Genomic DNA, 51,403 nt, shown 5'->3' with positions numbered 1-51,403 from the left:
TCACTTGTTGTGGCGGGTGCGGGACTGCGGTCACGAACTGCGTCGGCGTCCACTGGCCGCCATTGGCGAGCGCGCGGTAGGCGTTGGTCAGCGACAACAGGGTCGTCTCTGCGCCGCCCAGCGCCAGGCCGTAGCCGTAGTGATCCGCATCGCGCGAGAAGCTTGTCATGCCGAAGGCGCGCAGGGACTGCAGAAAGCGATCCACGCCAACGATGGTCAGCGCGCGCACCGATGGCACGTTGAGCGAGCCAGCCAGCGCGGTGCGCACCGTCACCGCGCCCTTGAAGTCCTTGTCGTAGTCCTGCGGAATGTAGAGCCCGGTCGGCGTCGTCAGCGCCAGCGGCGAGTCGTCGAGGATCGACGCCGCCGTCAGCCAGCCTTGGTCGATGGCAAGCCCGAACAGGAAAGGTTTGAGCGTGGAGCCGGGCTGGCGCAGGGCGGCGACGCCGTCGACTTCCGGCGCGCCAGACAGATCACCCGACGAGCCCACGTAGGCCAGCACGTCGCCGGTGCGATTGTCGAGCACGACCACCGCGCCATCTTCTACATTGCGCCCCGCCAGTTCGGCCAGTCGCGAACGTAGGGTTTCGCTCGCAAAGCGCTGCAGGCGCGCGTCGAGCGTGGTCGTTAGATGCTCGCCCGGTGTTCTCAGCAAACGTACCGCCAGATGAGGGGCGTCATCTGTCCCGCGCATGGGGTAGGGGCGCGTCGGTAGTGTGGCGGCGGCATACGCGGCATCGTCGCAACTGCCGCCCCGCAATGCTCGTACCACGGCGCACGCACGACGGCCGACGGCCGCACGCGAAGCACCCGGTGCGCGGATGAGTGCGGCCAGTACGGCGGAGTCGGCTTCGTCCAGCCCGCCCGGACCCTTGGCGAGCAGGCCTCGCGACGCGGCATCGATACCGACCAGTTCGCCACGGAAGCTCACCCGATTGAGGTAGGCCTCGAGAATCTCACGCTTGCTCCAACGTATCTCCAGCGCCAGGGCATCGCGCGCCTGTCGCAGCTTGTCGCCGAAGGAGCGGGGGCCCTCCCGGCCGTCGGTCAGGATCGATGCTAATTGCATCGAGATCGTGCTGGCGCCGCGTGGCCGCGTGCGCGTGATGTTGTCGGCCAGCGCCGAGAACATGCCGATGGGATCGACCCCCGGATGCCACGCAAAACGCTGGTCTTCGGCAGCGATGACGGCGCGGGGCAGAGCGGCCGACATGTCGTCGAGGGCCACCCACGCGAGCACGCGTTCATGCCTGGCGACGCGCAGGCGTTGGAGCACTTCACCATGGCGGTCGAGGAGTTCGGCCTCTGAGCTTTGCGCTGAAGCGCGTACCGTTGCGAAGTCCGGTATGGGCGACAGGGCGACTGACACACAGACCGCCATCGTGCTCAGGACGAGCGCGGCTGCACCCGCCCGGAGCAGGAGACGGGGCGAGGGCCGACGCTTGCCCAGACGGCGGATCATTCTTCCCTCGCCACCGCCATGAGATCGGCTCTCCCCTCTCCCTGGCTGGCAAGGAATGCGCTACGGCGCTCATCGTGAGTGCGGCCCTGTTCTGCGTTGTGCTGGCCTCCGTCGAGTTCAATGGCGAGCTTGAGGTCGTGACAGTAGAAGTCGAGAACGTAGGGTTCGAGCGGATGTTGGCGACGAAACCTGGCGCCCGCCATGCGGCGGCCACGGAGTACCTGCCAGAGCGCTCTTTCGGCGTCTGTCTGGCCGTGGCGGAGCTCACGCGCGAAGGATTTCAGGTCTTCGGGGAGGGCGGCCTTTTTGCTGTGGTTCTTATCTTTTGCGGCTTGCGTAGCAGCCCTCACCCCCGGCCCCTCTCCCAGTGGGAGAGGGGGGCTGGGGCGCCTGGCGGCGACCGTGTCCGTGTCGGCAGTGGCGCGTGGAGGGAGTTTGATGTCGTCGAACAATTCGTTTCGCTGGTGAATTGAATGGTCTGGCGCGAGAAGGGCTCAGTTTTTCGGCTGAGCCCTTCCGACCCGCCTCAAGGCTCTTTCACCTCGATCCTTGGCACAGGCATTTCGCCGAACACCTCGGGCGCATAGAGCGCTTCGACGCGCGAGCCGGGCATTTCGAAGGCGCCGACGTTGTTGAGCCGCACGGTGTACTGCAACTGCACCTTGCCCTTGGGCATGTAGCGGTAATAGGCGCGGAAGCCCTCGAATGCACGCTCTTCAAACGTCGGGCGCACCCAGCCTTGGGCTTTCTCGCCCGACGCCAGTTGCGACGAGTCGCCGCCCAGTCCGCTGCCGAGGATTGTTGCGCCAGCCGGAATCGGATCGTTGATGACTACCCACGTCATGTCCGATTGCGCATCGACGTCGAGCGTTACGCGGTAAACATCACCGCGCGACCATACGCCGCTCTTCTTCTGCTCGATCGGCGTGACGGTGCGCTTGATCTGGTAGCCAGCGAACAGGGCTTTGTCGAGCGGCAGCGCTGCGCGCGAGGCGATGAACGCCCACGGCTTGCCACCGCCTTCATGCGCGAGCGAAAGCTGCGCGGTGCCGGCCGGCCATCCGAAGTGTGCGTCGACGCCATCGCCGATCGGCGTGCCCTGGGTGGGATCTCCCGTGTTGCGCGATTGTGCCTGCGACCAATTGAGCGTCTGCGCCATGTCGCCGAGCCTGGCCTCGGTGAGGCCCGTGACCGGATCGCGTTCAAAGCGCTGCTGGAAGCGGCGCAGCGCCAGCACACCCCAGGCGTTGGCGTTGGTGGTGCGCCAGTGGCCGGCTTGCTGACGACCGAGCGCGCCCCGCGCCAGGCGCGGCATGTCAGCGGCGAAGCTGGGGTCGTCCGACAGCAATCGCAGCGCGCGCACCGCGTTGAGGTCGGGCGTCACCATCAGCCACCACAGGTAGTCCGCCTTCTCGGTCGAGAAGTTGAGCGTGGTGCCGGAGAACATCAGGCGGGAGCGCAATATCTGGCGCGCGTCGTTGAGCTTGGCCTCGCGGTCGGGGATGTCCTTCATGCGCGAGAGCACCGAGATCCAGTCCAGCACCGCCGAACTCGGCCACAGGTTGGGCGCGATCTCGATCGACTGCAGCATCGACGCCTTCGCCGCGTCGTAGCGCGAAAGGGCTTCGATGGCAGCCAGCTTGCGCATGGCGAGATCCGCCGTCGGCAGTGCGCCGTGGCGGATCACGCGACCCGCGACGAAATCGCTCAGACCCTTGAGCATGCGGTCGCGCGAGGCTTCCGGGATCTCCCAGCCGGCTTCATTGGTGATCGCCAGGAGGTACGCAGTCAGCGTGTCGTCCCCTTGCAGGAGCGGTGTGGGGAAGTAACGCGCCAGACCGTCGCCGTCGAGGTACACCGGCAGTCGATTGGCGATCGGCGTCCAACGCTTTTCGTCTTCGAGCGCGATGGCCACCGATGTCTGCTGCTCCAGGCACACGTACGGATAGCGGCTCATCCAGTCGCGCACGGCGCTGAAATCGCCGCCCAGCGATTTGGCCAGGCGCACGTCTACGCCGCCGCGGCCCGCCACGGCGCCCTTCGGAATCTGCACCGGGAAAGTCAGCGGCTTGCCGGCTTCGAGCTGCTCCAGCGTTTGTTGATACACGCGCACCGGATAGGCCGCGCCGACGGTCTGGCTGACCTTGAGCGCGTCATGCGCAGCGCCCCCGGTTTCCTGCGCGGTCACGCTCCAGTCGAGCCGTGTGGCATTGACCGGGGCGATGGCGGCGAAGGACAGCGTCTTGGCTTCGCCCGCCTGCAGGCTGACCGACTGCGGTGGCAGTGGGGCGGGTGGGGCCGCCTGCGTCCTGCCGTCCTGCGAGCCGGCTGCGGCGTATTGCGCGGTGACGTCGAGCTTGAGCGCACGCTCACCGCCATTGCGCACCGTCACCATCGCGGCAAAGCGGTCGCCTTCGCGCACGAAGGGCGGCAGCCCGGCGAAGAGCATCAACTCCTGCGTGGTGTTGATCGACGCGCCCCCGGAGCCGAATTGCTGGATCCCTGCGTGGGCGATGGCCTCGATGCGGAAGCTGGTCAACGAATCGTTGAGCGGCACTTCCACGCGCGCGCTGCCGTTGGCGTCGAGCTTGATGGAGCCCTGCCACAGCAGCAGCGTATCGAACAACTCGCGAGCATTGGCCGACCCGCCGCCGCCGCCCGCGGCGACAGCCTTCTTGCCAAAGTGGCGCTTGCCGATGACTTGCGACTGCGCGGTGGAGGTATCCACCTCGTCGGGGCGACGTTTCATCATCGCGTCGAGCAGATTCCACGAATCGGCCGGTGCCAGTGCCAGCAGGCCTTCGTCGACGGCGGCCAGCGCGACTTCGGCGCCTGATGCCGGCTTGCCGTCGGCGTCGGTCACCGTGATGTGCACGGCCGCCTTGTCCCGCACCTTGTAGGTGCTGTGTTCGGGTTGCACGGCGACCTTCAGTTCATAGGCCTTCCAGCCGACGCGGATCGGCACCATGCCGAGCTTGAAAGCCGGCTTGGTCAGGTCGACGAGCGCGGTCGGGCGCGTGTCGACTTCGCGCGGCATCTCCTTGACGATGCCGAAGAACATGCCGATGCGATACACCATGCGCCTGAGCCACGCGAACGGCCCCGGTTGTTCAGGATCGACGCGGCCGCGCACCACCATCACCGACACGTAGGCGTTCGGGCCGTAGTTGTCGGCGATGGGCACGTCCACGAAAGGCGACTTGGCGGATATCTGCTGCACGTACGAAGCGAGCACGCCTTCGCGCTCGACCGTCACCAGCGCGGTCGCTTCGCGGAACGGCATGCGCACTTCGAAGCGGGCCTTGTCGCCGGGCTCGTAGCTGCGCTTGTCGGCGAGGATGTCGATGCGGTCGGACGAGCCGGCGTTGAACCAATCGTCCGCGCCTGCCACGTAGATGCTGCGCGAGGCGACGGCAGTATTGCCGGCGGCATCGTCCGCACGCGCCACGAGGATGAGCTCGCCCGTGGCCGGCGCTTCGCCGTCGCACACCACCAATCCCTTGGCGTCGGTTTCGCCCTTGCAGGCGACGCCGGCCTTTCTGACCTCCTGCGTCTGCTCGTACGAATAGAAACCGCCGAGCAGGCGCTTGCGATAGGCGTACGTGCTGCGCGAGTACGCATCCACCACCACCTTGCGGCCTGCTTGCGGCTTGCCGGCGGCGTCCACCGCCAGCACCTTGAAGGCGAGCTTGTCCTTCGTCGCGTAGTAGCTTTCCATGCGCATGCCGAGCACGAGCTGCGAGGGCAGTACGAGCGCACGGGTGGCGGCAGTGAGGATCTGGCCGTTGGGATCGGAATACTCCATCTCGACGGCCAGCGCCTGCGGGGCGTCGACCTTGGGCAGGCCGTCGAATGCCACGCGTGCGCCGCCCGAGCTGTCGAGCGTCACCGTGCGCGTCTGCACCGGGTAACGCGACTGGCCGGCGCTCGAAGCGTTGGCCGCTTCGTCATCGACATCCTCTTCGTCGTCACCGTACGGATCGTAGGCGTACGGCTGCACGGCGGTGATGCCTTCCCTGGGCGCGCTGCCGCCGAAGCTGAAATCATCGAACTGGCTGAAGGAGAACGTATGGGGTTCCAGCCGGCTGCGGAACTTCACGCTCTGGCCTGCGGCCGGGCCGCCGGCCATGTACGACAGCTGGGCGTCGATCTCGACCTTGCCGCCCCCGACGGCCGGTGTGGCCGGCGGCTTGAGCTGCGCGCGCATGAGCGGCACGCGGAATTGCTCGACGCGGAAAGTGCCTGAATGCAGCGTGCGCCCGTTGGGCGTGCGCAGGTAGATGTCATAGCCGCCGAGCTTGGCTTCCTTCGGAATCACCCAGGTCGACAGCGCCGAACCGTTGGACCACGACAGCGGTTGCTCGTAGGTCTGGCCGCTGCCCATGTGCTCGATGACCAGCTTGCTGGGCAGGTTCGCGCCCTTCAGCTCGCCGAAGCCCGCGGATACGTGCGTGCGCACGAAGTGCTTCATCGACACGGTCTCGCCAGCGCGGAACAGCGGGCGATCGGTGACGGTATGGGCCAGCACGGGGCCGGCTTCGTCGCCGCCGGTCAGGTTGAACTGCCAGCGTTCGATGCCATCCTGCCAGGTGCTGAGCATGAACGAAGTGTCGTCGCCCTTGCGTGCCGTCACGATGTGCGCGGATGGTGCGTAGCGGCATTCCTTCCAGCGTGAATACCGGGGGATTTCGCGTTCGACGCGGGCCATGCCCTTGTCGTCTGTCACGCCCTCCCATTCGCGCTCGCCCCGGCAGTCGGAGATGCGCACCTTGGCGCCCGCCACCGGCTGCGCGTTGTCGAGTTGGGTGACCCACACCAGCGACGATTCACGTCCGTGCTTGAAGTGCACCGCCATGTTGGTGACGAGCGCGCTCGAGTACGCGTAGTACGGCGCTTTTTCGCCATGCAGCGCGGCGCCCAGACGATCGCTGGCGAACTCCACGACGTAGAAGCCGGGCTTGGGCAAGGGAATGCCGATCACTTCGAACGTGCGGTCGCCGTCCGTGCGCGGCAGCGTCAGAGGCTTGGCGCCCTCGTCGCCGTCGAAGATAGAGCGGGTGCCTTCGGGCACGTATCCATCGTCGCTGTCTTCGGGGCCACGCATGACGCGGGCGATCCATCGCGCGAGCGTCGTGTCGTCGCGCGCGTCGATACGCGCCATGCGACCGCTGGCCGGGCGATCGGCGTCCTTTGGGACGGTCAGTTGCAGGCCCTTGAGCGTGGCTTCGACATTGCGCACCGTTACCGGCAGCATCGGCTGTGCGTTCGATTCCAGAATGCCGAAGCGCGACGGGAACTTGATCAGCGGCGGATCGTCGTCGATGCGCACCTTGAGCGGGAACGAAGCGGCATTGGTCGGGCTGCGGCCGGAGTCATCGACGAACTTCGACGGCAGCGAGAGCGTGACTTCGCTGCGCGGCGCGAAGGGCGGCGCAAAGCTCACGCTGTCGACGGTTTTCTCGTGTTCGCCGATCGGGTCGGGGGACTGGGTCCCGCTGGCGCCCTTCAGCGTGATCTTCGCGGCCAGCTCGCGCGGCACGGGGGCGGAGAAGCTCAGCGTCAGCGGCAGCACCGGCGTGCAACCGGCCTCGGCATTCAGGCGCATGCAGCTTTGCCGGATGACGAAATCTTCACGCACCCGGTAGGTGAGCGTCTGGTTCTCGCGCGTGGGGATGCCCGATGCGGTGCGGATGCCCGCGCCCCACACGAGGCTCACCTCCGCGCCGGGCGGCAGGCGGCGCGCGCAGCGGGCCAGCACCAGCGGCGCATCCTTCAGGCTGTTGTCTTTCACCGCCAGGGTGCCGAGTTGCCCGCGCTTGGTGAGGACGCCGAAGAAGTAGTGCGCGCGGTCCTGCTGCTCGGCGATGATCTTGTCGCGCTCCGCGCCTTCGATGACCTCCAGCCCGATGCGCTCGCCGATCCCGCTGACCGAGCAATACGCGTTGCCCTTGATGGAGCGGACGTCGGCCGGCGCGTCGAGTCCGAGCAGGAAGACCTGTTGCTCGTCGATCTCCTCGCTACCCTCGTGGGGCCACGTATTGCGCACTGCCGGCCCGCCCGTGCTGAAGGCAAACGTGGCCGGCGTCACCGGGCCTCCCGCATGCGTGGTGATCTTGTCGCGTAACTTGAACTGGCAGTTCAACCCGGCTGGCAAATCCTGCTCGAAGTCGTAGATCCAGTTGCGCGTGTCGGCCCAGTGACCATTGCCCTTGGCCGGGCAATTGATGTCGAACGGCGCTTCGGTACGCGGGTCGCCGAAAGTCACCATCGGTTCGGAGAAACGGGCGACGACCTGTCGCACCGCCTTGACCTCGCCCTTTGGGCTGAAGGATTCCACCCGCGCCGCGTCGACCGCGACAGTCGGGGGGATGATGAAGGCGAGGCCGACGATGGCGGCAACGGAGAGAATTCGGGAGGGGGACATGCGGTCTCCTGCGTAACTCGGTCAGTGCGTCGTCATACGGCGGAAATGCCCGGACGGAGCGATGGACGCTCGGCAGCATACCCGCTGCAATCCCACTCAGGATGCCGGGATTCAGTCCCTTTGGGGCAGGTCAGGCAAAGAGAGGAGCCACGATAGGACTCCTTGAGCTGCGCTGCGGCCAGTTGCGAAACAAGCTGTCAGAAGATACCCGCCGGTCGGCGCTTCCCAGTCCAGCATCTCGCCAGCGCAGAAAACCCCTGGCACCGCGCGCAGCATGAAATTGGCATCGATGGCTTCGAATCGCACGCCGCCGGCAGTGCTGATGGCTTCGGCGATGGGGCGCGGGGCGACCAGGCGCAGCGGCAGATGCTTGATGCATGCGGCCAGGCGGGCGGCATCGCTGAAGACTTCCGGCGGCGCGCACTCGCGCAGCAAGGCCATTTTCACGCCCTTGAGCCCGAGCCGGCTCTGCAGGTGGCTCGACATGGAGCGCGAGCCACGCGGATGACTGACGTCTGCGAGCACGCGGGCGGCGTCCCGGCCGGGCACCAGGTCGACATACAACGTGGCCTCACCGTCGCGCGCGATGGCTTCACGCAGCGGCGACGACAGCGCGTAGATGCCACCCCCTTCGACGCCCGTCGCGCTGATCATGAACTCCGCGGTGCGGCGCAGTGTGTTGCCGTGGGCGTCGGCGCATTCGAGCGAGACGGACTTGATCGGCTCGCCGGCGAAGTGCTCAGCAAAGAACGGGCTCCAGCCCACATCGAAACCGCAGTTGGCGGCCTGCAGGGGGGCGATGTCGACGCCACGCGCCTCCAGCACGGGCAACCAGGCCGCGTCGGACCCGAGTTGCGGCCAACTGGCGCCGCCGACTGCCAGGACCACCGCGTCCGCGCGGATTTCGGTGCTGCCCTCGGGCGTGGCGAAACGCAGTGTCGGGGGCGTGCCTTCCTGGCCCCAGCCGATCCAGCGATGCCGCACGTGAATGCTCACACCGCTCGCACGCAGACGCGTGAGCCATGCGCGCAGCAGCGGCGCGGCTTTCATGTCGCGAGGGAATACCCGTCCCGATGAACCGACGAAGGTCTCGATGCCCAGCCCGTGGATCCATTCACGCAAGGACTCCGGGCCGAAGGCGTCGAGCAAGGGTGCAATCTCGCCGGCGCGGGCACCGTAGCGGGCGCGGAAGGCGGCCAGCGGCTCGGAATGGGTGATGTTCATGCCGCCCTTGCCTGCCATGAGGAACTTGCGTCCAACCGAGGGCATGGCGTCGAACACGGCCACGCGTGCGCCGGCTCCGGCAAGGACCTCGGCCGCCATCAGGCCGGCGGGCCCGCCGCCGACGATTGCGATGTCGTACTGCTGCACGATGAGTGGGGAAGAAACAGGGGTGTTCCGATCCTACCCCAAAGGTTGGCGGCGAGTGGCGATCGCTGCGTGTATTCGTGCGATGGCGCGCTGCCGGGGCGTCAGGCTGGTTCGGCGAGCAGCTTGTCGAGCAGGGCGTGGAGCTTGGGGAAATCCGGCTCGCCCAGGTATTGCTGCACGATGCGGCCGCGCTTGTCGATGAGGAACGTGGTGGGCGTCAGGCGCACGTCGCCGAATGCGCGGGCGACGTTGCCGGTGGCGTCATGGCCGACGGTGAACGGCAGCTTGGCGCGGGCCGTGTAGTCCTTGATCCAGGCCGGATTGTCGTAGTCCATGGCAACCGCGACGGTCTCGAAACCCTTGGGCGAAAAGCGCTTGTAGGTATCGATGACCTTGGGCATTTCGGCCATGCAGGTCGTGCACGTGGTTGCCCAGAAATTCACCAGCACCACCTTGCCGCGCAGCGACCCGGTGGTGACGGTGCGGCCGTCGAGCGTGGTGAGCGACACTTCGGGCGCGACCGTGGGCTTGAGGAAGGCGTAGGCGCCAACCGCCACGGCGAGCACGACGACGAGGCCGATCACGAGCTTTTTCATTGAAGGATTCCTGATGTCTGACAGGCGTCAGACTGCTGAACGCTCAGCAGGTTCTGACGCCGAGTCAGGATTTAAGCAGTGATCGGCTCGGGCAACAAGTTCTGTCGCCTAGATGCGGCGTGCGCGTCGCCGGGCGTCGTTGTAGAGCGTTTGCGCCGCGTGGTCGCCCAGGTAAGCGGGGGCGGAGGTTTCCACCGAGCGCGGCACCAGTCCGAAAGGCATCGGCGCACCCGAGGCCACGCTGTCGCGCTCCAGCGAGCGCAGGTTGTCGCGTGTCATCAATTGCCCCGGCAGCATGCCGAGGACAGTGGCCTGCAGGCTCGCCAGCGCGCCCGACAACGGCACGATGCAGCGGCGCTTGCCCGTGGCTTGTTCGCTGGCGTAGCTCACCAGTTCGCGCAGGGTATAGACCCTGGGGCCGGCCAGTTCGAAGGTTTCCTTGAAGCTGTCTTCGCGTTCCAGGCTGGCTGCGATGGCCGCGCCGACGTCTTCGACGTGGATGGGCTGCATGCGCGTGTTCGCCCCTGCCAGCGGCAGGACCGGGAAAGTGCGGGCCAGGCAGGCGAAGGTATTGAGGAAATGGTCTTGCGGGCCGAATACCACGCTCGGACGGAAAATGGTCCAGGCAATGTCTTCGCCGGCCGCGCGAATGGCTTGTTCGCCGTCTTCCTTGGAGCGCAGGTATTCCGACGGCGCGTCACTCGCCGCGCCGAGCGCGCTGATGTGAATCAGGCGCGGGACGCCCGCTGCCTTGCAGGCCGCAACAATCTTGCGGGGCAGTTCGACGTGGGCACGCGCGAAGTCCGCGCCATAGGGCGAACCGCTGCGCGAATGCAGCACGCCGACGAGATTCACCACCGCATCCACGTCGGCCATCAGGCGCGCCAGCGTGGCAGGGTCATGGATGTCGGCCTGCTCCATTTCGACCGTGGGGAGCAGCGAGACCTGCTTGCGGCGCTCGTAACGGCGCGTCGGCACGACGACGCGCACCCCTTGGGCGGTCAGGCGGTTGGCGAGATGGCCACCGATGAAGCCGGTGCCACCGAGAAGGAGGACGGAGCGGATTTCCATGGTGCTGTGTGTCAGTTGTAAGTACGCGGGAGAAACGTAGTCAGAACTATGACTGCACCTTCAGGGTGTGGCGTTGACCAATGCATCGTTTACGCCATCCGGCGTGATCGTTCCGAGTCGGCTCAGCAAAGACGCAGGGCGCTTGTCGAACAGCGTGGCATAGATCTCGGCGTTGGCCATGACCTTTTTCACGTAGTCGCGCGTCTCGGAAAACGGAATGGTCTCGACGTAGATGGCGCCTTCCATCGCGTTGTTTGCGCGCCATTTGCGAGCCCGGCCGGGGCCGGCGTTGTAGGCGGCCGTGGCCAGCACGCGGCTGTTGCCCAGGCCGTCGAGCACGCGGCGCAGGTAGGCCGTGCCGATCAGTACGTTGCCGTCGATCTGTTGCAGCCACGATAGCGAATAGCCTTTCACGCCGAGCTTGTCCGCCATCCACTTGCCGGTGGCAGGCATCACCTGCATCAGGCCCTGAGCGCCCACGCCTGAACGCGCAACAGACAGAAAGCGGCTCTCCTGCCGCACCAGGCCGTACACCCAGGCCAGATCGAGGCTGTTGTTGCGCGCGTAGGGCGCGAAAGTCTCGTAGTACGGCGCGAGGTAACGCAGGCTGAAGTCGTGTTGATCGCGCGTGCGTTCGGCGGTGTTGATGGCGCGGTCGTAGAGTCCCTGACGACGGGCGTATTCGGCGGCGGCGAGCAAGGTGCGATCGTCCGCACCCCGGATCGCCCAGTTCCATTCGCGCGCGGCTTCAGTGCGCATGTCCAGCCGGGTCAGTGCCAGCGCGCGCTGAAAGTCGGGCACGGCTTGGGCGAGCGTCATCTCTTGCTGAGTCGGTGGCGTGGTGGGCTGTGGCCAGGCGAAGGACGCGCCCAGGGCTTCGGCCGACAGGATGCCGTAGAAGCTGGCCTGTCCGGCAAAGCGCTGGTAGTACGTCTGCGCGTCCTGCGTGCGGCCCTGCGCCTGCAAGGCCCGGCCCTTCCAGTAAGTCCATTCCGGCAATGCCTGCAGATTGGCCGGCATGCTGTCGATGATGGCCAGCAACGACTTCCAGTCGCCCACGCGCAAGGCGGCGCGCGCGTACCAGTTCATCTGTTCGTCGCTCATCGGCGTGCCGTGGGCTTCGGCAAAGTAGCTCAAGGCATCGGGCTGCAGCGTGGCCGATGCGCGCCAGCCGAGCTGGCCGTAGACATAGGCGCGTTCTTCCTTGCGGAAGTCCGAGGTCGGCAGTGCTTGCCAACGCGCGAATGCCACACTGACGTCTCCGCTGCGCGCCAGTTGCGTGAGGGCGGCGATGGTCGTCTCGCGCGAAGCCCGCGTCGAGGTGTTGCGGGCGGCCGGGCTGATGAGGAACTTCACCGGGTCGCCATAGGCGCGCGAAAGCTGCGTGCTGTCCGGAGCCTGCCCCACCGGCAGGAGCGCGGCCGTCATGCCGGCGCCGGTGAGGCGCTTGGCTTCGATCTGGCGGCGAAAGCGCGCCCAGATGTCTTCAGCCTGCAACTGCCCTGCGGAGACGAGCTGGCGTGCGGCCGGCCAGCACGAATCAGGCATGTCGACGATGGCCAGCCATTGTTGCGAGAACACCTGCAATGCCGTGGCCGCCGACGGGCCGTTGCCCTGGATGGCGTAGCACTGCAGTTCCTGATCGGGGACGGCGACGCGTTCGTATTCGGTATTGAAGAGCGCCCACTGGCCTTCCTTGCCCAGACGCTTGAGCCACTCGGTACGCAGCTTCTCGGCCAGCCAGGTGCCTTCGTTGCGCGCCAGGAAGACGCGGACGTCGTCGGTCGGAATGGGTTCGGTGGCGCGGGCGTTGCGTGCTGCGAGCCACCAATAGGTGACGTAAGGTTCCAGAACGTGCGCGCTCGGCGCCGCGGCCAGCGTGGCCAGCCGTGCGATGTCGCCCTTGCTGGCGGCATCGCGTGCCGCGGTGATGCGATCGTCGCCGATGTCTGCCTGCGCCGCCTGTCCGGCCAGCAACACACTGGCCACCACGGCAGCGCACAACTTCGACTTCATCACGTAACATTCCCCTTCTTCGTATCGGACCAGCATAGCACGTGGTCGCTTCAAGCCCTGACCGGCGCCAGCTCCGCGAGCGCCTCATCGCTGCGCGCGAAGCGCTCGATCCCGCGTTGCGGCTGCGGTTCGACGCCGCCATCACTGCGCATCTCGAACGTCTGCTCGGCACACTGCTGCCTTCGACGCTCGGATTCTGCTGGCCGTTCCGCGGCGAGCCCGATCTTGTTCAATTTCTTGCCGATTGGCGCGACGCCGACCTATCCCGCCGGATCGCCCTGCCGCATGTCGATGCCCCGGCGCAGCCGCTGAGCTTTCGCGTCTGGACCGCTGGCGCAAGGCTCGTGCCGGACCGTTTCGGTATTCCTGCCGCACCGGATGGCGAGCCGATCGTGCCGGAAGTGCTGCTCATTCCGGTGAACGGTTTCGACATGCGTGGCTATCGGATCGGCTACGGCGGGGGGTACTTCGATCGCACGCTCGAGAGCATGCAGCCAAAGCCCGTCACCGTGGGCATCGGCTACGAATTGTCACGCCTTCCCAAGGTCGCCGACCTTGATCACGACCAGCCTCTGGACTGGATCGTCACCGAGGCGGGCATCGTCCTCAGCCCATCACACCGCCATTCATGACGCCATTCGACGCCATCGATCTGTATTGCGAACGCACCGGACCCGAGTGGTGGTCCGAACCGGTCAATGCGCTGACCAACATCGGTTTTCTGGTAGCGGCGTATTTGCTGCTGCGGCGTCGCTATCCATCGGATATTCAATCCGAAGTGCGCCTTCTTGGGTGGCTGATCGCCCTCGTGGGCATTGGCAGCGGTCTTTTCCATACCTTCGGCAAGGTCTGGGGAAGCTGGCTGGACGTGGGTTTCATCGCACTGTTCATCCTCACCTACCTGCATCGCTTCCTGCGTCGCCTTGGCGGGGCGACACAACTCGGCGCGTGGATGACGGTGATCGCATTCCTGATCCTCGATCGGGGCGTGGCCGCGTTCGGCAGCTTTGGGCTCAATGGGTCGGAGGCCTATGTGTTGCCGGGCATCACGCTGGGCTTGCTGGCGCTTTGGGCGCGTCGGGTGGCGCCGGCGACGGTGCCGTGGCTGACGTGGGCGCTGGCGTGCTTCGTGGTGTCATTCACGCTGCGTACGCTGGATATGGTTTTGTGCCCCGTATGGCCGCTCGGCCTGCACTTCGGCTGGCACCTGCTCAACGCGATGGTGCTGTACCTGTGCGTGAGAGGGCTCGCGGCCGGTTGCCGGCCGCAGTGGTGATGCGCGGGCCGACAGGGTCGGCCCGGACTGGCGTGGATATCAGGCGGCGAGGGATTTGCTGGCTGGCGGGGCGTCTTCGGCTGCCTCTGCCCGGCCGGTGAGCAGCAGCGACAGGAGTTCGCGCACCGGGCGGATCTCATTGCCGAATGGCAACTTGCCCTTGCCGCGGAAGAACAGGCCGTTGGCAACGTCGCCGGCTTGCGCGGCGGCAAGATGCTTGTCGATGCAGAACTGGCCGAACTTGGGCAGGCAATCGCGCAGACCGCACTGGATCAGGCAGTCCCACTTTTGCGAGCAGACGCGTGCTGCGTTGCTGGCTGCCATGGCCGCAGCCTGCTGCAGCTTGTGCTCGCGCTTGAGGTAGCGCTCCAGCCAGGCGTTGCGCACGGCGCGCGCCGGCAGCCCGGCGACGCTGGTGAATTCGGCGATGTCCTCCGGACGCGCGTTGGCCAGCGTTTCTTTGAATCGGATGTCGGCATCCCCTTCGGTCGATACGGCAAACGCCGTGCCGAGTTGCACGCCCGATGCGCCCATGTCGAGCAGTTGTCGCACGCGCGCGTGGCTGTCGACGCCGCCCGCAGCGATGAGCGGAATCTCTCCACGTTCAAGGCCCAGCTTGTCGAGCGCTTCGGCGCATTCGGGTAACACGGTTTCCATGTCGAAACGGCGGTTTTGCGTGTCTTCGACATTGGCCGCGCCAAGGTGGCCGCCCGCCCAGCCCGGATGCTCGATGACGATGGCATCGGGAATGCGCCCCTTGCGCATCCAGCGCTTGACGATCAGCGCCACGCCGCGCGCGTCCGACAGGATCGGGATGAGTGCAACGTCCTTGTAGCCGGCAGCCAGTTCCGGCAGATCGAGCGGCAGCCCGGCGCCCATGACGATGGCGTTGGCGCCCGACTTGCAGGCTTCCTTCACGCAGTCGACGTATTGGCTTACGGCACGCATCACGTTGACGGCAACCAGACCGGCGCCCTTGGCGCGATCGAGTGCGGCGGTGATTTCGCGATGCAGTGCTTCGAGATTGGCTTGTTCGATGAGCTGGCGCGTCGCACCTTCGGTGCGTTCCATCAGATCGCGATGCAGACGGCGCAGGTCGACGCTGGCGATGGTGCCCATTGCGCCTTCGGCGGCGACCGCACCGGCCAGCTTGTGGGCCGAGATGCCCACGCCCATGCCTCCCTGGACGATCGGAAGGAGCGAGCGGCCGCGAATCACCAGCGGCGGAAGATCATGCGGAATCATGCAGATACGGTCTCATCTTGGGGGAAAGCAACGCTCGACCGTATGTCACTGAGGACGCTTTCTATTTGATGTGTGTCAAATCGACAGAGCCGTACTACGGACTTTCAGACAGGGGACAAATTGACGCCCTTGGGCGGCGATACCATGCGCGACGGCTTCGAGCCGCCATAACAGGTCAAGACGTATTGACACACCGGGGGAAGTTCATGTTTTTGTCATCCAGGCGCCAACTGGCGCGCTGCGTACTTGCGTGCGCGATGGTCCTGTCCGCATCGGCCCATGGGCAATCGGCGCCCGCCGCCGCTGATTCCGAATTCGAGCAGGCGCGTGACGCCGCGCTGGCGCACCAGCAGGCGGGCCCGCGCGACATTTCGCTGGGCGACCAGGCACGTATCGCGTTGCCGGCGGGCTATGCGTTCATTCCCAAGGCCGAGGCGTCGCGCTTGATGCAGGCCATGGGTAATCGCGTGGGCGATGGTTTCTACGGTCTGATCATCGGCGACAGACTGGACGGCTTTGTGTCGGTGCGCTTCGACTCCGCCGGTTACATCAAGGACGACGATGCCCGCGACTGGGACGCCGACGCGCTGCTCAAGAACCTGAAGGAAGGCACTGAAGAGGCCAACAAGGACCGCCACGCGCGCGGCATGCCGGAATTCGTCGTCGAAGGCTGGGTCGAAAAGCCCGCCTATGATGCGGCTACCCACCGGCTGGTGTGGTCCGCGTCCACCCATGACAAGGACGCCGCCAGCGGGCGCGCACAAGGCGTCAACTACAACACGTACTTGCTCGGGCGCGACGGCTACCTGTCGCTCAACCTCGTGACGGAACTCGCCACCGTCGAAAAAGAGAAACCCGCCGCGCGCGAATTGCTCGCCGCCGCCAGCTTCATCGACGGCAAGCGCTACGCGGACTTCAATGCCAGCACGGACAAGGTCGCTGAATACGGCCTGGCGGCGCTGGTCGGCGGCATCGCGGCGAAAAAGCTGGGCCTGCTGGCGATGGCCGGCGTGTTCCTGGCCAAAGCCTGGAAGCTCATCGCCGTTGCCGTGATCGCGCTCGGCGCTGGCGCGAAGAAGATCTTCGGCGATCGCGACAAGGCGTAGCGCCAGGGCCGAACAGCCGTCATGAAACTCCTTCTGCTACTACTCAGCGGCGCCAAGTTCGGCAAGCTCGCCATGAGTTCCGGCACCATGCTGGTATCGGTGTTCGCGTATGCGCTGGTCTATGGCTGGCGCTATGCGGCCGGCTTCGTGGTGTTGCTGTTGTGCCACGAGATGGGCCATTACATTGCCGCCCGTAAACGTGGGCTGGCGGTGGGCGCGCCGACGTTCATCCCGTTCGTGGGCGCATGGATCGAACTCAAGGACATGCCGCACGACGCCGAGACCGAAGCTTACGTCGGCATGGCAGGCCCAATGGCCGGCACGCTGGCGGCGGTGGCGTGCTATTTCATCGCGCGCAGCGAGGGAAGTTCATTGCTGCTGGCGGTGTCGTACGCCGGATTCTTCCTGAACCTGTTCAATCTCATTCCCTTGCCACCATTCGATGGCGGACGCATCACCGCAGCGGTGTCACGCCGTATCTGGATAATCGGCGTACCGGTGCTCGTTGCTCTGTTTTTCTACCGGCCCAGCCCGATGTTGATCCTCATCGCCGTGTTGGCGGCACCGCAATTGTGGCGGGCGATCAAGGGCGAAGCGGATCCGGCCTACTACGCCGTATCGGCCGCAACACGGATGGAATATGGTGCGCTGTATGTCGGGCTGGCTGCGTTCCTGGCGATCATGACGCACGATGTGCATGAGATGCTCGTCGGCGCCGCCCGGGTGACGGGCCACGGATAAACGGGAGGCGACCATGGATGAGTCATCGGAACTGATCAAGCGCCTTGCGCTGCTTGAAGACGACATCCTGCTGGCGCGATGGCGCCAGGGCGGCTTCGCCGAAGCCGCACGGCCATACGCCGAGGCCGAATTGGCGCGCCGCGGTCTCGATCCTCATCGGGACGTGCTCGCGGTACAGTCCGAGCCGGAAGGTTCCGCCGAAGTCGTGACCATCTACGCTGCCGCGACCGTCACGGACGCCAACGTGTTGTGCGCCATGCTCGAATCCGAAGGCATTCCTGCATGGGTGCCCGACGCCAACACCGCGCAATTCGATCGCCTGTATGCCGTGGCGCTGGGGTGGTCGCGCGTGCAGGTTCCCGCCGCGTGCGAAGCGCAGGCCCGCGAACTCGTCGCCGCTTTCGGGCAAGGGGCGCTGGCGGTCGCCGACGAAGCCGACGATACGTCCGCCGGGTCGGGTGAAGCGCTCGCCGACGCGCGCCGACGGACACGCTACCGGTTCATGGCGCTCGCGGTCGTTCTCGTTGCTGTGTACAAGCTCGTGCTCGGTGCTGTGCTGGCGCACCAACTGGCGGCGGTTCCGCATATGGCTTTTCTGGCGGTCGCCTTGCCGGCGGCGTTTGCGATCGGGGCTGCACTGCTTGTCTTTGGGAGAGCCGCTGCCGTGGGCGTCTTCACTGGCTACGCACTGGCGAGCCTGGGGCTCACGCTCGGCATGCAGCAGGACATTGGCACTGCGTGGGCGGCGATCCTTTGGGATGCGGGACCGGCTGCGGTGATCGCCTGGTGCGCCAGAGGCTGGCAGCGTCTGGGGTATCTGGCGCCTGTCCGCGCTGGATAGACCTCCACTCCGCTGCGATCAGCGGCAGAAATCCCGCCCGCCCGCGCGGTAGATGAAAGCGGTTTTCGTCCCGTCGTCCGCGCCGCGCGGCAGCGTGGTCAGCAACTTTGCATAGAGTCGTTCCGCCGCATCGAGCGTATCCGACTCCTTGCCTTCAGGCACCGTCACGCGGAACGAGAATTCCGCCACCACGAATGTCTGGCCCGGCGAGGTCGCCCACAGCGTCATGCCGGGCGATGCTTTCAGCGCAGCCCAACGCCAGCGCGGAAGATCGACGTCGGTCTGCTCGATGGACAGATCGTTCACGACCGCCAATCGCGTCGAAGCCGGCAACGACGACAGGGCGGGAAAGATCCTGACCGCCTCGCCCGCGTTGGCGAGCGCCACGGTCTTGTCGACGTCCACGGTGGCCGATCGCGACAGCCACACATGGTCGGGCGGCGTGATGTCTTCTTCGAGCTTGGTCCTGGACTTCTTGCCCCGGGCTTCGACCGTCGTTGCGATGACGGCGGCACGGTCGGCTCGGCGCAGTTTGAGCGTCAGTTCGCGCTTGGCGCCTTCGATGCGTTCGCGCAGAACCCATCCGGCGTCACGCAGGGAACACTGATGCGGCACGTCGTAGTAGCGCACCGTCTGGTGCTCGATGGCCTCGCGCCTGTCGCCGAGGGTGGCGCCGGAATCCCGCGCCGCCCTGGCGGCGATGGCGGCGATGCGCCTTATGTCATTGTCTGGATTGGTGGGCGAAAACTGCGCCGGGTCCAGATCGATCTTGTACTCGCGCGTCATGCGCTCGGCCTGCACGCCATTTGCGGCGATGCAGGCACAGACGAGCGCAATGGCGCGCGCGTGGATCATTCCAGGCCCTGGCTGGCGAGGTATTCGTCGTAGGTGCCGCGATAGTCGACGATCTGCCCGTCGGTCTTGATTTCGATGATGCGCGTTGCCAGCGACGACACGAACTCGCGGTCGTGCGAGACGAAGAACAGCGTGCCGGTGAAATCGGCCACGCCCGAGTTGAGCGATTCGATCGATTCCATGTCCAGGTGGTTGGTCGGCTCGTCGAGCAGCAGCACGTTCTTGCGCTGGAGCATCAGCTTGCCGAACAGCATGCGGCCTTGCTCGCCACCGGAGATCACGCGCACCGGCTTCTTGACCTCATCGCCCTTGAACAGCAGGCGACCCAGCGTGCCGCGGATCAGTGTGACAGCGTCATCGCCGTCGTAGCCCCCTTCGCGCACGTAACCGCTGATCCAGTCGGTGAGGTTCTCGTCCGAATCGAACTCGGCGGCGTGATCCTGCGCGTAATAGCCGAGCCTGGCCTTCTCGGCCCACTTGATGGTGCCTTTCTGCGCCGTAAGTTCGCCCATCAGCAGGCGGAGCAGGGTGGTCTTGCCCACGCCGTTCTCGCCGATGATCGCCACCTTGTCGCCGGCATCGATCGCCAGCGTCAGCTTCTTGATGATGGGCTTGTCGGCTTCGTAGCCGAAGGTGAGGTTCTCGATCTCGACGGCCTGGCGGTGCAGCTTTTCCTTCTCGTCGTAGTCGAAGCGGATCCACGGGTACTGACGCGACGAAGGCTTGAATTCCTCGATCTTGATTTTTTCGATCTGCTTGGCGCGGCTGGTGGCCTGACGCGCTTTCGACTTGTTGGCCGAGAAGCGGCGTACGAACTCCTGCAATTCAGCGACCTTCTCCTTGGCGCGCGCGTTGTCGCGCGCCTGCTGTTCGCGCGCCTGCTGGGCAGCTTCCATGTAATCGTCATAGTTGCCCGGATACACCTGGATGCGACCGTAATCGAGGTCGGCCATGTGCGTGCACACCTGGTTCAGGAAGTGGCGGTCGTGGCTGATGATGATCATCGTGCTGTCACGGCCGTTGAGCACGTTTTCCAGCCAGCGGATGGTGTTGATGTCGAGGTTGTTAGTCGGTTCGTCCAGCAGCAGGATCTCGGGGTTGGCGAACAGCGCCTGGCACAGCAGCACGCGCAGCTTCCAGCCCGGCGCCACTTCGCTCATCGGCCCGAAATGCTGTTCGGTGGGGATGCCCACGCCCAGCAGCAGCTCGCCGGCCCGCGCCTCGGCCGTGTAGCCGTCGTACTCGGCGAACTTGCCTTCGAGTTCGGCCGCGTGCATGTAGTCCTCTTCGGTCGCCTCCGGGTTGGCGTAGATGGCGTCCTTTTCTTTCATGCACGCCCACATTTCGGCGTGACCCTGCATGACCACGTCGATCACGCGCTGGTCTTCATACGCGAACTGGTCCTGTTTGAGGAAAGCCATGCGCTCGCCGGAATCCAGCGCAACGTTGCCGGCGGTGGGGTCGAGCACGCCGGCCAGAATTTTCATGAAAGTCGACTTGCCGGCGCCGTTGGCACCGATCAGGCCGTAGCGATTGCCGTCCCCGAATTTGACTGAGACGTTCTCGAACAGGGGCTTGGCCCCGAACTGTTGGGTGATGTTATTGGCGATCAGCACAGCGGCTTCCTTCTCGGGGGGGGGACGGCAGTCGCGCGCTGCCGTAAGCGTGAAAAAACCCTTAATTATATCCGCGTCGGGCTCGGGCGGATTTTCGACCGCCCAAAATTCAAACGAGCGTTCAACATTTTTGTCAGATTGCACGCAAAAAAATGTCAGAAACGCGCTTGCGCCCGGTAACAAAGTTGTGCACCATCAGCGCACAAAACATAAAACGCCAGATTCGCAAGTACCCAAAAAAGCGGACGGCACGGCGCTCGGGCAGGCGCCAGGAGGCAAGGAGACATCTCTCGCTATTTACGCATGACTGCGTGAATACGCATCCGTACGTCCCGACCCTCCGAAAGAATCAAGAAACGCGGTGCGACCAATCGCGCCGTAGCCATGCACGCGCTTCGGCAGAGACCGGTAGCACGTGCCTTAAAAGGAGGATGGAGATGAAGGTGCGTCAAACGGGCAGCGTAGGTCTTTCCACGCTCGCCATCATGCTGCTGCTCAGCGTCACGCTCACCGCTTGCGGTGGTGATGACAACAACAATGACTCCGCTGCACCGTCAGGGACGAGTAGTTCCAGCAGCTCGAAATCGTCGAGCTCTACGAGTTCCACGACTTCATCTTCCAGTTCGGCGACTTCGTCCGTATCGTCGAGCGCGGCTTCATCGTCGTCGAGCGTTGCTTCTAGCAGCTCATCGTCGGTTGCATCGAGCAGTTCGTCGTCAGTCGCTTCGTCGAGCTCCTCCAGCGCAGTCAGCTCGTCGAGCAGTTCGGCCGCTTCGTCTTCGTCGTCCAGCAGCGTTGCCAGCTCTTCGTCGTCAAGCTCGGTGGCGTCGTCGTCGAGCAGTTCTGTTGCCTCGTCGTCTTCGTCCAGCGTTGCGAGCTCTTCGAGCAGTTCGGTGGCGTCCTCGTCCAGCAGTTCGTCGTCATCGAGTGTTGCGGCGCTTCCGTGGACCGCGTCGACGCTGCTTATGGGGACTGGCGGCACGGCAATCGCAGCTACTCCGTCGTTCACGGTCGATGGCAATTCGGTCAGCATGACTGCAAAGACGGGTAAGTTGACCAGCACTGGCGAGGGCTTCTATCTGGTCAGCGTGCCAGTGACGGGCGACTTCACGCTGACTGCACGACTCTCCTCCGTCTCCGCGCTGACGTACAGCAACTCTCTGCAATACCGGGTCGGGCTGATTGCATACGACACCACCACCTCCGCCACGGCGGCGAACATCTTTGCCAACGTTGGCATTGGGACCGATGCGACTGGCACGACGAGCTGGATTCCGGCCGAGGCCTATCGCGTGACCGCTGGCAACACCGTTGGCAAGGGCTCGACCACGAGCACCAACTCACCCATTGGCTATGGCGTGGGCGTCTACCTGAAGCTCGTGCGTGCCGGCAACGTTTATACCTCGTATTTCGCGCCGATCCCGACAGGAGGTGGGGCGCCGGTGTATGAACTGGTCGCCGCGGGCGTTTCCCTTACCAATCGCACGATGACGAGCACCGTCAACACGATGTCCGTGGGCCTGATGATGGCTCCGGGCGCCCAGTCCACCGTTCAGTTCGACGAAATCACCCTGACCCAACCCTAGGCCAGGCGGGTCGCAATCCGGATCGGCAAAGAGAGTCCGGATGTGGGCTCTCTTGCCAGCTTGTCCTCCCGGTTCCCTGGCCGGGCGGAACCCATTCTTTCAGGAGACAAACCGTGGCAAACCAACGCTTCATCCGTACCAGCATCCTGCTGACTTCGCTTCTGGCCGCCGTGTCGCTGACCGCTTGCGGTGACGACAACGACGACAACAGCAGCGCGACCAGTTCGTCGTCGAGCACGTCCTCGACTTCCAGCAGCAAGTCGTCGTCCAGCGCTTCGACGAGCAGCACGTCGTCCTCGACTTCATCGACTAGCAGCAGCACTTCGTCGACGAGCAGTAGCACATCGTCGACCGCTGGCCATACCTCGGTGACCGCCACGACCTGGTCAGAGACGTTCGATGCTGCCGATATCGATGCGCTCGTCAAAGCGGACTATGCCGCATGGCCTTCAAATTCCGCGGTGCCGCTCTACATCAAGGTCGGTAACTCCGTGACTGCCGGCGGAGGAGCACTTACGCTTGCCAACGGTCGCCTGCTCATCGGCGCAGCAAGCAGTACCGCAAGTACCGCGACGGAAGCTCCTGACGGCATTTTCAACATGTCAGGCAAGACCTGCACTTTGGTCGTCAACACCACCGCGGCATCGGGCAGCGCATTCCAGGTCTTCGTCAATAACAGCACTACGTCGGCCGCCAGCACTACCTCTCCGTTGGGGGCCGCTTCGCGTGTCTGGAACCAGGCGCCTACCGTTGGCGCCAATACGATCACCTTCGCTCTGACGGCCGCGGATTACCACTCCGATAAAGCTTTCGTCCAACTGAGAGCCGACTCGGCCACATCGCTGACTATCGACAGCATTCAGATGACATGCAAGTAAGCGGGGTGAGATCAGACGCGTCGTTCGCGCGCGGTCCAGAATTCGCACTGAATGCGCCGATCGTGAAATAAGCCGCGTCACTCAGGCCGCTGCATAAAAGGCCCGCCCGTATCAAGCGCCCCGATCGCGGCAGTGGTCGGGGCGTTTTCATTTGCGGGCGAGGCGAAGTTTGGTGCTTTGCGCGACACAGCGTCGGCGCCACGACCAGCATCTCGAACACATTACGCCGGCATTTCGGCGCCCTCGGGCGCCGTTGTCATTTGTCGTGCCATTGGGTGGGCATTCATTCGACCATTGGAACTTCGGCGGTGGATACGATTTCGTCTCATGAAGCGCCCCGGCAATATTCCAGATGCAAGGACATTTCTGTCGCTTCTGCCGCAGTTTCGCTAGGTCGAGGCGAAGATCTCCTGTGTCGTGCGGTGCAAATTCCTAGTGACATGCTCCCTCTCGCTGTAGGTGTTAGGGCGGGGTTGCGATGTATCAGAAACGATGGCGAAGCGCCTCGAAAGAATCTCCCGTCCAGCAGGCCCGATCGGCGATGGAACCGGAAACACAAGGAAAACCGGATCGCTGGGTTTGCACCACTCGAGGAGACTCTTCATGAAGAAAAACACTTTCGCCCGTACCGGCAGCGCACTGTTGCTTTCCCTGTTCGCGGCCGCCACGTTGACTGCGTGCGGCGACGATGACGACAACGGCAACGACGCAGCATCGTCCAGCACGTCGTCATCGTCCAGCAGCAAGTCGTCCTCATCGAGCAGCTCTTCTTCCAGCAGCGCATCGAGCGTCTCGTCGTCGGATTCGTCGAGCGTTTCGTCGTCCGCGTCGTCGTCGGTTTCGTCTTCGACCGCTGCGGCTGCGTTCTTCGACGCTGCCGATCTGGACGCGCAAGGCTGGTTCGCGTTCAACGACGAGACCAAGGGTCTCAAGTACATCGTGGGTGCCACGCCCGACGGTTCGGTGCAGAACAGCTGGGTGATGGATGGCACGCAGGCGGCCACCGGTCAGCAGTTCATCTACGGCTACCCAAACACCCTGACGGGGACCGACGCAGGCAATGCGCGCTTCAATGCCGTCAAGGCGCCGGGCACGGACACCAGCCTGTACACGATGACGGGTGCGATCGATTTGCCGAAGGCGGGTGCCGCCAGCGACTACGCTTCGGGTGGTAGCGTGGTGTTCAAACTGCCGAGCTGCAGCAGCTTCGTCATGACGGTCGCGGCGACGGGCGACATCTACTACCAGGTGTCGACCAGCTCCGACGGCATCAACTGGACGTCCAAATTCATGTCGCCGACGGACAAGGCGAGCAAGCTGGCCAAGGGTACGTACGAGCAGGACATCACCCAGTACGCGACCAGCACCACCCCGATCTACGTGAAGATCACCGGCGGCCGCACCGGCAGCCTGTACATCCACCGCGTCAAGATCAAGCAGTAAGCGGGCAACGTCACCCCGTGCGGGTGATTGCCCAACAAGAAAAAGCCCTTCCCGCGTGAGCCGGAAGGGCTTTTTCTTGCTGGGCGTCCCGACGACTACCACACCCCGAGTGCTTCGAGCTGCTTTGTGGCGGCACCGGCCCAGTCGCGGTTGGCAATCGGGCTGGCGGGGCTGGGATGCAGGACGCGTCCGATGCGCAATCCCAGGCCTTCGCCCGCAATGGCGATACGCTGTTCGGCCCACGCGCCCACGCCGATCACCCATTCCGGTTCGAGCACTTCGATCAGCGTGCGCAGATGGGCATCGCACGCTGCCAGCAGGGGTTGTTGTTCCGTGGCGGGCAGCTTGTCCGGTGTGACGTTGCGGCCTTCGTCGAAGAAGGCCAGCGGGCAATAGTTGGCGACGAAGTGATCGGCGAAGAACGCCTCCGCCGTGCCAAAGCGCTGCTGGAACAGCCCCCACAGACGGCGACCGCTCACCTCCGAGCGCTGTACGTTGAAGCCTTCGATCGGCCGCTTGGGATTCTGCTCGGCGGGTCCGATGACGTTCGCTTCGATGCCCATCCACTCGCGTACCGCGTTGATCTCGCCGAACGGCACGCCGGTCTGCACCATGCCGAACGGGCCGGGATTCATGCCCACGAAGACGACCTTTTTCTTCGAGTCCCCGAAGCGGCGCAGATAGATTTCGTTCGGCGCCCAGGCGTAATCCAGCGGGTTGTAGACATGCGTAACGGGCGGAGCGAATCGCATGGCCCCGACCGTATCGGACAGCGTCTTGGCTGCAGCGACCAGCAGGTCAGCGCGGGAAGATTTTTTCGTCATGAGATCGTTTGCGGAGGAGGGTCGTCACCCCACGGCGCCACCTTCAGCAGCAGCAACATGCCGGGGACCGTGAGCGCCAGACACAAGAGGAAGAAGTTGAACCAGCCGAGCCCTTCGACGAGCCACCCGGCCGAAGCGTTGATCAGCGTGCGCGGCACCGCCATCAGGCTGGTGAACAACGCCAATTGCGTGGCCGTGTAGGCCGGATGCGTCGAGCGCGCGATGAATGCCACGAATGCGGCGGTACCCAGCCCGACGCCCAGCGCTTCGAGGCCGATCACCACTGCCAGCACGGCCAGGCGCGAGCCGTCGGGGGCCGCGGGACCGAGCCACGCCAGCCACGCAAAGCCGGCAACGGCCAGCGCCTGCACCACGCCGAAGATCCACAGCGCGCGATTGATGCCGGTGCGCACCATCCACAGCCCGCCCAACAGGCCGCCGATCACATTGGGCCACAGCCCCGCGTGCTTGGCGACGATGCCGATGTCGGTCTTTGAAAAACCCATCTCCAGGTAGAACGGTGTTGCCAGTGCCGTGCACAGCGAGTCGCCCAGCTTGTAGAGCAGGATGAACGCGAGCACCAATGCAGCGTCGCGCCAACCCTTGCGGGTGATGAATTCGTGGAAGGGTTCGATCACGGCCTGCCGCAGGCTGCGCGGCGGCTTGATCGCCGCACCGGGTTCGCGCACGGCGAGCGTCATCAGCAGGCCGGGCAGCATGAACAATGCCGTGACGATGAACACCTGCGACCAGGGCAGGTGATCGGCAAGAATCAACGACAGCGATCCAGGCACCAGCCCCGCGAGCTTGTAGGCGTTCACGTGGATGGCGTTGCCGAGCCCGAGCTCTTCATCGTGCAAAAGCTCGCGGCGGAACGCATCGAGCACGATGTCGAGCGTGGCGGACAGAAACGCTACCAAGGCGGTCAGCGCAACGATCAAGGCGAGGTCATCGCGCGGCGACAGATTGCCCAGCCACGCCACGACGGCGAGCAGGGCGACGTGCGTGACCGCCATCCAGCCGCGCCGGCGCCCGAGCCACGGCAGCGCATAACGGTCGAGCAACGGCGACCACAGGAACTTCCAGGTGTACGGAAACTGGATCAGCGCGAACGCACCGATCGCCTTCAGGCTCAACCCTTCCGTCTTCAGCCACGCGGGTACCAGGTTCAGCAGCAGATACAGCGGCAGGCCCGACGAGAAACCCGTGAAGATGCAGATGAGCATGCGGCGCGACATCAAGGCGCGCAGGGCGGAGGGCTTCTGGTCAGCAGTCATCGGGTGTCAGAGGGGGCTGCGCTGGCAACAAAAAGCCCGGCGAGCGAGACATTCCGGCCGGGCCACGGGATCGATCACGATCGCCGAGCATTATCGGGGAGGACACCCCCTGCGGCAATGACGAAGCGCCTGGCTTCGGTCTTTACGCCGACTGACACACCTCGTAACAACCGTAATGGCATGCGCAAAAGGGCCCTCCCGGGGCGGTGCTACGATCCGCCACAATTCAGCGCAAACCCGCACGGGAAGGCGCTTTGCATTTGTACCCGAGGATATTTTCATGGCCGAGCGCGACCCCGCTTCCACACCCGTCATGGTGGTCAACGATGAGGTGCCGCGTCGACGGCGCTGGCCATGGATCGCGGCAGCCCTGATCGTCTGTCTCGCCGCCGGGGGAGCATGGACGTGGCAACGCTCGCATGCCGGCGCGGCTGCCACGACGGCCGCCACCAAGTCGGGCAACAGCGGGCGTGGCGGCGCGGGCGGCAATGCCAAGCGCACCATTCCTGTACAGGCCGTGCCGGTTACCAAGGGCGACCTGCATGTCTACTTCAGCGCGCTCGGCACGGTCACTTCGCCCAACTCGGTGATCGTGCGGCCGCGCGTCGACGGCCAGCTGATGCGCATGGCGGTGAAGGAAGGCGACATCATCAAGGCCGGGCAACTCATCGCCGAGATCGATCCACGCCCCTTCCAGGTCCAGCTCGAACAGGCGCAGGGGCAACTGGCACGCGACAACGCGCAACTGCAGAACGCGCAGCTCAATCTCGTTCGCTACAAAACACTGCTGGAGCAGGAGTCCATCGCTCCGCAACAGGTAGAAACACAGGAAGCGTTGGTGCGCCAGTACCAGGGCACCATCAAGGCCGATCAGGCCGCGGTCGACAGCGCCCGCCTGCAACTCACCTACAGCAAGGTCGTGGCGCCGGTCGGCGGCCGGCTTGGCCTGCGCGTGGTCGATCCGGGCAACGTGGTGCGCGCTTCCGACACGACCGGCATCATCACGGTCAATCAAGTGCAGCCGATCAACGTGCTCTTCACGCTGCCCGAAACGCAGTTGCCCACCGTCATGAAGCCGCTCCTGTCGGGGGCCCGCCTGCCTGTGCAGGCATGGGACCGCGAGCAGAAGAACATGCTCGCCGAGGGGCGGGTGGCCTCGTTCGACAACCAGATCGACACCACGACCGGCACGGTCAAGCTCAAGGCTCAATTCCCCAACGCCGACTTCGGCCTGTTCCCCAACCAGTTCGTCAACGTGAAGCTGCTGGCGGAGACGCGCAAGGACGTCACGCTTGCGCCTTCCGCAGCCGTGCAGCGTGGGCGGGACGGTGCATTCGTGTATCTGGTCCAGCCGGACAGTACCGTGACGCTGCGTCGTGTCACGCTCGGCCCCGTCGAGAACGATCGCGTTGCCATCGAAAAAGGGCTGGCGCCGGGCGACGTTGTCGTCACCGATGGCATCGACCAACTGCGCGAAGGCGTGAAAGTCGAGGTCGCCGACGCCACCGCGCTGCTCACGCCGAAAGCGCGCAAGGGCCGCCGTCAACATGACGCTGGCAACGCCAGCGCGCCGGCTGCGGCAGACCCCGCCGCCAACGACGGCAAAGCCGCCCGCGCCAGGCCGGCGGATGCCGAGCCGCGCAAGCCGGCCGCAGCGGAAGCAAATGTCACGCAGGGCGATGCGCCTCCACCCGCCGAAGCGCGCAAGGGCGGCTGGGCGCGCAATGATGACGGCACGCCTCCGTCCGACGAGCAGCGCGCCAAATGGCGCGCCGACCACGGCGCCGCCAGCGCACCCCAAGCCAGCGCGACACGGTGAGCGGCATGAACCCGTCGCGCCCATTCATCGAGCGGCCGGTAGCGACCTCGCTGCTGATGCTGGCGATCCTGCTCGCCGGTCTGGTCGCACTGAAGGTACTGCCGATCTCGGCCCTGCCTGAAGTCGACTATCCGACCATCCAGGTCACCACGCTGTACCCGGGTGCGAGCCCCGACGTCATCACGTCGACCATCACCGCGCCGCTGGAGCGCCAGTTCGGCCAGATGCCGGGACTGGTGCAGATGTCCTCGCAGAATTCGGCGGGCGCGTCGGTCATCACCCTGCAATTCGATCTCGACCTCTCGCTCGACGTTGCCGAGCAAGAGGTGCAGGCCGCCATCAACGCGGGCGGCAACCTGCTACCCACCGATCTGCCCAGTCCGCCGATCTACAGCAAGGTCAATCCCGCCGACGCGCCGATCATGGCGCTGGCGATCACCTCGCGCACCATGCCCTTGCCGCGCGTGGAGGACATGGTCGATACCCGCATCGCGCAGAAGATCTCGCAGGTGCCGGGGGTCGGCCTCGTTACTTTGTCAGGCGGACAGCGTCCGGCTGTGCGCGTGCAGGTGAATCCGCGCGCGCTGGCCTCGGCCAGCCTGTCGCTGGAAGATGTGCGCACCGCCATCACCAACGCCAACGCCAAGGCTGCCAAGGGCAACTTCGATGGCCCACAGCGCTCGTCGGCCATCGACGCCAACGACCAGTTGCGCGAAGCGTCCGAATACAACAGCCTCGTGCTCGCCTATCGCAACGGTGCGGCCATCCGCCTGTCGGACGTCGCCAGCGTCGTCGAGTCGGCCGAGAACACGCGGCTCGCCGCGTGGGCCGACAAGACGCCGGGCATCATCCTCAACGTGCAGCGCCAGCCGGGCGCCAACGTCATCCAGACCGTCGACCGCATCAAAGAACTGCTGCCGCAATTGCGCGACGCGCTGCCGTCATCGGTCGACGTGACCGTGCTGACCGATCGCACCACCACCATCCGCGCTTCGATCGAAGACGTGGGATTCGAACTGGCGCTCGCCATCGCATTGGTGGTGATGGTGATCTTCCTCTTCCTGCGCAACCTCGCCGCAACGGTCATCCCGGCGGTGGCGGTGCCGCTGTCGCTGATCGGCACGTTTGGCGTGATGTACCTGACGGGTTTTTCGGTCAACAACCTGACGCTCATGGCGCTGACCATTGCCACCGGTTTCGTGGTGGACGATGCGATCGTCATGATCGAAAACGTCGCCCGCTATCTCGAAGATGGCGATACGCCCCTGCAGGCGGCGCTGAAGGGTTCGAAGCAGATCGGCTTTACGATCATCTCGTTGACCATTTCGCTCATCGCCGTGCTCATTCCGCTGCTGTTCATGGGCGACGTGGTTGGCCGCCTGTTCCGCGAATTCGCCATCACGCTGGCGGTGTCGATCCTGATTTCCGCCGTGGTGTCGCTCACGCTCACGCCCATGATGTGCGCGCGCCTGCTGCGCCACGTGCCCGAAGAAAAGCAGGGGCGCTTCTATCACGCCAGCGGTCGATTCTTCGATGCCGTCATCGCGCGTTATGGACGCATGCTGCAATGGGTGCTCGACCATCAACCGCTCACGCTGCTGGTGGCCGTCGGCACGCTGGTGCTGACGGTGCTGCTCTATGTGTGGGTGCCGAAGGGTTTCTTCCCGGTGCAGGATACGGGCGTCATCCAGGGCATCGTCGATGCGCCGCAGTCGGTATCGTTCGACGCCATGGCCGAACGTCAGCAGGCGCTGGCCGCGCTGGTGCTGAAAGACCCGGACGTGGAAAGCCTGTCATCGTTCATCGGTGCCGATGGCAGCAACTCGGCACTCAACAGCGGGCGACTGCTCATCAACCTCAAGCCCCTGTCGGAGCGCAGCGCGCGCGCCGACGAAATCGCCAAGCGCATCCAGGCGAGTGCGCAGAAGCTGCCCGGCATGTCGCTTTACCTGCAACCGGTGCAGGACCTGACCATCGAAGACCGCGTCAGCCGCACGCAATATCAATTCACTTTGCAGACGGCCGACCCGGACGTACTCAATGAGTGGACGCCGCGCCTGGTCGAGCGCTTGCAAACACTGCCATCGCTGCATGACGTGACGAGCGATCTGCAGAACGGCGGCCTGCAGGCTTACATCAACATCGACCGCGATGCCGCCGCGCGCCTGGGCGTGTCCGTCGCCGCCATCGACAACGCGCTCTACAACGCCTTCGGCCAGCGCATGGTGTCGACCATCTTCACGCAATCGAACCAGTACCGCGTGGTGCTCGAAGTCGCGCCGGAGTTCCAGAAAGGCATGGCCGCGCTCAACGAGCTGTACGTGCCGGGCTCGGTGGTGCAGCCGGCAACGCTCGCCAACGGGCAGGTGAACAATTCGCGCAGCAGCACCGTGCAGGTTCCGCTGTCTGCCGTGGCGCACGTCGTGGAGCGCACCGGTCCGCTCGTCATCAACCACATCGGCCAATTGCCGGCGGCTACCGTGTCGTTCAACGTCGCGCCCGGCGCATCGCTTGGCGAAGCGGTCGCGGCGATCCGCCAGGCCGAGCAGGAACTGGGCCTGCCGGTGGCGATCAAGACCAGCTTCCAGGGCGCGGCGCTGGCGTTCCAGGCTTCGCTCTCCAACGAGCTGTGGTTGATCCTCGCCGCCATCGTCACGATGTACATCGTGCTCGGCGTGCTCTACGAGAGCTATATCCATCCGATCACCATCCTGTCGACGCTGCCTTCGGCCGGCGTCGGCGCGCTGCTCGCCTTGATGATGGCGCGCTCCGAGCTGTCGGTGATCGCCATCATCGGCATCATCCTGCTGATCGGCATCGTCAAGAAGAACGCCATCATGATGATCGACTTCGCGCTCGAAGCCGAACGCGAAGAAGGCAAGACCCCGCGCGAGGCGATCTACCAGGCGTGCCTGCTGCGCTTCCGTCCGATTCTCATGACCACCATGGCGGCCCTGTTGGGCGCACTGCCCCTGATGATCGGCACCGGCATGGGGTCCGAACTGCGTCATCCGCTCGGCATCACCATGGTCGGCGGCTTGATCTTCAGCCAGGTGCTGACGCTGTTCACCACGCCTGTGATCTACCTTGCGTTCGATCGGCTGGCGCACTGGCGTCGTCGCCGCAGCGCGCCAGCCCAGCCGGGCGCGCAACTGGCCTGACGCGATGAACCTTTCGGCGCTCTTCATCCATCGCCCCGTCGCCACCACGCTGCTCACGCTGGGCATCGTGCTGGCCGGCATAGCAGGTTTTGCGTTGCTGCCGGTGTCGCCGTTGCCGCAGGTGGACTTTCCCACCATCTCGGTGAACGCCTCGCTGCCGGGGGCCAGCCCCGAGACGATGGCGGCTACCGTGGCCACGCCGCTGGAACGCACGCTGGGCCGCATCGCCGGCGTGACGGAAATGACCTCGACCAGCGCGCTGGGCTCGGCCCGCATCGTGTTGCAGTTCGATCTGTCGCGCGACATCAATGGCGCGGCGCGCGACGTGCAGGCCGCCATCAACGCCGCGCGCGCCAACCTGCCGACCATGCCGCGCAATCCGACGTACCGGAAGGTGAACCCTGCCGATGCGCCCATCATGATCCTGGCGCTGACGTCCGACTCGGCCACGCAAGGGCAGTTGTACGACCGCGCGTCGACCTTCCTTGCGCAAGAGTTGCTGCACGTCGACGGCATTGGTGACGTGAGTGTGTCGGGCAGCGCATTGCCGGCCGTGCGGGTGGATCTCAACCCGCAGCAGTTGGCACGTTACGGCGTGTCGACCGAGGATGTGCGCACGGCCATTGCCAACAGCAATTCCAACCGGCCCAAGGGCGCGCTCGAAGCCGACGGCCGTCGCTGGCAGATCTACGCCAACGACCAGGCTTCCGCCGCCGCCGACTACCAGCCGCTGATCGTCGCCTACCGCAACGGTGCGGCGGTGCGCCTGTCCGACGTGGGGCGCGTGAGCGAAGGCACGCAGGACGAGCGCAATGCCGGCTCGGCCAACGGCAAGCCTTCGGTGCTGCTGGTGCTCTATCGTGAGCCGGGTGCCAACATCATCGAGACGGTCGATCGCGTCAAGGCGTTGATGCCGCGCCTCGAAGGCGAGATTCCCGCGTCGATGAACCTGCAGGTGGCGATGGATCGCTCGCCCACCATCCGCGCCTCGCTGCACGAGGTGGAGCGCTCCCTGGTGATCGCAGTGTTGCTGGTGATCGCGGTGGTGTTCGTTTTCCTGCGCAATGCGCGCGCGACGCTGATCCCGGCAGTGGCGGTGCCGGTGTCGCTGGTGGGCAGCTTCGCCGCGATGTACTTGTGCGGCTTCTCGCTCAACAACCTGTCTCTGATGGCGCTGGCGATCGCGACCGGCTTCGTCGTGGACGACGCCATCGTGGTGCTGGAAAACGCCTCGCGCCACATCGAAGAAGGCATCTCACCATTCCAGGCGGCCTTGCGAGGCGCGCGCGAAGTGGGCTTCACCGTGCTGTCGATGAGTCTGTCGTTGATCGCGGTGTTCATTCCGATCCTGTTGATGGGGGGGATTGTCGGGCGCTTGTTCCGCGAATTCGCCATCACGTTGTCGGTGGCCATCCTCATTTCGCTGGCGATTTCGCTCACCACCACGCCGATGATGTGCGCCCGCCTGCTGCGCGCCCCGGTGCCGGACGCGAAGCCTTCGCGCTGGCACGCATGGAGCGAGCGCGCGTTCACTGCGCTGCAATCGGGCTACCAGCGTTCGCTGGCGTGGACCATGAAGCACAGCTTCATCACGCTGGCCGTGCTGATCGCCACCGTGTGCCTCAACGTGTATCTGTACGCCATCGTGCCGAAGGGTTTCTTCCCGCAGCAGGATACCGGCCGCGTCAACGGCTCGATCCAGGGCGACCAGAGCATTTCGTTCCAGGCCATGCGCGTGAAGCTGGCGGACTTCATGAAGATCATCCAGGCCGACCCGGCCGTGGATAGCGTGACCGGCTTCACCGGCGGCAGCCGCACCAATAGCGGTCAGATGTTCATTCAGTTGAAGCCGCTTGCCGAACGCGGCGAGAGCGCACAGCAGGTCATCGATCGTCTGCGCGTGAAGCTCGACCGGGAGCCGGGCGCCAAGCTTTTCCTGCAGGCTGTGCAGGACATTCGCATCGGCGGCCGGCAGGCCAACGCACAGTATCAATTCACGCTGCAGGCCGACGACCTGGCGCAGTTGCGCGACTGGGAGCCGAAGATCCGCGTCGCGCTCTCCAACCTGCCGCAGCTCGAAGACGTGAATACCGACCAGCAGGAGAAAGGCCTGCAGACGACCATCACGCTCGATCGCGACGCGATGTCGCGGCTGGGCCTGACCACGCGCGCGGTCGATGCCGCACTCAACAACGCCTACGGTCAGCGTCAGGTATCGACCATCTACCGGCCGCTCAACCAGTACCGCGTGGTGATGGAGGTCGACAAGAATTTCCGCCAGGGGCCGGAGGCGCTGGACCAGCTCTTCGTGGTCAACTCGCGCGATGAGGTGGTGCCGTTCTCGGCCTTCGCGCGCTACACGCCGACCTACACTTCGCTCGGCGTGAATCACCAGGGCGGCTTCGCCGCATCGACGATTTCATTCAATCTGCCGGATGGCGTGTCGCTGTCGCAGGCGCAGGCGGCGGTGACAGACGCGCTGGCCAAGATCGGCGTGCCCAGCACCATCCACGGCAGCTTCCAGGGCACGGCCAAGGCATTCCAGGCCACGCTGGCGAGCCTGCCGTGGTTGATCCTCGCTGCCGTGCTCGCGGTCTACATCGTGCTGGGCATTTTGTACGAGAGCTACGTCCACCCGCTCACCATCATCTCGACGCTACCGTCGGCGGGCGTCGGCGCCTTGCTGGCGTTGCTGCTGTTCAAGACCGAGTTCTCCATCATCGCGCTCATCGGTGTGCTGCTGCTGATCGGCATCGTCAAGAAGAACGCCATCATGATGATCGACTTCGCGCTCGACGCCGAACGCCGCGAAGGGCTCGATTCGCGCTCGGCAATCCTCAAGGCCTGCTCGCTGCGCTTCCGCCCGATCATGATGACGACGCTGGCCGCCGTCTTCGGCGCAGTGCCGCTGGCCATCGGTGCCGGCGACGGCGCCGAGCTGCGCCGCCCGCTGGGCATCGCCATCATCGGTGGCCTGATGCTCTCGCAATTGCTCACGCTCTACACCACGCCGGTGGTCTATCTCTATCTCGACCGCTTCCGCCTGTGGTGCGGTCGCGCCTGGCAACGCACGCGCACCAGACAGCGCGTTTCGGACTCGCCCGTATGACTCCAACACTGCGTATTTCGATTCCCTTGATTGCCGCGCTGCTGTCGGCATGCACCGTCGGCCCCGACTATGTGAGGCCCGACGCACCGATATCGGCCAGCTACAAGGAAGACCCCAACTGGAAGCTTGCCGAACCCAGCGATACGGCACCGCGCGGCGCGTGGTGGGAGGTCTATGGCGACCCCGTGCTGAACGGACTTGCCGCACAGGTCGCGCCGGCCAATCAGAATGTCGCGGTCGCGCTGGCGCAATACCGGCAGGCGCAGGCGGCGGTGGCTTCGGCCGAATCGGCCTACTCACCGACAGTGGCCATCGATGGCTCGATGCAACGCTCGCGGACGACGGGGAGCAGCAGCAAGGCCGCATCCCTCGGCAACAGCGACAAGCTCAGCGTGCTCGACGCGAGCTGGGTGCCTGACCTGTGGGGGCAGGTTGCGCGCAGCGTGGAATCGAGCGACGCCACGGCGCAATCGAATGCCGGGACGCTTGCTTCGGTACGCCTCGCCGCCGAGGCTCAGCTCGTCCAGACGTATTTCCAGCTACGCGTGACGGACGAATTCCGCACGCTGCAGACGAACACCGTCGAAGGGTATGAGCGTTCGCTGCAACTGACGCAGAACCAGCGTGCCGCCGGTATCGTGAGTTCGGCCGACGTCGCACAGGCGCAGACGCAACTGGAGTCGGCGCGCGCCAGCCTGATCGATCTCGACGTGTCGCGCACGCAGTACGAGCATGCCATCGCCATTCTCATCGGCAAGGCGCCCGCCAATTTTTCGCTCGCCCGCGCGCCGCTGGTCGTGAAGCTGCCCGCGATTCCGGCGCAACTTCCGTCGCAACTGCTCGAACGTCGTCCCGACATCGCAGCGGCCGAGCGCAAAGTGGCTGCCGCCAACGCGCAGATCGGCGTGGCGCAGGCGGCGTACTACCCCAAGCTCACGCTCAGTGCGACGGGCGGTTTCGTCGGCAGCGAACTGGCCAACTGGATCAGCCTGCCCAACCGCGTGTGGGCCATTGGCGGCGCGCTGGCCGAGACGCTGATCGATGGTGGCGCGCGCAGCGCTCGCGTGGATCAGGCGCGGGCGGCCTACGACGCATCGGTGGCCCAGTATCGGCAGACGGTGCTGGGCGGCTTGCAGGAGGTCGAGGACAATCTCGCCGCGCTGCGCATCTACGCGCAGGAATACCAGGTCCAGCAACGCGCCGTGGCCGCCGCGCGCGAGGCCGAGCGCATCACGCTCAACCAGTATCGCGCCGGCATGATCACCTACGTGAACGTGGTGGTGGCGCAGGCCGCCACCAACAGCAACGAGCGCGCGGCCTACCAGCTACTGGGGCGGCAGTACACGGCCAGCATTACGCTCATCAAGGCGCTGGGCGGCGGTTGGGGCGGGCTGCCGCAGGAGTTGCAGCAACTGGGCAGCGCCAAGGGCAACTGATAGGCCCTGTTGTCGCTGCTACACGGAGGCGGTGGAGTCGCGCAGCACCAGCGAGGTGCCGATGGAGATGCGCGAGATATGCTTCTGCGGATTGGCGGCGCGGTCGATCAGCGAGTCCACGGCCAATTGCCCGAGCAGCGTGAGGTCGGAATGCAGAGTGGTCAGGGCCGGGATGCAGTAGGCGCTGACCGACAGATCATCGAAACCGATGACGGATGCATCGCCCGGCACCGAAAAGCCCCGCACGGTGAGTTTCTGCATCACGTTGATGGCGACCTCGTCAGCGACGGCGAAGAAGGCCGTGCTCCTGAGCTTGCCGGAGGCGTCGATCTGCGAATCGAGGATGCTGTCGTCGAGCGTGGCGAACACCTGCGAGCCGATGTTGACGTAGTGGCGTTCCGGATCGTACTGGATGCCCGCGTGCGCGAGTGCGGCGACGAATCCCTGGCGGCGCAGGTCCAGCGTCAGGCGCCGCTTGGTGCCGACGTGCACGATGTCGCGATGTCCCAGGTCGAGCAGGTGTTGCGTGGCCAGATAGCCACCGAGGTAGTAGTCGGGGCAGATGCTGTCGAAACGCATCATCGGATCGATGCCGTTGACGAGGATCGTCGGGCAGCCGAGCGCGGCCACGCGGTCGAGCACCGGGCGCTGGTCGACGCCGAGCAGGATCAGCGCTTCGGGCACGCCGTTCTGGAACAGGTGCATGTCCGAGATATCCGTTTGCCCGAGGGGCAACATCAGCATGTTGACCTCGATGGTGATCCCGCGCCGACGGCCGGTTTCGATCATCGATTTGACGACGTTCTCGTAGAACGTACCGCCGTAGGTGCCGACGCTGTATGTGATGACGGTGATCGAGCGGACGAGGTTCTCAGCCGGCTTCATCGTCGGCCAGCGCGTGAAGCCCAGCTCGCTCACCGCCTGGCGGACCTTTTCGCGATTCTCTTCGCTGACCCCTTCGCGGCCGTTCAGCACCTTCGAGATGGTGCCGATCGACAAGCCTGTCGCTTGCGCGATGTGTCGCAACCTCAGGGTTTCGGCCGGTTTACTGGGTGAGCTCGCCATTCACTGTCTCTCTGTCCTCTTTCGATGTGCCCAAAAGCAGACGGCTATTCTTCCTCAAGCTGATCGGTTTATCAAAAACGCGCGCCGGGGGATGCCGTCACCGACGGCATCCAGTGCATCCCGTTACCAGAAGAACTGTGTGTGCCCCTGCGAGCGCATCAGCGCTTCCATGAAGTAGTAGTCGCCGTAAGGCAGCATGTTGTCGTGCACGCCGGACCGCACGTGCGCGGCGCCGTGCGCGAGCATGCCCTGCGCCTTCGGGTCGCGCGTCAGGTCACAGGTTTCCAGCAGGCCGTCGAGCAGGCGGTCGGCGAAGGCGGTCCAGCGGCGGCGATCTTCGTCGGCGCTCACCGAGGCGAGGATGTACAGGCCGGCGCCGGTGATGGCGCCCGCCGAACTGTCGCGCCACGGCTTGGCATCGGCCGGCAGATAGAAATCCCACGCCGGTACCTTGTCCTGCCCCATGCTCTGTTCGAACTTCGCGGCCAGACGTTCGGCTGTCTGCTTGTAGAGCGGGTTGCCGGTGTAGAGGTAGCTCTGCGCGAAGCCGTGGATCATCCAGGCCTGCCCGCGCGACCAGAACGATTCATCGGCGTGGCCCTGGTGGGTTTCGCCCTGTCGCGGCTCGCCCGAGGCCGGATCGAAGACGAAGGTGTGGTACGAGCTGCCGTCTTCGCGGACCAGGTGGCGCATCGAAGTCATTGCATGCGCATCGGCGATCTCGCGATACGCGGCCGTTCCTGTTTCGATGCTCGCCCAGTACAGCAGCGCCAGGTTCTGCAGCGTGTCGGCGATGATGCGTCCGGCCGTGAAACGCGAACCCTGAGGGTTGCCGGGCTTCGGGTTCCAGGCACGGATGTAATTGCCGGAGGCGTCGAAGCGGCGGCTGAGTACATCCGCCGCTTTCAGTGCGAGTTCGCGCGCGGCCTCGTTGCCGGTCATCCTCCAGTCCGCCACGCAACTGAGCGAGAACTGGAATCCCAGGTCGTGATCGCAGGCGAGCGGTGTAGCGAGGATGTGGCGGAAAGCCTGCCGGCGCGCCTGGGCGGCCACGACGAATGCCGGGTCGCCGCTCAGTTGCGCCGCCAGCCAGTACTGGCCGGCCTGAAAGCTGATCACCCAATCGAAGGGGCCGCAGTACTCCCAGGAGTTGTCGCTCCTGCCCATCTTCGGATTGCGCAGACCCACGACCGGCATCATGGCCTTGAGGCGCGCCACGCATCGTTCGAGCGCCTCCTGATGCGCCGCGACCGTGCGGGATGAAGACGTGCGGTTGAAGTAGCCGTCGGATGCCATTTGCCTCGTGTCGATCATGTCCCAGCTCCTGAAAGAGAATGCCCCCACTAGGAAAAATTCTATCAGTTAAGAAAAATATTTCAATCGACGAAAAAATAAATCTGTTTCGTTGACTTTTCCACTAGTCGTACTAGACTCTCGATCACACAAGCTGATCAATCCATAAATCACATTTATTCGTGTGGTGCATGGCAGCGGAGATGCACGAGACAAACCGGGCTTCTATCTGTGGTTCCGAAGAAGCGGGATGCGGTGGAGGAGGGCAAGAATGGGTGTGGCGTCTGCGATGGCCCCAAACCGCAAGGGGAGGTGGTCCAACGAACTGAATGGATACAGCCTGCTGGCGGTATGGCTGGTGGGCTTCTTCGTTTTCACGTTCGGGCCGACGATCGCCTCGATCTATCTGTCGTTCACCGACTACGACCTGGTCAACGCGCCGTACTGGGTCGGGATGGAGAACTACGTTCGGATCGCCACGGACGACCCGAAATTCCGCGAATCGCTGCACGTTACCTTCATGTACGTGGCCATGTCGGTGCCGCTCAAGCTCTTGATGGCGCTGGCCGTTGCTATGGCGCTCAACAAGGGCCTCAAGGGGCTCACGCTCTACCGCGCGATCTTCTATCTGCCTTCGCTGCTCGGCGGCAGCGTCGCCATCGCCATCCTGTGGCAACAGTTCTTTTCCACGGACGGCATCATGACCTACCTGATGCGCTACCTCGGCTACGAGGGGCCCGGGTGGATCTCCACACCCGATCACGCCTTGCACACGCTGGTCATCCTGAGCGTGTGGCAGTTCGGCTCGCCGATGATCATCTTCCTCGCCGGGCTGCGCCAGATTCCGCGCGACATGTACGAAGCGGCCAGCATCGATGGCGCGAGCCGCGTGCGGCAATTCTTCCGCATCACGCTGCCGCTGCTCACGCCAGTGATGTTCTTCAACGTGGTCATGCAGACCATCGACGCCTTCAAGGCATTCACGCCCGCATTCATCGTCAGCAATGGCACGGGCGGTCCGGTGAACAGCACGCTGTTCTACACGCTGTATCTGTACCAGGAAGCCTTCGCCTTCCTGAGAATGGGCAACGCGTCGGCGCTGGCGGTGATTCTCGTCATCATCATCGCCGTGTTCACCGCGATTGCATTCGCCACGTCGAAACTGTGGGTGCACTACGATGACTGACGCAACGGTGGCCGCGACCCCGGCATTGCCCATGCGGGGCGAAAACGACGAGGTGCAGAAGAGCAGTCTTTTCAGGAGCGCGCTGCTGCACGCCGTCCTGATCGCGCTCTCCTTCATCATGCTGTATCCGCTGCTGTGGATGTTCGCCAGTTCGTTCCGCACCAACGGCGAGATCTACAACAATCTGTCGATCATTCCCGAGACGCTCAACCCGCGAAACTACATCGCCGGCTGGAACGCGCTGAAGGTGTCGTTCGGCACCTTCGCCTGGAACTCGCTCATCATCGCGGTGCTGACCGTCATCGGCAACGTGATGTCGTGCTCGCTGACGGCTTTTGCCTTCACCCGGCTGAACTATCGCGGCCGGCACTTCTGGTTCGCCATCATGCTCGGCACGCTGATGATGCCGCAGCACGCCGTGCTGATTCCGCAGTACGTGATGTTCCTGAAGATGGGCTGGATCGACACCTACCTGCCGCTGATCGTGCCCAAGTTCTTTGCGTGCGACGCGTTCTTCATCTTCCTGATGGTGCAGTTCTTCCGCCAGATTCCGCGCGAACTGGACGAAGCCGCTGTCATGGACGGCTGCGGACCGTGGCGCATCTACTTCCGGATCATCCTGCCCTTGTCGACGCCGGTGCTGGCCACGGCCGCGATCTTCTCGTTCATCTGGAGCTGGGGCGATTTCTTCGGCCCGTTGGTGTTCCTGAACGAAACCAAGTCGTACACCGTGCAACTCGGCTTGCGTTCCTTCGTCGATTCGACAGCCATATCGGACTGGGTCGGCCTGTTCGCCATGTCATGCCTGGCACTGCTGCCGGTGTTCTTCGTGTTCCTGTTCTTCCAGCGGCTGCTGATCGAAGGGATCGCGACGACGGGTATGAAGCGATAACTCAGAGGTAAAGATGGCCAAGCTTGTTCTGGACAATGTATTCAAGCGATTCGACTCCACGGAGATCATCCATGGCGTCAGTTTCGACATCAAACCCGGTGAGTTCGTGGTGTTCGTCGGCCCGTCGGGCTGCGGCAAGTCCACGCTGCTGCGGATGATCGCCGGCCTGGAGACCGTATCGGCGGGCAACATCTACCTGGACGACGAACGCGTCAACGACGTGCCGCCCGCCAAGCGCGGCATCGCCATGGTGTTCCAGTCGTACGCGCTGTACCCGCACATGACGGTGTACGGCAATCTCGCCTTCGGGCTGGAAACCATGCGCGCGCCCAAGGCCGAGATCGAGCAGCGCGTGGCCAAGGCGGCCAAGATCCTGCAGATCGAACCGCTGCTCAAGCGCAAGCCCAAGCAGCTCTCGGGCGGGCAGCGGCAGCGCGTGGCCATCGGCCGCGCCATCGTGCGCGAGCCACGCGTATTCCTCTTCGACGAACCGCTCTCCAACCTCGACGCCGAACTGCGCGTGCAGATGCGCGTCGAAATCGCCGCGCTCCATAAAGAGCTGGGCACGACGATGATCTACGTGACACACGATCAGGTCGAAGCGATGACCCTGGCCGACCGCATCGTCGTATTGCGCGCCGGCGTGGTCGAGCAGATCGGCTCGCCGCTGGAGCTCTACAACACGCCGCAGAACAAGTTCGTCGCCGGCTTCATCGGCAGCCCGAAGATGAATTTCCTCGACGTCTCGGTCGTCCAGTCGAACACCGGCATGACGACCTTCAACCTGGCAGGCACGGCCGTGACGTTGCCGGTCGAAGCCGCCGTCAGCGCGCCGGGCATGGCCATCGGCGTGCGTCCCGAGCACATCGTCGCGGGCAGTGCCGGCGTGTCGTTGGGGCACATGACGGTCAATCACGTCGAACAGCTCGGCGGCAACGCGTTCGTCTACGGCCAGCTCTCCGACGGGCAGGCGCTGACCCTGTCGCTGGAAGGGCAGCAGAACATCCATTCTGGCCAACAGATCCCCATCGGCATCGACCCGGCGCTGTGCCATGTCTTCGATGCAGAAGGAAGAACCCTGCCAAGGCGCAAGACCGATCCGGCGCACGATGCGGCACCGGCATCAGCCGAAGTGCTTTCGGGTTGATGTGCGGCTTCGGCGCGGCAGGCAGCAGCAGGTAACGAGTGTCACAACACCAGGAGTGCTCACGGGCAGGAGACTTGAAATGACCACACGACGCGATGTGCTGAAAATGGGTTTGCTCACGGGCGCGGGCGCGCTATGCAGTCCGCTGAGCGCATGGGCCGCCGACATCAACATGCGCATGTTCTATTGGGGCGCGCCGGATCGCGTCAAGCGCACCGACGCGGTCGACGCGCTCTTCAACAAGACGCATCCGGGTATCGTCGTGGCCTCCAGCGCTTCGGCCGATCACTGGGCCAAGCTCAACACGTCGATGGCCGGCGGCAACATGCCGGACATCGTGCAGCTCGAACCCAACACGCTGCCGGACTATGCACGGCGCCGCGCGCTGATCTCGCTGGATGACTACATCGCCAAGGGCGTCATCCGTACGGCCGACCTCGACAAGGGCGTGCTCGACCTGTGCAAGGTCGACGGCAAGATGGCCGGCATGGCGCTGGGCCTGAACTCCTTCGCGATGATTTACGACAAGGCCGCCTACGCCAAGGCCGGCATCCCCGAGCCCAAGTACGGGCTGACGTGGGACGAATTCGCGCGGCAGGCGGTGGAAATCACCAAGGCTTCAGGCAAGAACCGCTACTGGGGCGCGCCGTACCTGGCACGCGCCAACTACATCCTGGTGGCATGGCTGGCGCAACGCGGCAAGAACTTCTTCACCGAAGACCAGCAGCTCGGCTTCAATGTGGACGACGTGCGCGAGTTCTACACCTACTGGGACAAGCTGCTGAAGGCGGGTGGTTGCACGCCGGGCGATCTTTCCGCCAAGAACATGCTCAATCCCGATTCGAGCGAGATGAACTCGCGCAACTGTTCGTGCGCGCTGCTGTTCTCCAGCCAGCTCACCGCCTTCCACTCGCTGCTGCCGGACGTGAAGCTCGGCATCGCTCCGCTGCCCGTGACGCAACCCAACGGGCCTTCGGGTCTGTTCTATCGCCCGGCGCTGAGCCTGGCCATCAGCAAGGACGCAAAGAACCCGGAAGCCGCTGCCAAGTACATCGACTACTTCGTCAATGACATGGACGCCGGCAAGGTGCTCGAAGTCGAGCGTGGCATTCCGCCCAACGTGAAGGTGCGCGCCGAGGTCTACAAGCAACTCAACGAGTACGAAAAGATGTCGGTGGACTTCATCAACACCATCCAGCCGATCGTCATGAAGTACCCACCGGCATCGCCCGCGGGCGCCATCGAGATCGACGTCGGCGTCATGCGTCCGATCGGCGAGCAGCTCGCCTACGGCAAGCTGAATGTGGCCGACGCGGCCAAGAAGATGGTGGACGATTCCACGCGCGTGCTGCGTCGCGCATCGGGCAAGGCCTAGGCACCGCCATTTGCGCCGGTGCGGACCGCATTGGTTTGCACCGGCAGCAGTAAAGCTCACTTCGCCGCCCTTGCCTGCCGGCAGGGGCGCGCGTCCATGCATCGTCCAGCGAGACCCTGCGCCGCATATTCCGGGGAGTCCCCATGCACTATTCGCCACCTGCCTTCAATCCCATGGCCGGCAATCCGCTCACGACGCGCGACGACGTCGTCCGCGCCATCCGCGACCTGTACCTGCCGTTGATGCCGTACTACTCGCCCGGTGGCGCGCGCGTGCGGCTCGACATGGCCGGCGCCACGTTCGACCGGAGCGCGGCCGACCTGGAAGGTTACGCGCGGCCGTTGTGGGGACTGGTGCCGCTGCAGGTCGGCGGCGGTGCGGACTTCGTCGACTGGGAGCTCTTCCGGCGCGGGCTCGCCAACGGCACCGATCCGCAGAGCCCGGAATACTGGGGCACGCCGCAGAATCGCCAGCAGCCGCTGGTCGAACTCGCCGCCATCGGCTTCGCGCTGGCGCTGATCCCGGACGTGCTGTGGGCGCCGCAATCCGCAGCGGCGAAGAAGAACATCGCCGCTTTTTTGAACACGGCGTACGGCTTGTACTTTGGCGAGAACAACTGGATGTTCTTCCGCGTGATGATCGGGCTCGGGCTGGAAGCCATCGGCGAGACGCCCGACCCCGAATTGCGTGAGGGATACCTCGACAAGCTCGACGCGCTGTATCTGGCCGACGGCTGGTACAGCGATGGGCCGGTGCGGCACGCCGATCACTACGTTCCCTTCGCCATCCACTTCTACGGGCTCATCTACGCCAGGCTCGGCCACGACGACGCGCGTCGTGCGCAGATACAGGAACGGGCCAAAGCGTTCGCGCAGCAGTTCGTCCACTGGTTCGCCGATGACGGCGCCGTGCTGCCGTTCGGTCGCAGCCTGACCTATCGCTTTGCCTGCTGCGGATTCTGGTCGGCGCTGGCGTTCGCCGATTGTCCGGCGCTGCCGTGGGGCCAGATCAAGGGCCTCGTGCTGCGCCACCTGCGCTGGTGGTCGAAGCAGCCCATCGCGCATCGCGACGGCGTGCTGTCGATCGGCTATGGCTACCCGAACCTGCACATGTGCGAACCGTATAACTCAGCGTGCTCGCCGTACTGGGCCTTCAAGGCCTTCGCTTTCATGGCGCTGCCGAAGGGCCATCCATTCTGGACGGCGAAAGAAGAACCTTTGTCGCCTTGCGCGCAGACTGCCACGCAAGTGCAGCCGGGCTTCGTCCTGTTCAATCCGCCGGGGGATGCCATCGCGCTGGCTGGCGGGCAGGAGGACCACCGTCACTGGCTGCGCATCGCCCCCGAGAAGTACAGCAAGTTTGCGTATTCCGCGCGCTACGGCTTCAGCGTCGAAACCGACTTCCGCCAGTTCGACCATGGCAGCTTCGACAACATGCTGGCGTTCAGCCGCGACGGTCTGCACTTTGATGTGCGCGAAGGGAATGAAGAGGTCAAGATCGCCGACAACCTGATCTACGCGCGGTGGAATGCCAATGCGGACATCACGGTCGAGACCTGGTCGCTGGTGCTGTACCCGTGGCACCTGCGCGTGCACCGCATCCAGTCGAAAGTGGCGTGCCAGATCATCGAAGGCGGCTTCGCGTTGCCGCGCCCCGACGGCGGGCCGGGAGGCGAGGTCGAAGAAGTGGCGGGCGCTGCCAGCCTGTGCATGCCGGGCGACTTTTCCGGTATCCGCGATCTGGCCTCGACGGTGGAGCGCAAGGGACGCCTGCTGGATGCGCTGCCCAACGCCAACCTCATGTGCGCAAGATCGTCGGTTCCGCAACTGACAGGGCGGATCGAGGCGGGCGAAACGGTGCTGGCCTCGGCGATCCTTGCCTTGGCCGACCCGGCGGCCGCCCAACAGGCGTGGCTCAAACCCTGCGCGCGGCCTTCCATCGAAGAGCTGGAAGCCATCATCCGCGCCCACGGCAAGACAGTGGGCACGATGACGCGGCAGAACGCCTGAGGGCTACACAAAAAAACGGGCGCCGATGAGGCGCCCGTTTTCTTATGCCTTGAACGCCGGCAGGCGCTTGGGCAGCATCTCGAAGCGCCAATCGGCCATCAGCGGCAGGCCGTTGATGAACGGCGGCAGCGCTTCGCCCTGGATCAGCGGGAAGAAATACTCGCGGCCGGCTTCGGTCAGGCGATAGCCCGATTCGTCCAGGTACTCGCGCGGCATCTTCTTTTCGGTGTTGGCGACCTGTTCCAGCGGCGCCGGCTCGATCTTCCACGCGTAGGGCCTGGAAGAAGTGCGCACGATGGCGGGCATTACGCCGCCCTTGCCGGCCAGCGCCAGGTCGACCGCTTCGCGGCCCACGGCCACGGCTTGTTCCAGGTCGACCTGCGAGGCCAGGTGGCGCGCCGCGCGTTGGAGGAAGTCGGGCACCGCCCAGTGCACCTTGAAGCCGGCTCTGTTCTTGACCAGATCGGCCAGCACCACGGCGACACCGCCGAGCTGCGCGTGGCCGAAGGCATCGGTCGTGCCGCTGTCGGCCACGAACTTGCCGTCGGCGTAGTGGATGCCTTCGGAAGCCACGATCGAGCAGTAGCCATACTCGGCCACCATCTTCTGCACGTCGGCGACAAAGCGCTCCGTGTCGAAGGCGATTTCCGGCACCAGGATGATGTGCGGCGGCAGGCGGCGCTCATGCGAGGCCAGTCCGGCGGCTGCGGCCAGCCAGCCCGCGTGGCGGCCCATCACTTCCATGATGAACACCTTGGTCGAAGTCGGCGCCATGGCCGAGACATCGAGGCCGGTTTCCTGAATCGACGTCGCCAGGTACTTGGCGACCGAGCCGAAGCCGGGCGAGCAGTCGGTGACGGGCAGGTCGTTGTCGATGGTCTTGGGCACATGCACGGCCACCAGATCGAGGCCACGCTCGCGTGCCAGTTGCGACACTTTCAGGCAGGTGTCGGCCGAATCGCCGCCACCGTTGTAGAAGAAGTAACCGATGTCGTATTCGGCAAACAGCGCCACCAGGCGGTCGAATTCTTCTTCGCGCTTGAGCTTGTGGCGGCAGGAGCCGAATGCGCCGCCGGGCGACACCGGCAGGGCTGCGCGCTGCGCCGGCGTCAGGCTGGCGGCGTCGATGAGCACTTCGTTGAGCGCGCCGACGATCCCATGGTGGGCCAGATAGAGCTTGCCGATGGCGTCGGGGCGGGCGAGCGCCGCTTCGATGACGCCGCTGGCGGAGGCGTTGATGACGGGGGTGACGCCACCGGATTGGGCGTAGAGCGCGTTTCTTGGCATGTGCTGTTCTCGGCAATAAATGGGGCCACATCGCAAGTCGTATGCCCGGCGGGCGGCGGCCTGCGTCTTCAAGGGTGTGGATGATTACCTCATTGCCGCCAGATGACAATTGTTCGAGGCCAAGCGGTTGCCAACGAAATGCCCGAATCGCCCTTCAGTACAGGCTTTCCCGGGCGTCGGCGGCTATGCGCCGACCACCCGCAGGCCGGTCGTGGAATCGAACCAGTGCAGGCGATGGGGCGGCAGGCGCAGATGCAGGCGCTCGCCGAAGGCCGGTGCGCCATCGTCCGGGTCCGTAGCGCGTACGACCAGGGTATGGCTGCCGAAGCGCGTATGGATCAGTTGTTCGCCACCCAGGGGTTCGACCAGTTGCACGTCGACGGGCAAGCCATCGGCGGCAGGTTCGAGGTGTTCCGGCCGTACGCCGAGCGTGAGCGCCCGGCCGGCCAGGTCCGGGCGCGGCGTGGGGAGCGGGATGCGCAGGTCGACGCACTCCAGGTGCGCGCCATCGTTGCTGACCTGGCCGGGGATAAGGTTCATCGGCGGCGAGCCGATGAAGGCGGCGACAAACGTGCTCGCGGGTTCGCGGTATACCTCCATCGGCGTGCCAATCTGTTCCACGCGGCCGGCATTCATGACCACCATGCGGTGGGCCAGCGTCATCGCCTCGACCTGATCGTGCGTGACGAACAGGCTGGTCGTGCCCAGCGTGCGATGGAGCTTCTGGATTTCCAGCCGCATCTGCACACGCAGCTTGGCGTCGAGATTCGACAGCGGCTCATCGAACAGGAAAGCCTTGGGCTCGCGCACGATGGCGCGCCCCATCGCCACCCGCTGGCGCTGCCCGCCCGACAACTGCGCCGGGCGGCGCGCGAGCAGCGATTCCAGCTCGAGGATGTGCGCCGCTGCGCTCACGCGCGTGCGGATGTCTTCGCGCGACATGCCGCGGATCTTCAATCCGTAGGCCATGTTGTCGAACACGCTCATGTGCGGATAGAGCGCGTAGTTCTGGAACACCATGGCGATGTCGCGATCCTTCGGTTCGAGCCTGTTCACCACGTGGCCGTCGATGAGAATCTCTCCGCCTGTGATTGCTTCGAGCCCGGCGACCATGCGCAACAGGCTCGACTTGCCGCAGCCCGACGGCCCGACGATGACGACGAACTCGCCATCGTGGACGTGCATGTCGATGCCGTGGATCACGGCGTTGTCGCCGTAGGCCTTGCGGACCTGCCTGAATTCGAGAGTCGCCATATCGTCGTGGTCAGAGTCGGCAGCGGCGTGCCGTCATTTTTCGGTGTCCACCAGCCCCTTCACGAACCACCGCTGCATCGCCAGCACCACCACCGCCGGCGGCAGCATGGCGAGGATTGCGGTCGCCATCACGAGGTTCCAGTCGGTGGCCGCATCGCCCGCGCCGGAAATCATCCGCTTGATGCCGATGACAACGGTGTACATGTCCTCGCGCGTGGTCACGAGAAGCGGCCACAGGTATTGATTCCATCCGTAGATGAAGAGGATCACGAACAGCGCAGCGATGTTCGTGCGCGACAGCGGCAGCACCACGTCGCGGAAGAATCGTAGCGGTCCGGCGCCATCGATGCGCGCCGCTTCGGCCAGCTCGTCCGGAATCGTCATGAAGAACTGGCGGAACAGAAAGGTCGCCGTGGCCGACGCCACCAGCGGTAACGTGAGGCCTGCGTAAGTGTCGAGCAGTTGCAGTCGCGCCATCACCTCGTAGGTGGGCGAAATGCGCACCTCCACCGGCAGCATGAGCGTGACGAAGATCATCCAGAAGCACAGTTGCCGGCCCGGAAAGCGGAAGTACACCACCGCGAAAGCGGACAGCAACGAGATGGCGATCTTGCCCAACGCGATGGCGAGCGCCATCACCAGGCTATTGAACAGCATCGGCCCGACCGGCGACTTGGCGGCGGTGACGCTGCCCGCCGTGAGCACCTGCCGGTAGTTCTCGAAGAAATGCGAACCGGGCAGCAGCGAAATCGGCACGCGCATGACTTCGTCCGCGCTTTGCGTACTCGCGGCAAAAGCTACCCACAGCGGCAACGCGACGACTGCGACGCCGACGATGAGCATCAGGTGGCTGAACACGGTGAGCCAGGGACGATTCTCGATCATCAGTACTGCACCTTGCGTTCGATGAACCGGAACTGCACAACGGTGAGCGCGATGACGATCACCATCAGCACCACCGACTGCGCGGCCGACGAGCCCGCGTCGCCACCCCGGAAGCCGTCGTAGAACGCCTTGTAGACCAGGATCTTCGTCGCCTGCGCCGGGCCGCCGCTGGTGGTGGCATCGATGATGGCGAAAGTATCGAAGAAGGCGTAGACGAGATTCACCACCAGCAGGAAGAACGTCGTCGGCATCAGCAGCGGAAAGACGATGTCGCGAAAGCGCTTCCATGGACCGGCGCCGTCGATCGCCGCCGCCTCGATGAGCGAGCGCGGAATCGACTGCAGGCCGGCAAGAAAGAACAGGAAGTTGTAGCTGATCTGCTTCCACACCGCCGCCAGCACCACCAGCGTCATCGCATCGGTGGCGTCGAGATGGTGATCCCAATGCACGCCGGCGCGTCGCAGCCATACCGCCAGCACGCCCATGCCGGGCGCAAACAGAAATGACCACAGCACGCCGACCACGGCGGGCGCGACGGCATACGGCAGGATGAGCAGCGTCTGATACGCCTGAGCGCCGCGCGCGACGCGGTTGCACAGTGTGGCCAGCAACAGCGAAATGCTCAGCCCCAGCACTGTGACGAGCGAAGAGAACACCGCCGTCGTGCCGAACGAGGCGAGGTACAGCGGATCGTTGAAGAGATCAGAGAAATTGACCAGCCCGGCAAAGCGCACCGAATCGCCGAAGGTGTCCTGGATCAGCACCGACTGATACAGTGCCTGCACCGCCGGCCAGAAGAAGAACACCACGGTCACCGCCAGTTGCGGTACGAGCAGTGCGTACGGGAGCCAGGGCGAGCGGAAGAGGACGCGTTTTTCCATCAGGAGAGGGGCGGGCCGTACTGCTTGCCCACCCTCTGTGTGTCGTGATTACTTGTTTGCGCGAGAGAATTTGTCCAATTCGGCATTGCCGCGCTGTACAGCGGCATCCAGACCTTGTTGCGCAGTCTTCTGCCCGTTCCAGACCGATTCGAGTTCTTCGTCGACGATGTTACGGATCTGCACGAAGTTGCCCAGGCGCACGCCGCGCGAGTTGGTGGTGGTCTTCGTGATCATCTGCTTGACCGCCACGTCCGTGCCTGGGTTCTGTTCATAGAAACCGCTCTTGCGCGTCAGCTCGTAGGCCGCCAGCGTGAGCGGCAGGTAGCCGGTCTGCTGGTGCCATTCGGCCTGCACTTCGGGCCGCGACAGGAAGGTGAAGAACTTCGCCACGCCCTTGTATTCGGGCGCGCTCTTGCCGCCCATCACCCACAGGCTGGCGCCGCCGATGACAGTGTTCTGCGGTGCGCCCGGCACATCCGGGTAGTAGGGCAGGGGGGCGACGCCGAACTCGAACTTGGCGTTGCGCTTGATGTTGCCGAGCGCGGCGGACGAAGACGTCAGCATGGCGCATTCGCCGCTGTAGAACTTGGCTTCCGGCTCGTTCTTGCGGCCGGCATACGTGAACAGCCCTTGCTTGAGCCAGTTCTGCATGTTGCCGATATGGCGCACGTGCAGCGGCGAATTGAACATCAAGCGCGGGTTGGAGCCATCGAGGCCATTGCCTTGCGTGGCGAACGGTACGTTATGCCAGGTCGAGAAGCTCTCGAGCTGCACCCACGATTGCCAGCCCGTGGTGTAGGCACACGTGCTGCCAGAGATCTTGAGCTTGGCCGCTGCCGACGTCAGCTCGGTCCACGTTGCCGGCGGCTTGGCCGGATCGAGGCCCGCCTTGCGGAAGGCGTCCTTGTTGTAGAAGAAGACCGTGGTCGAACTGTTGAACGGCAGCGACAGCATCTTGCCGTTGCGGTCGGTGTAGTAGCCGGCGACCGCGGGCACGTAGGCCTTGGCGTCGAACGGCTCGCCGGCTTCGCTCATCAGTTGGTACACCGGCTTGATCGCCTTGCCGGCCGACATCATGGTGGCGGTGCCGACTTCGAAGACCTGCAGGATGTGCGGGGCGTTGCCGGCGCGGTACGCGGCGATGGCCGCCGCCATCGACTCGTCATAGGCGCCCTTGAATACGGGCACCACGCGATAGTCGCGCTGGCTGGAGTTGAATTGCGTTGCGAGCGCATTGACGCGGTCGCCCAGCGCGCCGGTCATCGAATGCCACCACTGGATTTCCACCACGGCCTGCGCGGCACCCGCCGCCACCAGACCCAACGCCGCAAGCGCGGCGCGCATGCAGTACTTGTTCATGTTCTCTCTCCCCGGCCGGGTAAATCGAGCACACTGAAGCATGTTTGTTGCGCGGGCATGACGAAGGCAACCCGCGAAGCACGGATGGCTGGATGTGGCTGAGCCGGGGCTGACGTTAATGCAAGTGGCGTGAGGGGGGCATCAGGGTTTACGGGAGGCGAGGTGTCGCCTTTCTTTCCAAAAACCCTTTCTTGCTTGCCTGGTTCGTTGTTTGTGCGCTGGCGGGGAGTTCGTCTTTGTCACCTCCAGACCGGCAGGGGCGGTCGTCGCGGTAGGGAGGTAGGACGGAAGAGCCAAGCGTTATCCGCCATGTATGACCTGTGTGGGCAGCAACAGAAGCCCTTTCTTGCTTTGAGCTTTGCTGTGCGAACTTGGCCTCGATTGCGTGATTACGTTGGCCGGGAGTTCGCCCCGGCGGGCGAGTAACTTCTTTGTTATCGACAAAGAAGTCACCAAGAAAGCGACCCCTACATCGCCGCCAGCCTGCGGCTGGTCCCCTGCGCTACTCGTCAAGTCAGGCGGGTGCGGAACTCGTCGCTGCGCTCCTCAGACAGTCCTCGCCGACGGCTTCGCCGCAACCTGACTTGCCTGCGTTGCTCGGCGGCTCAAAAGGGGCC

Annotated in this window: 37 protein-coding genes; 17 read left to right on the top strand and 20 right to left on the bottom strand. The window is 64.6% G+C overall.

What is annotated here, in order from left to right:
* From ACDA63_RS17095 to ACDA63_RS17065, 7 genes are all read right to left on the bottom strand, one after another.
* The coding region (locus ACDA63_RS17095) for a transglycosylase domain-containing protein (RefSeq protein ID WP_373664491.1) at nucleotides 1–1,462 on the bottom strand (1,462 nt) is incomplete at its 3' end.
* Nucleotides 1,459–1,812, bottom strand: coding sequence for an endonuclease domain-containing protein (locus tag ACDA63_RS17090; RefSeq protein ID WP_373664492.1), 354 nt, complete (start codon nucleotides 1,810–1,812; stop codon nucleotides 1,459–1,461). The genes ACDA63_RS17090 and ACDA63_RS17095, both read right to left, overlap by 4 nt.
* A gap of 176 nt (nucleotides 1,813–1,988) precedes the next feature.
* On the bottom strand, nucleotides 1,989–7,886 hold the full coding sequence (locus ACDA63_RS17085) for an alpha-2-macroglobulin (protein ID WP_373664490.1): 5,898 nt from the start codon (nucleotides 7,884–7,886) through the stop codon (nucleotides 1,989–1,991).
* A 111-nt stretch (nucleotides 7,887–7,997) separates the two neighbouring features.
* On the bottom strand, nucleotides 7,998–9,257 hold the full coding sequence (locus ACDA63_RS17080; RefSeq protein WP_373664489.1) for a TIGR03862 family flavoprotein: 1,260 nt from the start codon (nucleotides 9,255–9,257) through the stop codon (nucleotides 7,998–8,000).
* Between the two features lie 101 nt (nucleotides 9,258–9,358).
* Nucleotides 9,359–9,853, bottom strand: a complete 495-nt coding sequence (locus ACDA63_RS17075) for a TlpA family protein disulfide reductase (protein ID WP_373664488.1) — start codon at nucleotides 9,851–9,853, stop codon at nucleotides 9,359–9,361.
* Nucleotides 9,854–9,961: 108 nt separating this feature from the next.
* Nucleotides 9,962–10,924: a complex I NDUFA9 subunit family protein gene (locus ACDA63_RS17070; RefSeq protein ID WP_373664487.1), complete on the bottom strand. Its 963-nt coding sequence runs from the start codon at nucleotides 10,922–10,924 to the stop codon at nucleotides 9,962–9,964.
* A gap of 60 nt (nucleotides 10,925–10,984) precedes the next feature.
* On the bottom strand, nucleotides 10,985–12,940 hold the full coding sequence (locus ACDA63_RS17065) for a transglycosylase SLT domain-containing protein (RefSeq protein WP_373664486.1): 1,956 nt from the start codon (nucleotides 12,938–12,940) through the stop codon (nucleotides 10,985–10,987).
* A 41-nt stretch (nucleotides 12,941–12,981) separates the two neighbouring features.
* Here ACDA63_RS17065 and ACDA63_RS17060 point away from each other — a divergent pair, with 41 nt between their 5' ends.
* Entirely contained in the window at nucleotides 12,982–13,572 is a 591-nt protein-coding gene (locus tag ACDA63_RS17060; protein ID WP_373664485.1) for a 5-formyltetrahydrofolate cyclo-ligase, read from the top strand.
* Entirely contained in the window at nucleotides 13,569–14,216 is a 648-nt protein-coding gene (locus ACDA63_RS17055) for a hypothetical protein (RefSeq protein ID WP_373664484.1), read from the top strand. The genes ACDA63_RS17060 and ACDA63_RS17055 overlap by 4 nt, the downstream gene beginning before the upstream one ends.
* A gap of 39 nt (nucleotides 14,217–14,255) precedes the next feature.
* On the opposite strand, the gene ACDA63_RS17050 is transcribed toward ACDA63_RS17055, so the two are convergent.
* Nucleotides 14,256–15,461 (bottom strand): NAD(P)H-dependent flavin oxidoreductase, encoded by a 1,206-nt coding sequence (locus tag ACDA63_RS17050; RefSeq protein ID WP_373664483.1) that lies wholly within the window; start codon nucleotides 15,459–15,461, stop codon nucleotides 14,256–14,258.
* A gap of 206 nt (nucleotides 15,462–15,667) precedes the next feature.
* On the opposite strand from ACDA63_RS17050, the gene ACDA63_RS17045 reads away from it, so the two are divergent.
* The 3 genes from ACDA63_RS17045 to ACDA63_RS17035 are packed head-to-tail and all read left to right on the top strand — an operon-like array spanning nucleotide 15,668 to nucleotide 18,149.
* On the top strand, nucleotides 15,668–16,567 hold the full coding sequence (locus ACDA63_RS17045; RefSeq protein WP_373664482.1) for a DUF2167 domain-containing protein: 900 nt from the start codon (nucleotides 15,668–15,670) through the stop codon (nucleotides 16,565–16,567).
* A 21-nt stretch (nucleotides 16,568–16,588) separates the two neighbouring features.
* Nucleotides 16,589–17,308, top strand: coding sequence for a site-2 protease family protein (locus ACDA63_RS17040; RefSeq protein ID WP_373664481.1), 720 nt, complete (start codon nucleotides 16,589–16,591; stop codon nucleotides 17,306–17,308).
* 13 nt (nucleotides 17,309–17,321) lie between these two features.
* Nucleotides 17,322–18,149 carry a hypothetical protein gene (locus tag ACDA63_RS17035; protein WP_373664480.1) on the top strand — a complete coding sequence of 276 codons (828 nt, stop codon included), beginning with the start codon at nucleotides 17,322–17,324 and terminating at the stop codon, nucleotides 18,147–18,149.
* A gap of 18 nt (nucleotides 18,150–18,167) precedes the next feature.
* Here the strand turns inward: ACDA63_RS17035 and ACDA63_RS17030 are convergent, their stop codons facing one another.
* The 3 genes from ACDA63_RS17030 to ACDA63_RS17020 form a co-directional block, all read right to left on the bottom strand.
* Nucleotides 18,168–19,004: a hypothetical protein gene (locus ACDA63_RS17030; RefSeq protein WP_373664479.1), complete on the bottom strand. Its 837-nt coding sequence runs from the start codon at nucleotides 19,002–19,004 to the stop codon at nucleotides 18,168–18,170.
* A complete protein-coding gene (locus ACDA63_RS17025) occupies nucleotides 19,001–20,620 on the bottom strand; it encodes an ABC-F family ATPase (protein WP_373664478.1) in 1,620 nt (539 codons plus the stop codon). The genes ACDA63_RS17030 and ACDA63_RS17025 overlap by 4 nt, the downstream gene beginning before the upstream one ends.
* Nucleotides 20,621–21,068: 448 nt before the next feature.
* Nucleotides 21,069–21,629: a hypothetical protein gene (locus tag ACDA63_RS17020; protein WP_373664477.1), complete on the bottom strand. Its 561-nt coding sequence runs from the start codon at nucleotides 21,627–21,629 to the stop codon at nucleotides 21,069–21,071.
* Nucleotides 21,630–21,651: 22 nt separating this feature from the next.
* Here ACDA63_RS17020 and ACDA63_RS17015 point away from each other — a divergent pair, with 22 nt between their 5' ends.
* From ACDA63_RS17015 to ACDA63_RS17005, 3 genes are all read left to right on the top strand, one after another.
* A complete protein-coding gene (locus tag ACDA63_RS17015; RefSeq protein ID WP_373664476.1) occupies nucleotides 21,652–22,206 on the top strand; it encodes a hypothetical protein in 555 nt (184 codons plus the stop codon).
* Between the two features lie 113 nt (nucleotides 22,207–22,319).
* A complete protein-coding gene (locus ACDA63_RS17010) occupies nucleotides 22,320–23,084 on the top strand; it encodes a hypothetical protein (protein WP_373664475.1) in 765 nt (254 codons plus the stop codon).
* Between the two features lie 603 nt (nucleotides 23,085–23,687).
* Nucleotides 23,688–24,527: a hypothetical protein gene (locus ACDA63_RS17005; RefSeq protein WP_373664474.1), complete on the top strand. Its 840-nt coding sequence runs from the start codon at nucleotides 23,688–23,690 to the stop codon at nucleotides 24,525–24,527.
* Between the two features lie 95 nt (nucleotides 24,528–24,622).
* On the opposite strand, the gene ACDA63_RS17000 is transcribed toward ACDA63_RS17005, so the two are convergent.
* Entirely contained in the window at nucleotides 24,623–25,351 is a 729-nt protein-coding gene (locus ACDA63_RS17000; protein WP_373664473.1) for a uracil-DNA glycosylase family protein, read from the bottom strand.
* The gene (locus ACDA63_RS16995) at nucleotides 25,348–26,628 is read right to left on the bottom strand and encodes an AmpG family muropeptide MFS transporter (RefSeq protein ID WP_373664472.1); all 1,281 of its coding nucleotides are present in this window, start codon (nucleotides 26,626–26,628) and stop codon (nucleotides 25,348–25,350) included. Before ACDA63_RS16995 ends, ACDA63_RS17000 begins: the two co-directional genes overlap by 4 nt.
* A 280-nt stretch (nucleotides 26,629–26,908) precedes the next feature.
* Here ACDA63_RS16995 and ACDA63_RS16990 point away from each other — a divergent pair, with 280 nt between their 5' ends.
* From ACDA63_RS16990 to ACDA63_RS16975, 4 genes are read left to right on the top strand one after another with little or no spacing between them, the layout of a single operon-like run.
* The gene (locus tag ACDA63_RS16990; protein WP_373664471.1) at nucleotides 26,909–28,447 is read left to right on the top strand and encodes an MdtA/MuxA family multidrug efflux RND transporter periplasmic adaptor subunit; all 1,539 of its coding nucleotides are present in this window, start codon (nucleotides 26,909–26,911) and stop codon (nucleotides 28,445–28,447) included.
* Between the two features lie 5 nt (nucleotides 28,448–28,452).
* Nucleotides 28,453–31,608, top strand: a complete 3,156-nt coding sequence (locus tag ACDA63_RS16985) for an MdtB/MuxB family multidrug efflux RND transporter permease subunit (protein WP_373664470.1) — start codon at nucleotides 28,453–28,455, stop codon at nucleotides 31,606–31,608.
* Nucleotides 31,535–34,717: a multidrug efflux RND transporter permease subunit gene (locus ACDA63_RS16980; RefSeq protein ID WP_373664469.1), complete on the top strand. Its 3,183-nt coding sequence runs from the start codon at nucleotides 31,535–31,537 to the stop codon at nucleotides 34,715–34,717. Before ACDA63_RS16985 ends, ACDA63_RS16980 begins: the two co-directional genes overlap by 74 nt.
* On the top strand, nucleotides 34,714–36,153 hold the full coding sequence (locus ACDA63_RS16975; RefSeq protein WP_373664468.1) for an efflux transporter outer membrane subunit: 1,440 nt from the start codon (nucleotides 34,714–34,716) through the stop codon (nucleotides 36,151–36,153). Before ACDA63_RS16980 ends, ACDA63_RS16975 begins: the two co-directional genes overlap by 4 nt.
* 18 nt (nucleotides 36,154–36,171) lie before the next feature.
* Here ACDA63_RS16975 and ACDA63_RS16970 read toward each other — a convergent pair whose 3' ends face one another.
* Together ACDA63_RS16970 and ACDA63_RS16965 are read right to left on the bottom strand one after the other, a co-directional pair.
* Nucleotides 36,172–37,218 (bottom strand): LacI family DNA-binding transcriptional regulator, encoded by a 1,047-nt coding sequence (locus ACDA63_RS16970; protein WP_373664467.1) that lies wholly within the window; start codon nucleotides 37,216–37,218, stop codon nucleotides 36,172–36,174.
* A 123-nt stretch (nucleotides 37,219–37,341) separates the two neighbouring features.
* Nucleotides 37,342–38,532 (bottom strand): glycoside hydrolase family 88 protein, encoded by a 1,191-nt coding sequence (locus ACDA63_RS16965; protein ID WP_373664466.1) that lies wholly within the window; start codon nucleotides 38,530–38,532, stop codon nucleotides 37,342–37,344.
* A 268-nt stretch (nucleotides 38,533–38,800) separates the two neighbouring features.
* Here ACDA63_RS16965 and ACDA63_RS16960 point away from each other — a divergent pair, with 268 nt between their 5' ends.
* The 5 genes from ACDA63_RS16960 (at nucleotide 38,801) to ACDA63_RS16940 (ending at nucleotide 45,120) form a co-directional block, all read left to right on the top strand.
* Nucleotides 38,801–39,697 carry a carbohydrate ABC transporter permease gene (locus tag ACDA63_RS16960; RefSeq protein WP_373664465.1) on the top strand — a complete coding sequence of 299 codons (897 nt, stop codon included), beginning with the start codon at nucleotides 38,801–38,803 and terminating at the stop codon, nucleotides 39,695–39,697.
* Nucleotides 39,690–40,589 (top strand): carbohydrate ABC transporter permease, encoded by a 900-nt coding sequence (locus ACDA63_RS16955; protein WP_373664464.1) that lies wholly within the window; start codon nucleotides 39,690–39,692, stop codon nucleotides 40,587–40,589. Before ACDA63_RS16960 ends, ACDA63_RS16955 begins: the two co-directional genes overlap by 8 nt.
* Nucleotides 40,590–40,602: 13 nt before the next feature.
* Complete coding sequence (locus tag ACDA63_RS16950; protein ID WP_373664463.1) at nucleotides 40,603–41,736, top strand: ABC transporter ATP-binding protein; 1,134 nt, start codon at nucleotides 40,603–40,605, stop codon at nucleotides 41,734–41,736.
* 79 nt (nucleotides 41,737–41,815) lie between these two features.
* On the top strand, nucleotides 41,816–43,111 hold the full coding sequence (locus ACDA63_RS16945; protein WP_373664462.1) for an ABC transporter substrate-binding protein: 1,296 nt from the start codon (nucleotides 41,816–41,818) through the stop codon (nucleotides 43,109–43,111).
* 143 nt (nucleotides 43,112–43,254) lie between these two features.
* The gene (locus ACDA63_RS16940; protein WP_373664461.1) at nucleotides 43,255–45,120 is read left to right on the top strand and encodes a DUF2264 domain-containing protein; all 1,866 of its coding nucleotides are present in this window, start codon (nucleotides 43,255–43,257) and stop codon (nucleotides 45,118–45,120) included.
* A gap of 42 nt (nucleotides 45,121–45,162) precedes the next feature.
* Here ACDA63_RS16940 and ACDA63_RS16935 read toward each other — a convergent pair whose 3' ends face one another.
* From ACDA63_RS16935 to ugpB, 5 genes are all read right to left on the bottom strand, one after another.
* Nucleotides 45,163–46,407 carry a 6-phosphofructokinase gene (locus ACDA63_RS16935; RefSeq protein WP_373664460.1) on the bottom strand — a complete coding sequence of 415 codons (1,245 nt, stop codon included), beginning with the start codon at nucleotides 46,405–46,407 and terminating at the stop codon, nucleotides 45,163–45,165.
* Nucleotides 46,408–46,590: 183 nt separating this feature from the next.
* Nucleotides 46,591–47,661 (bottom strand): sn-glycerol-3-phosphate import ATP-binding protein UgpC, encoded by a 1,071-nt coding sequence (locus tag ACDA63_RS16930; protein ID WP_373664459.1) that lies wholly within the window; start codon nucleotides 47,659–47,661, stop codon nucleotides 46,591–46,593.
* 33 nt (nucleotides 47,662–47,694) lie between these two features.
* Entirely contained in the window at nucleotides 47,695–48,546 is an 852-nt protein-coding gene (ugpE, locus tag ACDA63_RS16925) for a sn-glycerol-3-phosphate ABC transporter permease UgpE (RefSeq protein ID WP_373664458.1), read from the bottom strand.
* On the bottom strand, nucleotides 48,546–49,427 hold the full coding sequence (gene ugpA / locus ACDA63_RS16920; RefSeq protein ID WP_373664457.1) for a sn-glycerol-3-phosphate ABC transporter permease UgpA: 882 nt from the start codon (nucleotides 49,425–49,427) through the stop codon (nucleotides 48,546–48,548). The genes ugpE and ugpA overlap by 1 nt, the downstream gene beginning before the upstream one ends.
* A 48-nt stretch (nucleotides 49,428–49,475) precedes the next feature.
* Nucleotides 49,476–50,786 (bottom strand): sn-glycerol-3-phosphate ABC transporter substrate-binding protein UgpB, encoded by a 1,311-nt coding sequence (gene ugpB, locus ACDA63_RS16915; RefSeq protein ID WP_373664456.1) that lies wholly within the window; start codon nucleotides 50,784–50,786, stop codon nucleotides 49,476–49,478.
* Nucleotides 50,787–51,403: the final 617 nt, after the last annotated feature.

The organism is Uliginosibacterium sp. sgz301328, from assembly GCF_041807905.1.
GTDB lineage: Bacteria > Pseudomonadota > Gammaproteobacteria > Burkholderiales > Rhodocyclaceae > JBGVSA01.
This window is presented reverse-complemented; position numbering and strand designations above follow the sequence as displayed.

Coding starts and splice junctions, on each gene's coding strand:
- ACDA63_RS17085 (WP_373664490.1), bottom strand. CDS start 7,886: ATGTCCCCCTCCCGAATTCTCTCCGTTGCCGCCATCGTCGGCCTCGCC.
- ACDA63_RS17075 (WP_373664488.1), bottom strand. CDS start 9,853: ATGAAAAAGCTCGTGATCGGCCTCGTCGTCGTGCTCGCCGTGGCGGTT.
- ACDA63_RS17070 (WP_373664487.1), bottom strand. CDS start 10,924: ATGGAAATCCGCTCCGTCCTCCTTCTCGGTGGCACCGGCTTCATCGGT.
- ACDA63_RS17065 (WP_373664486.1), bottom strand. CDS start 12,940: ATGAAGTCGAAGTTGTGCGCTGCCGTGGTGGCCAGTGTGTTGCTGGCC.
- ACDA63_RS17055 (WP_373664484.1), top strand. CDS start 13,569: ATGACGCCATTCGACGCCATCGATCTGTATTGCGAACGCACCGGACCC.
- ACDA63_RS17050 (WP_373664483.1), bottom strand. CDS start 15,461: ATGATTCCGCATGATCTTCCGCCGCTGGTGATTCGCGGCCGCTCGCTC.
- ACDA63_RS17045 (WP_373664482.1), top strand. CDS start 15,668: ATGTTTTTGTCATCCAGGCGCCAACTGGCGCGCTGCGTACTTGCGTGC.
- ACDA63_RS17040 (WP_373664481.1), top strand. CDS start 16,589: ATGAAACTCCTTCTGCTACTACTCAGCGGCGCCAAGTTCGGCAAGCTC.
- ACDA63_RS17035 (WP_373664480.1), top strand. CDS start 17,322: ATGGATGAGTCATCGGAACTGATCAAGCGCCTTGCGCTGCTTGAAGAC.
- ACDA63_RS17030 (WP_373664479.1), bottom strand. CDS start 19,004: ATGATCCACGCGCGCGCCATTGCGCTCGTCTGTGCCTGCATCGCCGCA.
- ACDA63_RS17015 (WP_373664476.1), top strand. CDS start 21,652: ATGACTGCAAAGACGGGTAAGTTGACCAGCACTGGCGAGGGCTTCTAT.
- ACDA63_RS17005 (WP_373664474.1), top strand. CDS start 23,688: ATGAAGAAAAACACTTTCGCCCGTACCGGCAGCGCACTGTTGCTTTCC.
- ACDA63_RS17000 (WP_373664473.1), bottom strand. CDS start 25,351: ATGACGAAAAAATCTTCCCGCGCTGACCTGCTGGTCGCTGCAGCCAAG.
- ACDA63_RS16995 (WP_373664472.1), bottom strand. CDS start 26,628: ATGACTGCTGACCAGAAGCCCTCCGCCCTGCGCGCCTTGATGTCGCGC.
- ACDA63_RS16990 (WP_373664471.1), top strand. CDS start 26,909: ATGGCCGAGCGCGACCCCGCTTCCACACCCGTCATGGTGGTCAACGAT.
- ACDA63_RS16985 (WP_373664470.1), top strand. CDS start 28,453: ATGAACCCGTCGCGCCCATTCATCGAGCGGCCGGTAGCGACCTCGCTG.
- ACDA63_RS16975 (WP_373664468.1), top strand. CDS start 34,714: ATGACTCCAACACTGCGTATTTCGATTCCCTTGATTGCCGCGCTGCTG.
- ACDA63_RS16970 (WP_373664467.1), bottom strand. CDS start 37,218: ATGGCGAGCTCACCCAGTAAACCGGCCGAAACCCTGAGGTTGCGACAC.
- ACDA63_RS16965 (WP_373664466.1), bottom strand. CDS start 38,532: ATGATCGACACGAGGCAAATGGCATCCGACGGCTACTTCAACCGCACG.
- ACDA63_RS16960 (WP_373664465.1), top strand. CDS start 38,801: ATGGCCCCAAACCGCAAGGGGAGGTGGTCCAACGAACTGAATGGATAC.
- ACDA63_RS16955 (WP_373664464.1), top strand. CDS start 39,690: ATGACTGACGCAACGGTGGCCGCGACCCCGGCATTGCCCATGCGGGGC.
- ACDA63_RS16950 (WP_373664463.1), top strand. CDS start 40,603: ATGGCCAAGCTTGTTCTGGACAATGTATTCAAGCGATTCGACTCCACG.
- ACDA63_RS16945 (WP_373664462.1), top strand. CDS start 41,816: ATGACCACACGACGCGATGTGCTGAAAATGGGTTTGCTCACGGGCGCG.
- ACDA63_RS16940 (WP_373664461.1), top strand. CDS start 43,255: ATGCACTATTCGCCACCTGCCTTCAATCCCATGGCCGGCAATCCGCTC.
- ACDA63_RS16935 (WP_373664460.1), bottom strand. CDS start 46,407: ATGCCAAGAAACGCGCTCTACGCCCAATCCGGTGGCGTCACCCCCGTC.
- ACDA63_RS16930 (WP_373664459.1), bottom strand. CDS start 47,661: ATGGCGACTCTCGAATTCAGGCAGGTCCGCAAGGCCTACGGCGACAAC.
- ugpE (WP_373664458.1), bottom strand. CDS start 48,546: ATGATCGAGAATCGTCCCTGGCTCACCGTGTTCAGCCACCTGATGCTC.
- ugpA (WP_373664457.1), bottom strand. CDS start 49,427: ATGGAAAAACGCGTCCTCTTCCGCTCGCCCTGGCTCCCGTACGCACTG.
- ugpB (WP_373664456.1), bottom strand. CDS start 50,786: ATGAACAAGTACTGCATGCGCGCCGCGCTTGCGGCGTTGGGTCTGGTG.